Origin of the sequence: Mycobacterium sp. SM3041, from assembly GCF_039668335.1 — a bacterium.
In the GTDB taxonomy this organism is placed as follows: Bacteria; Actinomycetota; Actinomycetes; order Mycobacteriales; family Mycobacteriaceae; genus Mycobacterium.
Window position 1 is genome coordinate 1 of the sequence record NZ_JAYXBQ010000027.1, and the last position, 56,401, is coordinate 56,401.

At 68.1% G+C, this 56,401-nt stretch carries 55 protein-coding genes and 2 riboswitches (1 of these 57 cut by a window edge); of the genes, 21 read left to right on the forward strand and 34 right to left on the reverse strand.

Going from position 1 to position 56,401, the window contains the following annotated elements:
* The first annotated feature begins 20 nt into the window (after window positions 1–20).
* Complete coding sequence (gene radA, locus VXD91_RS07135) at window positions 21–1,415, forward strand: DNA repair protein RadA (RefSeq protein WP_135356482.1); 1,395 nt, start codon at window positions 21–23, stop codon at window positions 1,413–1,415.
* Between the two features lie 75 nt (window positions 1,416–1,490).
* Window positions 1,491–2,570: a DNA integrity scanning diadenylate cyclase DisA gene (disA, locus tag VXD91_RS07140; RefSeq protein WP_346415104.1), complete on the forward strand. Its 1,080-nt coding sequence runs from the start codon at window positions 1,491–1,493 to the stop codon at window positions 2,568–2,570.
* 2 nt (window positions 2,571–2,572) lie between these two features.
* On the opposite strand, the gene VXD91_RS07145 is transcribed toward disA, so the two are convergent.
* Window positions 2,573–3,373 (reverse strand): hypothetical protein, encoded by an 801-nt coding sequence (locus tag VXD91_RS07145; RefSeq protein ID WP_167837986.1) that lies wholly within the window; start codon window positions 3,371–3,373, stop codon window positions 2,573–2,575.
* Window positions 3,374–3,469: 96 nt separating this feature from the next.
* Window positions 3,470–4,087 (reverse strand): carbonic anhydrase, encoded by a 618-nt coding sequence (locus VXD91_RS07150; protein ID WP_135356481.1) that lies wholly within the window; start codon window positions 4,085–4,087, stop codon window positions 3,470–3,472.
* 37 nt (window positions 4,088–4,124) lie between these two features.
* Here VXD91_RS07150 and VXD91_RS07155 point away from each other — a divergent pair, with 37 nt between their 5' ends.
* A complete protein-coding gene (locus VXD91_RS07155; protein WP_135356480.1) occupies window positions 4,125–5,012 on the forward strand; it encodes an A/G-specific adenine glycosylase in 888 nt (295 codons plus the stop codon).
* A 99-nt stretch (window positions 5,013–5,111) separates the two neighbouring features.
* Window positions 5,112–5,456 (forward strand): hypothetical protein, encoded by a 345-nt coding sequence (locus VXD91_RS07160; protein WP_135356479.1) that lies wholly within the window; start codon window positions 5,112–5,114, stop codon window positions 5,454–5,456.
* Here VXD91_RS07160 and VXD91_RS07165 read toward each other — a convergent pair whose 3' ends face one another.
* Window positions 5,457–6,428 carry a helix-turn-helix domain-containing protein gene (locus tag VXD91_RS07165; RefSeq protein WP_135356478.1) on the reverse strand — a complete coding sequence of 324 codons (972 nt, stop codon included), beginning with the start codon at window positions 6,426–6,428 and terminating at the stop codon, window positions 5,457–5,459. It abuts the gene before it with no gap.
* A gap of 72 nt (window positions 6,429–6,500) precedes the next feature.
* On the opposite strand from VXD91_RS07165, the gene VXD91_RS07170 reads away from it, so the two are divergent.
* Window positions 6,501–6,701 (forward strand): hypothetical protein, encoded by a 201-nt coding sequence (locus VXD91_RS07170; RefSeq protein WP_135356477.1) that lies wholly within the window; start codon window positions 6,501–6,503, stop codon window positions 6,699–6,701.
* On the opposite strand, the gene VXD91_RS07175 is transcribed toward VXD91_RS07170, so the two are convergent.
* Entirely contained in the window at window positions 6,702–7,460 is a 759-nt protein-coding gene (locus tag VXD91_RS07175) for an alpha/beta hydrolase (protein WP_135356476.1), read from the reverse strand. It abuts the gene before it with no gap.
* A 42-nt stretch (window positions 7,461–7,502) separates the two neighbouring features.
* On the opposite strand from VXD91_RS07175, the gene mhuD reads away from it, so the two are divergent.
* Both mhuD and VXD91_RS07185 read left to right on the forward strand, forming a co-directional pair.
* Window positions 7,503–7,820 (forward strand): mycobilin-forming heme oxygenase MhuD, encoded by a 318-nt coding sequence (gene mhuD, locus VXD91_RS07180; RefSeq protein WP_020100898.1) that lies wholly within the window; start codon window positions 7,503–7,505, stop codon window positions 7,818–7,820.
* Window positions 7,821–7,854: 34 nt separating this feature from the next.
* Window positions 7,855–9,147: a serine hydrolase gene (locus VXD91_RS07185; RefSeq protein ID WP_231387997.1), complete on the forward strand. Its 1,293-nt coding sequence runs from the start codon at window positions 7,855–7,857 to the stop codon at window positions 9,145–9,147.
* On the opposite strand, the gene VXD91_RS07190 is transcribed toward VXD91_RS07185, so the two are convergent.
* The 4 genes from VXD91_RS07190 to VXD91_RS07205 all read right to left on the reverse strand — a co-directional run bounded on the left by VXD91_RS07190 (window position 9,113) and on the right by VXD91_RS07205 (window position 12,364).
* Window positions 9,113–9,772 (reverse strand): (2Fe-2S)-binding protein, encoded by a 660-nt coding sequence (locus VXD91_RS07190; RefSeq protein WP_346415059.1) that lies wholly within the window; start codon window positions 9,770–9,772, stop codon window positions 9,113–9,115. The two genes, VXD91_RS07185 and VXD91_RS07190, sit on opposite strands and share 35 nt — an antisense overlap.
* A complete protein-coding gene (locus VXD91_RS07195) occupies window positions 9,765–10,319 on the reverse strand; it encodes a TetR family transcriptional regulator (protein WP_346415105.1) in 555 nt (184 codons plus the stop codon). The genes VXD91_RS07190 and VXD91_RS07195 overlap by 8 nt, the downstream gene beginning before the upstream one ends.
* 65 nt (window positions 10,320–10,384) lie before the next feature.
* Window positions 10,385–10,852: a DUF4334 domain-containing protein gene (locus tag VXD91_RS07200; RefSeq protein ID WP_346415061.1), complete on the reverse strand. Its 468-nt coding sequence runs from the start codon at window positions 10,850–10,852 to the stop codon at window positions 10,385–10,387.
* Window positions 10,853–10,945: 93 nt separating this feature from the next.
* Entirely contained in the window at window positions 10,946–12,364 is a 1,419-nt protein-coding gene (locus tag VXD91_RS07205) for a short-chain fatty acyl-CoA regulator family protein (protein WP_346415062.1), read from the reverse strand.
* 119 nt (window positions 12,365–12,483) lie between these two features.
* Here VXD91_RS07205 and prpD point away from each other — a divergent pair, with 119 nt between their 5' ends.
* Genes prpD through VXD91_RS07225 form a run of 4 tightly spaced genes read left to right on the forward strand, consistent with a single transcriptional unit; the run spans window position 12,484 to window position 19,409 of the window.
* Complete coding sequence (gene prpD / locus VXD91_RS07210) at window positions 12,484–13,989, forward strand: 2-methylcitrate dehydratase PrpD (protein ID WP_212807280.1); 1,506 nt, start codon at window positions 12,484–12,486, stop codon at window positions 13,987–13,989.
* Window positions 13,986–14,906: a methylisocitrate lyase gene (prpB, locus tag VXD91_RS07215; protein WP_212807281.1), complete on the forward strand. Its 921-nt coding sequence runs from the start codon at window positions 13,986–13,988 to the stop codon at window positions 14,904–14,906. Before prpD ends, prpB begins: the two co-directional genes overlap by 4 nt.
* Window positions 14,903–16,021, forward strand: coding sequence for a bifunctional 2-methylcitrate synthase/citrate synthase (locus tag VXD91_RS07220; RefSeq protein WP_346415063.1), 1,119 nt, complete (start codon window positions 14,903–14,905; stop codon window positions 16,019–16,021). The genes prpB and VXD91_RS07220 overlap by 4 nt, the downstream gene beginning before the upstream one ends.
* Before the next feature lie 7 nt (window positions 16,022–16,028).
* Complete coding sequence (locus VXD91_RS07225) at window positions 16,029–19,409, forward strand: pyruvate carboxylase (protein ID WP_346415106.1); 3,381 nt, start codon at window positions 16,029–16,031, stop codon at window positions 19,407–19,409.
* 12 nt (window positions 19,410–19,421) lie between these two features.
* Here the strand turns inward: VXD91_RS07225 and VXD91_RS07230 are convergent, their stop codons facing one another.
* The 5 genes from VXD91_RS07230 to VXD91_RS07250 form a co-directional block, all read right to left on the reverse strand.
* Window positions 19,422–20,339 (reverse strand): NADP-dependent oxidoreductase, encoded by a 918-nt coding sequence (locus VXD91_RS07230; protein WP_135356468.1) that lies wholly within the window; start codon window positions 20,337–20,339, stop codon window positions 19,422–19,424.
* Window positions 20,340–20,490: 151 nt separating this feature from the next.
* A complete protein-coding gene (metE, locus tag VXD91_RS07235) occupies window positions 20,491–22,764 on the reverse strand; it encodes a 5-methyltetrahydropteroyltriglutamate--homocysteine S-methyltransferase (RefSeq protein WP_318985409.1) in 2,274 nt (757 codons plus the stop codon).
* Between the two features lie 114 nt (window positions 22,765–22,878).
* Window positions 22,879–23,088, reverse strand: a riboswitch (cobalamin riboswitch).
* Window positions 23,089–23,111: 23 nt separating this feature from the next.
* Entirely contained in the window at window positions 23,112–23,504 is a 393-nt protein-coding gene (locus VXD91_RS07240; protein WP_318985408.1) for a YbjQ family protein, read from the reverse strand.
* A 57-nt stretch (window positions 23,505–23,561) separates the two neighbouring features.
* Window positions 23,562–24,470, reverse strand: a complete 909-nt coding sequence (locus VXD91_RS07245; RefSeq protein ID WP_318985407.1) for a CbtA family protein — start codon at window positions 24,468–24,470, stop codon at window positions 23,562–23,564.
* A 14-nt stretch (window positions 24,471–24,484) separates the two neighbouring features.
* On the reverse strand, window positions 24,485–24,700 hold the full coding sequence (locus VXD91_RS07250; protein WP_020100912.1) for a CbtB-domain containing protein: 216 nt from the start codon (window positions 24,698–24,700) through the stop codon (window positions 24,485–24,487).
* A gap of 48 nt (window positions 24,701–24,748) precedes the next feature.
* A riboswitch (adenosylcobalamin (AdoCbl) riboswitch) is annotated at window positions 24,749–24,833 on the reverse strand.
* 129 nt (window positions 24,834–24,962) lie between these two features.
* Here VXD91_RS07250 and VXD91_RS07255 point away from each other — a divergent pair.
* Complete coding sequence (locus VXD91_RS07255) at window positions 24,963–25,418, forward strand: hypothetical protein (RefSeq protein WP_133426367.1); 456 nt, start codon at window positions 24,963–24,965, stop codon at window positions 25,416–25,418.
* 48 nt (window positions 25,419–25,466) lie between these two features.
* Here VXD91_RS07255 and clpC1 read toward each other — a convergent pair whose 3' ends face one another.
* The 3 genes from clpC1 to lysS all read right to left on the reverse strand — a co-directional run bounded on the left by clpC1 (window position 25,467) and on the right by lysS (window position 30,206).
* On the reverse strand, window positions 25,467–27,989 hold the full coding sequence (clpC1, locus tag VXD91_RS07260) for an ATP-dependent Clp protease ATP-binding subunit (RefSeq protein ID WP_212807287.1): 2,523 nt from the start codon (window positions 27,987–27,989) through the stop codon (window positions 25,467–25,469).
* Between the two features lie 257 nt (window positions 27,990–28,246).
* Window positions 28,247–28,594 carry a histone-like nucleoid-structuring protein Lsr2 gene (gene lsr2 / locus VXD91_RS07265; protein ID WP_020100914.1) on the reverse strand — a complete coding sequence of 116 codons (348 nt, stop codon included), beginning with the start codon at window positions 28,592–28,594 and terminating at the stop codon, window positions 28,247–28,249.
* A 109-nt stretch (window positions 28,595–28,703) separates the two neighbouring features.
* Window positions 28,704–30,206, reverse strand: coding sequence for a lysine--tRNA ligase (gene lysS / locus VXD91_RS07270; RefSeq protein WP_135356464.1), 1,503 nt, complete (start codon window positions 30,204–30,206; stop codon window positions 28,704–28,706).
* A 24-nt stretch (window positions 30,207–30,230) separates the two neighbouring features.
* On the opposite strand from lysS, the gene VXD91_RS07275 reads away from it, so the two are divergent.
* On the forward strand, window positions 30,231–31,478 hold the full coding sequence (locus VXD91_RS07275) for an alanine racemase (protein WP_167837984.1): 1,248 nt from the start codon (window positions 30,231–30,233) through the stop codon (window positions 31,476–31,478).
* On the opposite strand, the gene VXD91_RS07280 is transcribed toward VXD91_RS07275, so the two are convergent.
* From VXD91_RS07280 to ftsH, 11 genes are all read right to left on the reverse strand, one after another.
* Window positions 31,475–32,275: a type III pantothenate kinase gene (locus VXD91_RS07280; RefSeq protein WP_135356462.1), complete on the reverse strand. Its 801-nt coding sequence runs from the start codon at window positions 32,273–32,275 to the stop codon at window positions 31,475–31,477. The genes VXD91_RS07275 and VXD91_RS07280 overlap by 4 nt on opposite strands.
* 5 nt (window positions 32,276–32,280) lie before the next feature.
* Entirely contained in the window at window positions 32,281–32,688 is a 408-nt protein-coding gene (gene panD, locus VXD91_RS07285; protein WP_020100918.1) for an aspartate 1-decarboxylase, read from the reverse strand.
* The gene (gene panC, locus VXD91_RS07290; RefSeq protein WP_318985406.1) at window positions 32,688–33,644 is read right to left on the reverse strand and encodes a pantoate--beta-alanine ligase; all 957 of its coding nucleotides are present in this window, start codon (window positions 33,642–33,644) and stop codon (window positions 32,688–32,690) included. The genes panD and panC overlap by 1 nt, the downstream gene beginning before the upstream one ends.
* On the reverse strand, window positions 33,641–34,567 hold the full coding sequence (locus VXD91_RS07295) for a DUF2520 domain-containing protein (RefSeq protein WP_318985405.1): 927 nt from the start codon (window positions 34,565–34,567) through the stop codon (window positions 33,641–33,643). The genes panC and VXD91_RS07295 overlap by 4 nt, the downstream gene beginning before the upstream one ends.
* Window positions 34,568–34,647: 80 nt before the next feature.
* The gene (locus VXD91_RS07300; protein WP_318985404.1) at window positions 34,648–35,727 is read right to left on the reverse strand and encodes a DUF6779 domain-containing protein; all 1,080 of its coding nucleotides are present in this window, start codon (window positions 35,725–35,727) and stop codon (window positions 34,648–34,650) included.
* A gap of 67 nt (window positions 35,728–35,794) precedes the next feature.
* A complete protein-coding gene (locus tag VXD91_RS07305; RefSeq protein WP_318985403.1) occupies window positions 35,795–36,271 on the reverse strand; it encodes a DUF3180 domain-containing protein in 477 nt (158 codons plus the stop codon).
* Window positions 36,271–36,774, reverse strand: a complete 504-nt coding sequence (folK, locus tag VXD91_RS07310; protein ID WP_318985402.1) for a 2-amino-4-hydroxy-6-hydroxymethyldihydropteridine diphosphokinase — start codon at window positions 36,772–36,774, stop codon at window positions 36,271–36,273. The genes VXD91_RS07305 and folK overlap by 1 nt, the downstream gene beginning before the upstream one ends.
* Complete coding sequence (folB, locus tag VXD91_RS07315; protein WP_135356456.1) at window positions 36,771–37,145, reverse strand: dihydroneopterin aldolase; 375 nt, start codon at window positions 37,143–37,145, stop codon at window positions 36,771–36,773. Before folB ends, folK begins: the two co-directional genes overlap by 4 nt.
* Window positions 37,138–37,956 carry a dihydropteroate synthase gene (gene folP / locus VXD91_RS07320; RefSeq protein ID WP_318985401.1) on the reverse strand — a complete coding sequence of 273 codons (819 nt, stop codon included), beginning with the start codon at window positions 37,954–37,956 and terminating at the stop codon, window positions 37,138–37,140. Before folP ends, folB begins: the two co-directional genes overlap by 8 nt.
* A complete protein-coding gene (folE, locus tag VXD91_RS07325; protein ID WP_318985400.1) occupies window positions 37,953–38,561 on the reverse strand; it encodes a GTP cyclohydrolase I FolE in 609 nt (202 codons plus the stop codon). The genes folP and folE overlap by 4 nt, the downstream gene beginning before the upstream one ends.
* Before the next feature lie 8 nt (window positions 38,562–38,569).
* Window positions 38,570–40,828, reverse strand: coding sequence for an ATP-dependent zinc metalloprotease FtsH (ftsH, locus tag VXD91_RS07330; protein WP_318985399.1), 2,259 nt, complete (start codon window positions 40,826–40,828; stop codon window positions 38,570–38,572).
* Window positions 40,829–40,960: 132 nt separating this feature from the next.
* Between ftsH and VXD91_RS07335 the strand changes: the two genes are divergently transcribed.
* From VXD91_RS07335 to VXD91_RS07345, 3 genes are read left to right on the forward strand one after another with little or no spacing between them, the layout of a single operon-like run.
* Window positions 40,961–41,881, forward strand: a complete 921-nt coding sequence (locus tag VXD91_RS07335) for an alpha/beta hydrolase (RefSeq protein WP_318985398.1) — start codon at window positions 40,961–40,963, stop codon at window positions 41,879–41,881.
* On the forward strand, window positions 41,878–43,062 hold the full coding sequence (locus VXD91_RS07340) for an LLM class flavin-dependent oxidoreductase (RefSeq protein WP_212807296.1): 1,185 nt from the start codon (window positions 41,878–41,880) through the stop codon (window positions 43,060–43,062). Before VXD91_RS07335 ends, VXD91_RS07340 begins: the two co-directional genes overlap by 4 nt.
* A gap of 5 nt (window positions 43,063–43,067) precedes the next feature.
* Complete coding sequence (locus tag VXD91_RS07345; RefSeq protein WP_318985397.1) at window positions 43,068–43,778, forward strand: SIMPL domain-containing protein; 711 nt, start codon at window positions 43,068–43,070, stop codon at window positions 43,776–43,778.
* Here the strand turns inward: VXD91_RS07345 and VXD91_RS07350 are convergent.
* From VXD91_RS07350 to dacB, 5 genes are read right to left on the reverse strand one after another with little or no spacing between them, the layout of a single operon-like run.
* Window positions 43,775–45,991: a molybdopterin-dependent oxidoreductase gene (locus VXD91_RS07350; RefSeq protein ID WP_346415064.1), complete on the reverse strand. Its 2,217-nt coding sequence runs from the start codon at window positions 45,989–45,991 to the stop codon at window positions 43,775–43,777. The two genes, VXD91_RS07345 and VXD91_RS07350, sit on opposite strands and share 4 nt — an antisense overlap.
* A 19-nt stretch (window positions 45,992–46,010) precedes the next feature.
* A complete protein-coding gene (gene hpt, locus VXD91_RS07355) occupies window positions 46,011–46,610 on the reverse strand; it encodes a hypoxanthine phosphoribosyltransferase (protein WP_346415065.1) in 600 nt (199 codons plus the stop codon).
* 22 nt (window positions 46,611–46,632) lie between these two features.
* Window positions 46,633–47,589, reverse strand: a complete 957-nt coding sequence (gene tilS / locus VXD91_RS07360) for a tRNA lysidine(34) synthetase TilS (protein WP_346415066.1) — start codon at window positions 47,587–47,589, stop codon at window positions 46,633–46,635.
* The gene (locus tag VXD91_RS07365) at window positions 47,568–48,617 is read right to left on the reverse strand and encodes a zinc-dependent metalloprotease (RefSeq protein ID WP_346415067.1); all 1,050 of its coding nucleotides are present in this window, start codon (window positions 48,615–48,617) and stop codon (window positions 47,568–47,570) included. The genes tilS and VXD91_RS07365 overlap by 22 nt, the downstream gene beginning before the upstream one ends.
* Window positions 48,614–49,984: a D-alanyl-D-alanine carboxypeptidase/D-alanyl-D-alanine-endopeptidase gene (dacB, locus tag VXD91_RS07370; protein ID WP_346415068.1), complete on the reverse strand. Its 1,371-nt coding sequence runs from the start codon at window positions 49,982–49,984 to the stop codon at window positions 48,614–48,616. The genes VXD91_RS07365 and dacB overlap by 4 nt, the downstream gene beginning before the upstream one ends.
* A gap of 89 nt (window positions 49,985–50,073) precedes the next feature.
* Here dacB and VXD91_RS07375 point away from each other — a divergent pair, with 89 nt between their 5' ends.
* Together VXD91_RS07375 and VXD91_RS07380 are read left to right on the forward strand one after the other, a co-directional pair.
* A complete protein-coding gene (locus VXD91_RS07375) occupies window positions 50,074–50,562 on the forward strand; it encodes an inorganic diphosphatase (protein ID WP_135356445.1) in 489 nt (162 codons plus the stop codon).
* Window positions 50,563–50,627: 65 nt separating this feature from the next.
* A complete protein-coding gene (locus tag VXD91_RS07380; protein WP_346415069.1) occupies window positions 50,628–52,034 on the forward strand; it encodes a lipase maturation factor family protein in 1,407 nt (468 codons plus the stop codon).
* Here VXD91_RS07380 and VXD91_RS07385 read toward each other — a convergent pair.
* Window positions 52,031–52,585 carry a TetR/AcrR family transcriptional regulator gene (locus VXD91_RS07385; RefSeq protein ID WP_135356525.1) on the reverse strand — a complete coding sequence of 185 codons (555 nt, stop codon included), beginning with the start codon at window positions 52,583–52,585 and terminating at the stop codon, window positions 52,031–52,033. The genes VXD91_RS07380 and VXD91_RS07385 overlap by 4 nt on opposite strands.
* Window positions 52,586–52,716: 131 nt before the next feature.
* Here VXD91_RS07385 and VXD91_RS07390 point away from each other — a divergent pair, with 131 nt between their 5' ends.
* From VXD91_RS07390 to VXD91_RS07400, 3 genes are read left to right on the forward strand one after another with little or no spacing between them, the layout of a single operon-like run.
* Window positions 52,717–54,135 carry an AarF/ABC1/UbiB kinase family protein gene (locus VXD91_RS07390; RefSeq protein WP_346415070.1) on the forward strand — a complete coding sequence of 473 codons (1,419 nt, stop codon included), beginning with the start codon at window positions 52,717–52,719 and terminating at the stop codon, window positions 54,133–54,135.
* Entirely contained in the window at window positions 54,122–55,273 is a 1,152-nt protein-coding gene (locus VXD91_RS07395) for a cytochrome P450 (protein ID WP_346415071.1), read from the forward strand. The genes VXD91_RS07390 and VXD91_RS07395 overlap by 14 nt, the downstream gene beginning before the upstream one ends.
* Entirely contained in the window at window positions 55,273–56,181 is a 909-nt protein-coding gene (locus tag VXD91_RS07400) for an NAD(P)-dependent oxidoreductase (RefSeq protein ID WP_346415072.1), read from the forward strand. Before VXD91_RS07395 ends, VXD91_RS07400 begins: the two co-directional genes overlap by 1 nt.
* On the opposite strand, the gene VXD91_RS07405 is transcribed toward VXD91_RS07400, so the two are convergent.
* Window positions 56,173–56,401, reverse strand: partial view of a DUF393 domain-containing protein gene (locus VXD91_RS07405; RefSeq protein ID WP_346415073.1) — the 3' portion only. Its footprint extends 158 nt past the window's final position; 229 of the gene's 387 nt are visible here — the last part of the coding sequence; its start codon lies beyond the right edge, outside the window; its stop codon occupies window positions 56,173–56,175. The genes VXD91_RS07400 and VXD91_RS07405 overlap by 9 nt on opposite strands.

Genomic DNA, 56,401 nt, shown 5'->3' on the forward strand with positions numbered 1-56,401 from the left:
CCAGCGACTAAGTTCGCGGCATGGCCAGAACCGGTTCGAAAGTACGTTCGCAGTTCCGCTGCTCGGAGTGCCAGCACACCACGGCGAAATGGGTGGGCCGCTGCCCGGACTGCGGCACCTGGGGCACGGTCAACGAAGTCGCCGTACTGAGCACGCTGACGCCCGCGACGCATCGCGCCGTCGCGCCGGCGTCGCCCGCAGTACCGATCAGCTCGATCGATCCGGGCACGACCAGGCATTTCCACACCGGGATCAGCGAACTGGACCGCGTGCTGGGCGGTGGTGTCGTACCGGGTTCGGTGACGCTGCTGGCCGGTGATCCCGGCGTCGGCAAGTCGACACTGCTGCTCGAGGTCGCGCACCGCTGGGCCATGTCCGGGCGGCGTGCGCTCTATCTGTCGGGCGAGGAGTCCGCCGGGCAGATCCGGCTGCGCGCCGAGCGCACCGGCTGCACGCACGACGACGTCTACCTGGCCGCCGAATCCGATCTGCAGACCGCGCTCGGCCACATCGAGGCAGTCCAGCCCACCCTCGTGGTGGTGGATTCGGTGCAGACCATGTCCACCGCCGAGGCCGACGGCGTCACCGGCGGCGTGACACAGGTCCGGGCCGTCACCACTGCCCTCACCATGGCGGCCAAGACGACGGGCATCGCGATGGTTCTGGTCGGCCACGTCACGAAGGACGGCGCCATCGCCGGGCCGCGCTCACTGGAGCACCTCGTGGACGTCGTGCTGCACTTCGAGGGCGACCGCGCGTCGGCACTGCGCATGGTCCGCGGCGTCAAGAACCGCTTCGGCGCGGCCGACGAGGTCGGCTGTTTCATGTTGCACGACAACGGAATCGAATGCGTTGCCGACCCGTCTGGGCTGTTCCTCGACCAGCGGCCGGCCCCGGTGTCCGGCACCGCGGTGACCGTCAGCCTCGACGGCAAGCGGCCACTCATCGGCGAGGTGCAGGCGCTGATCGGCTCGCCGTCAGCGGGTTCGCCGCGCCGCGCGGTCAGCGGTATCGACTCGGCCCGCGCGGCCATGATCACCGCGGTGCTCGAGAAGCGGGCGCGGCTTCCCGTCGGCACCAACGACATCTACCTGTCCACGGTGGGCGGCATGCGGCTGACCGATCCGTCGTCCGATCTGGCGGTCGCGCTGGCCATCGCGTCGGCGTACACCGACCTGCCACTGCCGGCCACCGCGATCGCCATCGGCGAGGTGGGCCTGGCGGGTGATCTGCGCCGGGTCACCGGCATGGACCGCCGGCTCGCCGAGGCCGCCCGCCTCGGCTTCACCACGGCCGTGGTGCCCACCGGAATCGAGTCACCGCCGCGCGGGCTTCGGGTGCTGCCGGCCGACAACATCACCGCGGCGTTGCGGGTGTTACGCAAGATCACAGAGAATGTGGACCGGACCGGGTAGAGCCCGGCCGGAAAACCACCGAGGAGTGCACCGATGTCGGTGAAAGCGGGAACCCGGGCCGGGCGCGGCAACGTCGTGCATCTGGCCCGACCGACACTGCGCGAGACGTTGGGCAAGCTGGCGCCCGGCACGCCGCTGCGGGACGGCCTCGAGCGCATCCTGCGCGGCCGTACCGGCGGGCTGATCGTGCTGGGCTACGACGACAGCGTGGAGGCCATCTGCGACGGCGGCTTCCCCCTCGACGTCCGGTTCGCGCCGACCCGGCTGCGGGAGCTGTCGAAGATGGACGGCGCCGTCGTGCTCTCCAGCGACCTCACCCGCATCCTGCGGGCCAACGTGCAGCTCGTGCCCGACCCGTCCATCCCGACCGACGAATCCGGTACCCGGCACCGCTCGGCCGAGCGCGCGGCCATCCAGACCGGCTTCCCGGTGGTGTCCGTCAGCCACTCGATGAGCATCGTCACGGTGTACGTCGCCGGGGAGCGGCACGTCGTTCCGGAATCGGCGACCATCCTGTCGCGCGCGAACCAGACCATCGCCACGCTGGAGCGCTACAAGTTCCGGCTCGACGAGGTCAGCAAGCAGCTGTCGATGGCCGAGATCGAGGACTTCGTGACGCTGCGCGACGTCATGACCGTCGTGCAGCGCATGGAGATGGTCCGCCGGATCAGCCTGGAGATCGACGCCGACGTCGTCGAGCTCGGTACCGACGGCCGCCAGCTCAAGCTGCAGCTCGACGAACTCGTCGGCGACAACGACGCCGCCCGCGAACTGATCGTGCGTGACTACCACGCCAACCCCGACCCGCCGACCGCCGACCAGGTGACGGCGACGCTCGAGGAGCTCGACGCACTGAGCGACAACGAGCTACTCGACTTCACCACGCTGGCAAGGGTTTTCGGTTATCCGTCGACGCCCGAGGCGCAGGATTCGGCGATGAGCTCGCGCGGCTACCGGGCGATGGCCGGCATCCCGCGCCTGCAGTTCGCACACGTCGACCTGTTGGTGCGGTCGTTCGGATCGCTACAGGGCCTGCTCGCCGCGAGCGCCGACGACCTGCAGTCGGTGGAGGGCATCGGGTCCATGTGGGCCCGCCACATCCGTGAGGGTTTGTCGCTGCTCGCCGAGTCGACGATCGCAGACCGGCTGGCCTGAGATCAGTTGGCCGGGCCGGGCAGCGTCGGCTCGCCGGGCGCCGGGGCCGCCGGCGCCGGGGGCGGTGCCTCGCCCGCCGGCGGTGCACCCGCGCCGGGCTGCTGCGCCTCGGACAACACGAACGGCACGGGGGCCGATCGCAGGTTGCCCAGCTGGACGACCAGGTTGTAGGTGCCCGGCCCGATCGCCTGACGCGGCAGCGGGCAGTTGGGCGCCGAGCCCATGCCGGTCCAGGTGACCTCGGTGGTCACCTGCTCGCCGGGCTTGAAGCCGCGGACCAGGGTCTCGTTCGACGGGGCGCAGTCCAGGTTGGACCACAGCCGGTTGTTGTCCAGTGAGTAGACGTACGCGGCCAGCACGGCGGCACCGACGTCACGCTTGCACTCGACGAGGCCGATGTTGGTGACCACCATCGTGAACTTCGGCTGGTCGCCGATCACGTAGGTCGGCTGGTTGGTGATGCCCTTGGCGGCCAGTGTGCTGTCCGGGCAGTCGTCGCCCGCCTTGAGCACCGGCGGCGGCGTGACCGCGGTGGTCGGGGTGGGCGTCGGGGCCGGAGCCGCGTTCGGCGGCGGCGCGATCGGACTCTTCACCCCGGGTGTTTCGCCCGGAAGCGGCGTCGCGGACGTCGACGTCTTCGCGGTGGGCTGAGCATCCTTGGAATCGCCCGTGCTGTTGCTGAAGACGACGACCCCGATGATCACAACCAGGAGCAGGACGACTGCGGCGACACCGATCGCCAGCATCCGACGACGGAAATAGATCTGGGATGGCAGCGGGCCATGCGGTTCTAGATCCGGCACATTGTCACGGTAAGGGCACAAAACGCGGTGGGCTCTGACCTGGTCCGGCGTGTCGTCTGTGAACTGGGGTGGTATTCGCCACCCCAGTTCCGCCGACTATTCGCCGATATCGCCGACGTGGTCGCGCTTGGTGATCCGACCCTCGGCCAAGTGATAGGTGGCGCCGACGATGGCGACCTTGCCCGACGCCAGACGCTCGGCGATGATGTTCGACCGCCCGCTCAGCAGGCGCACCGTCTCGTTGACGTGCTTGGCCTCGAGCTCGTCGACCTCGGAGAGTCCTTCGCGGCGGCCGACGAGGATCGACGGCGTCACGCGCTCGACGATGTCCCGCACAAACCCGCCCGGCACCGCGCCGTCGTCGAGAGCCGTGATGGTGGCCTTGACCGCACCGCAGCTGTCGTGGCCGAGCACGACGATCAGCGGCACTTCCAGAACGGCCACGGCGTACTCGATCGAGCCGATCACCGCGGAGTCGAGGACGTGACCGGCGGTACGCACGACGAACATGTCGCCGAGACCCTGGTCGAAGATGATCTCGGCGGCGACGCGGCTGTCCGCGCAACCGAAGAGGACGGCCGTCGGCTTCTGCCCGCCGGCCAGTTCGGCACGGCGCTCGATGCTCTGGCTGGGGTGCAGCGACTCACCGGCAACGAATCGCTCGTTACCCTCTCTCAGTGCTTTCCACGCGCTTATCGGGTTCGAGTTGGGCATGCCGCCCATTGTGCCCTGCACGCATAGCGGACGCGCAATGAGTTCAGGGCAAATTCTCATACCCGCCGACGAGCTCCTGGGCTGGTACCGCACGGCGCAGCGCGACTTGCCGTGGCGGGCCCCGGATGTCACCGCATGGCAAATTCTGGTCAGCGAGTTCATGCTGCAGCAGACCCCGGTGTCGCGGGTCGAACCGATCTGGCGGGACTGGATCGCCCGCTGGCCCACGCCGTCCGCGACCGCGGCGGCCGGGGCCGCTGACGTGCTGCGCGCGTGGGGCAAGCTGGGCTATCCGCGGCGCGCCAAGCGGTTGCACGAATGCGCCGAGGTCATCGCCACCGAACACGGCGACGAGGTACCCCGCGACGTCGAGACGCTGCTGACACTGCCGGGCGTCGGCGCCTACACCGCGCGGGCCGTCGCCTGCTTCGCGTATCAGCAGGACGTCCCCGTGGTCGACACCAACGTGCGCCGCGTGGTGGCACGCGCGGTTCGCGGTGTGGCCGACACGCCCGCACGCTCGCGTGACCTCGACGACGTCGCCGCGCTCCTGCCCGAAGATGGCACGGCACATGTGTTTTCGGCCGCGTTGATGGAACTGGGCGCCATCGTCTGCACCGCCCGCACACCGAAATGCGGCGTCTGCCCGTTGACCGTCTGCGCGTGGCGCAGCGCCGGCCATCCGGAGCTGGACGCGCCGACGCGTCCCGTGCAGAAATACGCCGGGACCGATCGCCAGGTCCGGGGTCGGCTGCTGGATGTGTTGCGCGGCAGCGCAACTCCGGTGACGCGGGCGCAGTTGGATGTGGCGTGGCTCACCGATACCGCGCAGCGCGACCGAGCCCTGGACTCACTGCTGGTCGACGGCCTGGTCGAGCAGACCGCCGATGACCGGTACGCACTCGCGGGTGAGGGCGAGCGCTAAAAACCCCGTTTCAATGAGAACGGCATGAAACCGCCTGCTTTCCAATGAGAACGGCATGAGTCAGTACCACATGCGGTGATGCTCCGATAGAACGGAAGCATGACCGCATACCGAATTTCAGGTGAACAGAAAGCAAACAACAATCGACGCGGCCTCGTCATCGTCGGAGCCGCCGCAGCCGCAATCGCTGCCGCGGCACTCGCCCCGGCCACGGCCTCCGCGCTGCCGACCGGCGGCGGCTCGGCCGTCGACACCATCAACGAGCTGCAGTCCCGCGGCTATCACGTCCAGGTCAACACCAGCACTTCCGGCCCGCTGTCGGCGTGCTCGGTGACCGATGTGCACGGGCTGACCGGCTCCAACATCGACGGCCGGGGCCAGCGCATCAACTCCGGTCAGTTCGACACCGTGTACGTCAACGTGCAGTGCCGGCCGCAGGGCTAGTCAACGCGCTTGCGGCGCAACCAGATTGGGACAGGCGAAGCGCCGCCGGTAGTCGGACGGGTTGACGCCGACGACGCGCCGGAAATGGTGCCGCAGCAAGGTTGCGGTACCGAATCCGGCCTTGTCCGCCACCCGGTCGACATCGAGATCCGTCTCCTCCAGTAGCCGACGGGCGTACAGCACGCGCTGATCGGTGACCCATTGCATGGGCGTCCGGCCGGTCTCCTCGACGAACCGCCGCGCGAACGTGCGCCCCGACATGCTCGCCCGTTTGGCCAGGCTCGCCACCGTGTGCGGCTGCCGCAGGTTGGTCAGAATCCAATCCAGATGCGGCGCAAAGCCTTCCGAGCACCGGACCGGGATCGGCTGCTCGATGAACTGCCGCTGTCCGCCGTCGCGCTGCGGTGGCACCACCATGCGGCGCGCGATCTTGTTGGTGATCTCGCTACCCATCTCGCGGCGCACCAGATGTAGGCAGGCATCGATGCCGGCAGCGGTTCCCGCGCTGGTGATCAGATTTCCGTCGTCGACGAACAGCACGTCACGGTCGACGCGGGCGGTGGGAAACATGCGAGCCAGCTTGTCCGCATGCATCCAGTGCGTGGTGCACGCCCGGCCGTCGAGCAGCCCCGCGGCGCCGGCGACGAACACCCCTGAGCAGATGGTCAGGATCATCGAACCGGAGTCCGCGGCATTGCGGATGGCATCCAGCGCCGCCTGCGGATAGACCGGACCTGCCACGGCCGGAATGGCGACCAGGTCGGCCCCCAGCAGCTGGTCGATGCCGTGGTCGGGGGTCAAAGAGGCGCCGACCGACGTCCGTACGGGCTGCCCGGCCACCGGCCCGCAGACCTTGAAATCGAAGTTCGGCACACCGTCGGCTGACCGGTCGATGCCGAAGACCTCGCACACCACGCCGAATTCGAACGGCGCCACTCCGTCCATCACCAGGACCGAGACACTGTTGATCATGGCAGTATTTTATCGATTGCCGTCCGAACTGCCACTGTTTATTCGGTTGCCCCGGATTCGAGAATTATCGGCATGAACACCATCCTGACTCTCGTCGCGATGGTCGCGATCATGGTCGCCCCCTTCGCACTCGGCGCCCTGTTGAGCGCCATCACCCGAAATCCCGGTGCGCGCAACGGTTTCGGCAACGTCAACTGGACCGACGTGGGAGACTCCCGCGACCTTGACCGCGTCGCGCACGACCTCGCCGCGGCACGTTCCCGATTCGAGTAATCAGACGGACGCGAGGAAATCCTCGACCGCGCGGCGGTAGACCTCGGGTGCGTCGTCGTGCACGAGGTGGCCGGCGCCGGGAACTTCCACATACGTTGTCCGGTGCCCGATCTCGGCCATCTTGCGCATCTGCCCCGGCGGCGCGACCCCGTTGCCGGCCTCGATGAGGAGTGTCGGCGCCCGTACTGCCGTCCACTGCTGCCAGTAATCCCGGGTGCCCCACTCGGCGGCGATCGCCACCCAGTGCGCCGCCTCGCCATGCAGCCGCCAACCGGTCTCGGTGCGATCGAAAGCGTCCAGGAAGTACTGGCCGGCGACCGGGCCGAAGAGATCCAAAACCTGTTGCGCCGAATCGAATTCGACCGGAATCGAATGTGTCCAGGGATCCCAGGCACCGATGGTGAAGCCGACGAAATCCGCTGCCATGTCCTCGACCACCAGCGCGGTGACCAGTTCCGGATGCTCGGCGGCCACACACCAGCTGTGCAGCCCACCCATCGAGTGCCCGATCAACCGCGCCGGGCGCCCCAGCGAACCGACCGCGTCGGCCAGGTCAGCGACGAACCGTTCGGTGCTGATCGGCTCGGAATCGTGGACGCCGCGCCCGCGGTGCCACGGGGCGTCGTACGTGTAGACCTCGCCCAATTCCGTCAACCACGGCAACTGCCGGTCCCACGTCGTCCCGCGGCCCATCAATCCGTGCACCAGCACAATCGGCTCGCCGGTGCCGCCCCGGGCGGTGAGCAGGTCGGTCGTCATGGCCCCATCCTGCCTGTCGACTAGCGCGGTAACCTGAACCACATGCCTGTGGTGAAGATCAATGCGATCGAAGTTCCGCCCAACGCCGGCCCGGAATTGGAGAAGCGGTTCGCGAACCGTGCTCACGCAGTGGACGGCCAGCCCGGCTTCCTCGGGTTCCAGCTGCTCCGCCCGGTCAAGGGCGAGAACCGCTACTTCGTGGTGACACAGTGGGAGTCCGACGAGGCGTTCCAGGCGTGGGCCACGGGCCCGGCCGTCGAGGCCCACGCCGGGCAGCGGGCGAATCCCGTCGCCACCGGAGCATCACTTCTCGAATTCGAGGTTGTGTTGGACGTTGCTGGTTCCGGCCAGCAGGCATAAGACCCGGGCTGCGCTCGCCACGGCCGGCGCAGTCATCGTCGTCTTAGGCGGCTGTAGCAGCACGCCCGCAGCCGTCGCGCCGCCATCGAGCGCTGCCTACGGCGCGCTGATCGACATGAGCACCCCGCAGGGCATGCGGTCCAGGCAGACGATGGACATGCTCAACTCGGACTGGTCCATCGAGCCGGCCGGGGTGAAGACGCTCGCCGCACCTGACCAGGTCGACGACATCACCTACCGGATGAAGTGGATCTGGTGGGACCGCCCGTTCAAGCTCACCGGCATCGACATCGGCGCGGGACAGTCGACGCTGCACGTCACCAACTCCTACGGCGTGAACCAGGACATCCAGCTGCACGTCGACGGCAAGGGCACCGTCGACCGCATGGAGGTCTCGCTGCGTCCGCCGCCCGTCAAGTCCTGGGCGGACGTCGACGCGGCGATCGCGAAGTCCGGCGCGCACTACTCGTATCAGGTCGCCAAGGTCGTCGACGGCAAGTGCGTCAAGGTCGCCGGCACCAACGTCGACGAGCCGATGCCGCTGGCGTCGATCATGAAAATCTATGTGCTGCTTGCCGTTGCGCGGGCCGTGTCGGCCGGCACCCTCAGCTGGGACGACAAGGTCACCGTCACCGCCGAAGGCAAGAAGCTCGGTTCGGCCGGCATGGACAACCTGGCGCCGGGTACCCAGGTGACGGTGCACGAGGCGGCCCAGCAGATGATCTCGGTCAGCGACAACATGGCCACCGACATGCTGATCAACAAGGTAGGCCCGGCCGCGGTCGACGAGGCACTCGTGGTCGCCGGGCACCACGACCCGGCGAGTCTGACGCCGTACCCGACCATGCACGAGCTGTTCTCGATCGGCTGGGGCAAGCCCGATGTGCGTGACCAGTGGAAGAACGGCGACAAGGCGCAGCGCACGGCGCTGTTGCAGCAGGTGAGTTCACGGCCGTACGAGCCCGACCCGTACCGCACCCGGACGCCGGCATCCAGCATCGGGGCCGAGTGGTACGGCAGCGCCGCCGACATCTGCCGCGAGCACGTCGCGGTGCAGGCCGCCGCTGTCGGGCCCGCCGCGCCGGTCCGGGACATCATGTCGAAGGTCGCCGGCATCGACCTGGACCGCGCCAAGTGGCCGTACCTCGGCTCAAAGGGCGGCAACCTGCCGGGCGACCTCGGTTTCAGCTGGTACGCCGTCGACCACACCGGCCAGCCGTGGGTGGTGAACTTCCAGCTGACCTGGCCGACGTTCAAGGGTCAGACGGCGGCGCAGTGGCTGCTGAGCATCATCAAGCAGGCGTTCGATCTGATCCCGGTGCGGTGAGCACGCAGTCGCCGCAGCACGCCGCCCTGTCGCCGGCCAGCTGGTAGATCAGGCAGCAGCTGTTTCGGCGAAATGCCGGCCCCGAGCGCAGCACTCCCCCGTCGACTCGGGGGTCCGCGAGCACCGCGTCGGCCGCTTGTCGCGCCTGCTCCGCCAAGTCGGGCCGGGCCCTGCCGATCTGCTGGGCCGCACTGTTGGCGGCCGAACCGACGTTGCCCCACAACACTTTCGGGCTGACGCCGAATCGCCCGAACGTGTTCGTGAGCACTTCCACTGCGGGCGCGCCGCCGGCCGGCCGCGCGGAGACCGCCAGCGGATAGGGACCACCCAGCTGGTCCTGCCAGGCCAGGTCGGCCAATGACCACGACGCCGGCTCCCCGAGAGCGGCGGTGCCGATCATCGGTGCGATCAGCCGCGCCACCAGCCCCAGGTGCGCGACGGACGCGGCAACGCGAATCTCGGGCTCGCCGTTGCCCATCAGCGCCGACCTGACCTTGTGCACGCGCGCGGTCAGCGCGTCCGGATCATCGACGAGCTCGGCCATCGGCCGCCACGGCGGCGACGGCGAATCCTGTTGCCGCACAATGGCGAAGAACGGGCCGAACCCGGCCAGGTCGTCAGTCACCGGCGGGCTGTTGAACCAGCCGGCGCGCGGCCTCCGCGACGGCAGCGCGCCGGACGGCGGCGGATTCCGGCGACAGCGGCTGATCGACGATGCGGTCGATACCGAATCCGCCCGCGGCGAGCGCATAGGTCATGTCGTTGAGCAGCACCAGCAGATCCATCGGCCGCCACGACGCGTCGATGATCCCGCTCCGCTGGGCCTCGGCGATCCGGTCCAGCTTGGACTGGAAGATGCGGCGCAGCACGTGGTCACCGAACATCCCGTCGGCGGCCTCCAACTCGATCCAGCGCTGCAGCCGGGCCCCGACCGGGTCGGCCACCATGTAATCGAAGAGCGCGACGGCGTACGCCGGCACATCGTCGGGTTTGAAGATCGCGTCGTACGGCGCGTCCTGAATCCACTGCTCGACGACCGCCTCGAAGAGGTTCTGCTTGCTCTGGAAGTAGCTGTACAGCCGCTCCTTGCTGGCATTGGCTTCGGCGGCAATGCGATTCAGCCGGGCACCGGCAAATCCGAGGGCGGAGAACTCCGCTTTGGCGGCAGCCATGATGCGCTCGCGTGTCGCATGTCCGGCTGCTCTCATAGCATCCGCCAGGGTAACAGCCAGCTACCTCACTGGTCGCGTTCGAGGAGGAAGTAGAACAGCTTGTCGTCGGTGCGCTGCCGCTTGCCGTTCATGATGCCCATGAGGGTGTCGCTGTCGACCCGCTTGAAGTGGTCGAACACCGGCTGCCCGTCGTAGACCATGGTCCCGGTCACCTCGCCGCGAAACTCGATGTCCCACAACGACGCGCCGCCCCGGCTGAGGTCCCTGTTCGAAAACAGTTGCCCCGCTTCGTCGTAGCAGACGATGGGCTCGACGTCGTTGATCGATTTGAAGATCTTGCCGTACCACCGGACCGCCTGCAGCTGGCCGTTCATCTTGTGACCGGTGTCGAACTCGTCGCCTTTCCAGTTGCCGACCATGTCGACGGCGCGGACCGGCTCCAGCGAGGCCCAGATTTCGTCCAACTCGGCGGGATCGACATGAGCCTGGCCCCGCAGTTCAGTGAAACGAGCGCGGGCGGTATCGACGTCCACAGGGACCTCCCAAGTCAATTGGTTCGGAAACTGACCATAATCCCGAACCAACTGGTTCGGCAAGTCTGAATATTGACGTGCCCAGATATTAATTCAGGTGTGCCCGCCCGAGGACGAGTAGGGCAAATCGGTGCTGCTGTGCCGGTCGACCTGGACGGGACGACCGATGTAGGGAAAGGCCCGCTGCGGACACGCCGGGCGGTCGCAAATCTTGCAGCCCGCACCGATCGGAATCGCGGCCTCGGGGTCGGCCAGGTCGATGCCGGCCGAATAGATCAACTTGTCGGCGTGCGCCAGGTCGCAACCGAGTCCGATGGCGAAACGCTTCCGCGGCCCCCGGAACCGGCTCGGGGCCGACGTCGTCGTGCGTGCGATCCAGAAATACGACCGCCCGTCGGGCATCTGCGCCACCTGGGTGATGAACTCCCCGGGTCTCGCGAAGGCCTGGTGCACCACCCACAGCGGGCAGTTGCCACCCACCCGGGAGAAATGAAAGGCAGTGGCGGACTGACGTTTCGAGATGTTGCCCGCGCTGTCGGTGCGCACGAAGATGAAGGGCACACCCCTGGCTTCGGGGCGCTGCAGCGTCGAGAGCCGATGGCATACGGTCTCGAATCCGACCTCGAACCGGCGCGCCAACTGGTCGATGTCATACCGCAGTTCCTCGGCCGCCGCCAGGAACAGCCGGTACGGCATCAACAGCGCGCCGGCGAAGTAGTTCGCCAACCCGATCTGCGCGACTTCCCTTGCCTCGGCGCTCAGTTGGTCGTCGGCGGCCACCAGCGCCGCGATCAGGTCGGCATACATCAACAGCGCCAGCTGGGTGGCCAGCTGGAATGCGCGCTGCCCCGGGTGCAGCCACCGGGCCACGTAGAGAACGCCGACGTCCTCGCGGTACAAGCGTTTGACATTGGGCCCCAACACCTCCCCGTCGTCGATGACCACACTGATGCCGAGCTCTGCGGTCAGCAAGTCGGCCAGTTGGGCATCCAAACCGCCGAGCCGCATAGCGAACCGGCCGAACAACGATTCGGCCGCGGCGTCCAGTTCACCGACGTGGTTCTTCCGGTCGTAGAAGAAGTCCCGGACTTCTTCGAACGGCATCGGCTGCGGCAACGGCGCCGACGCGTCGACGGTGGCGCGGGTGTGCATGGCGTCGAGTTCGGTTGTGGCATCGAACAATCGGCGGTTCATGCTGACCAGCATCTGACCGACCGCCGGCATTCTCGCCACCAGTTCCTCGATCTGGCCGGCCGTCGCCGAGGTGTCGGCGAGGATCTCGCGCAGGTCGGAAACCAGCCGCGCGTCCGATTCGGGCGCGAAGTAGTTGGTCGGCAGATCGAAGCGCTCCGCCAAGGTGAGCAGCACCGGTACCGTCACCGGGCGCTGGTCGTTCTCCAGCTGGTTGACGTAGCTCGTCGACAAACCCAGGACGCGCGCCAGCGCGACCTGCGTCAGGCCCTGTTCCTCGCGCAGCCGTCGCAGACGGGCGCCCACGAATGTCTTTGCCACTGCCGCGAGCCTAACCCCCGCGGCTTACACAAAGTTCGCAAACTACAACCACCAAGGACGCAAAATTACGCAAATACAGGGTCTTTCCGGCTCGCGATCAGCTGCGTAGCGTGCGAATCATGCAGACACACGAGGTACGCACCCGACGCAGCGCGGAGGAATTCCCCCGCTCGGAACACCTGGCGTGGAAGATCGCGGAGGTGGCCGCCGATCCGGTCGACGTGACGCCCGAAGTCGAGGCGATGGTCGTCAACCGGATCATCGACAACGCCGCGGTCTCGGCCGCATCGGTGATCCGGCGTCCCGTCACCGTCGCCCGGACCCAGGCACAGGCGCACCGCACGCCGCGCGGTGCCACGGTATTCGGCATCGACGGCACCTACTCGCCCGAGTGGGCCGCCTGGGCCAACGGGGTGGCCGTCCGCGAACTCGACTTCCACGACACCTTCCTGGCCGCCGAGTACTCGCACCCGGGGGACAACATCCCGGCCCTGGTCGCGGTGGCCCAGCAGCTCGACGTCCGCGGCGCCGACCTGATCCGCGGCATCGCCACCGCATACGAGGTGCAGATGGACCTGGTCCGCGGAATCTGCCTGCACGAACACAAGATCGACCACGTCGCGCACCTCGGCCCGTCCGTCGCCGCCGGCCTCGGCACCATGCTCCGGCTGGACCCCGAGACCATCTATGCCGCGGTCGGCCAGGCGCTGCACCTCACCACCGCCACCCGCCAGTCCCGCAAGGGTCTGATCTCCAGCTGGAAGGCCTACGCCCCAGCGCTGGCCGGCAAGGTCGCGATCGAGGCCGTGGACCGTGCCATGCGCGGTGAAGGCTCCCCCGCCCCCATCTGGGAAGGCGAGGACGGCGTCATCGCCTGGCTGTTGTCCGGGCCCGAGCACACCTATCGGGTGCCGCTGCCCGGCCCCGGTGAACCCAAGCTGGCCATCCTGGACAGCTACACCAAGGAACACAGCGCCGAGTACCAGAGCCAGGCCCCCATCGACCTGGCGCGCCGGATGCGTTCGCGGATCGGCGATGTCGACCAGATCGCCACCATCGTGCTGCACACCAGTCACCACACGCACGTCGTGATCGGCACCGGCTCGAACGATCCGCAAAAGTTCGACCCGGATGCAACACGGGAAACCCTGGATCACTCGGTGATGTACATCTTCGCGGTCGCACTGCAGGACGGTGAGTGGCACCACGAACGGTCGTACGCGCCCGAGCGCGCCCGCCGGCCGGACACCATCGAGCTGTGGCACAAGATCTCGACCGTCGAGGACCCGGAGTGGACCCGCCGCTACCACTCGAATGACCCGGCGGAGAAGGCGTTCGGCGCCCGGGCCGTGGTGACGCTCAAGAGCGGCGAGGTGATCGTCGACGAGCTGGCCGTGGCCGACGCGCACCCGCTCGGCGCGCGTCCGTTCGGGCGTGAGCAGTACCGCGACAAGTTCACCACGCTCGCCGAAGGCGTCGTCGCCCCTGCCGAGCAGGACCGGTTCCTGGCCGTGGTCGACGGCCTTGCGGCCATGAAGCCGGGCAGCCTCGGCGCCCTCAACGTGCGCGTCGACCAGGTCGTGCTGGACAAGGCGCCCACGATCCCGTCGGGGATTTTCCGATGAGCGCCGGCCTGCTCGGCTCGCGGGTCTCGGCCGCCGACAAGCGGGTGGCGTTGCGGACGGCACTGAATTCCGGCCGGCTGCAACGCTATCCGGGCGCATTCTCGCCACTGGTGGCGAAGCTGGTGTCAGAGATCGGCTTCGAGGGGGTCTACGTCTCGGGCGCGGTGCTGTCGGCCGACCTGGGCCTGCCCGATATCGGGCTGACCACCTTGACCGAGGTGGCCGCCCGCAGCGCCCAGATCGCCGCGGCCACCGACCTGCCCACCCTGGTGGACGCCGACACCGGCTTCGGCGAGCCGATGAGCGCCGCACGCACCATCACGATCCTGGAGGATGCCGGGCTGGCCGGCTGCCATCTGGAGGACCAGGTGAACCCCAAGCGCTGTGGCCACCTCGACGGTAAGGCAGTCGTGCCGGCCACCGAGATGATCAAGCGACTGCGTGCCGCGGTCGCCGCTCGCCGGGACCCCAACTTCGTCATCTGTGCGCGCACTGATGCCGCCGGAATCGAGGGCATCGCCGCGGCCATCGACCGGGCCAAGGCCTACGCCGATGCCGGCGCCGACCTGATCTTCACCGAAGCACTGTCCACCCCAAGGGAATTCGAGCAGTTCCGGGCAGCGGTCGACACTCCCCTGCTGGCCAACATGACCGAGTTCGGCAAGTCGGAACTCGTGACGGCCCAGCGGTTGTCAGACATCGGCTACAACCTGGTGATCTACCCGGTCACCACGCTGCGTCTGGCGATGCACGCGGTCGAGATGGGCCTGCGCGAAATCCACACCGCCGGAACCCAGGCCGGCCTGCTCGGCCAGATGCAACACCGCAGCCGGCTGTACGAGTTGCTGCGCTATGCCGAATACAACCAATTCGATTCCGACATCTTCAATTTCACCCTCCAGGACGTGAAATCATGACCACTCAACCGCCCCACATCCACAAGGGTCTGGCCGGTGTCGTCGTCGACACCACCGCCATCTCCAAAGTCGTGCCCGAGACCAACAGCCTGACCTACCGGGGTTATCCCGTGCAGGATCTGGCGACGCACTGCACGTTCGAGCAGGTGGCCTACCTGCTGTGGCACGGCGAGCTGCCGACCGAACACGAACTCGCGATGTTCTGCCAGCGCGAGCGGGCGTCCCGGCGGATCGACCGGTCGATGTACTCGCTGCTGGCCAAGCTGCCCGAGAGCTGCCATCCGATGGACGTGGTGCGCACGGCGATCAGCTATCTCGGCGCCGAGGATCCGGAAGAGGACGACAGCACCGTTCCGGCCAACTACGCCAAGTCACTGCGCATGTTCGCCGTCCTGCCGACAATCGTCGCCGCCGATATCCGCCGACGGCAAGGACTTTCGCCCATCCAGCCGCACAGTCAGCTGGGATACGCCGAGAACTTCCTGAACATGTGCTTCGGATCGGTCCCCGAACCGGCGATCGTCGACGCGTTCTCCCAGTCCATGGTGCTGTATGCCGAGCACAGCTTCAACGCGTCCACGTTCGCTGCCCGGGTGGTGACCTCCACGCAGTCGGACATCTACAGCGCGGTAACCGCCGCCATCGGCGCCCTCAAAGGCTCGCTGCACGGCGGCGCCAACGAGGCCGTCATGCACGACATGCTGGAGATCGGCTCGGCCGCGAACGCCCCTAAGTGGTTGCACGGCAAGTTGTCTCGCAAAGAGAAGGTGATGGGCTTCGGACACCGCGTCTACAAGAACGGTGACTCTCGGGTGCCGACGATGAAGACGGCGCTCGACCGGGTGGTGGCAGCCCGCGGCGGCCAGCGGTGGCTGGACATCTACACCGTGCTGGAGCGCGAGATGTTCACCGCCACCAGGATCAAGCCGAACCTCGACTTCCCCACCGGGCCGGCCTACTACCTCATGGGCTTCGACATCCCAGTCTTCACACCGCTTTTCGTGATGGCCCGCATCGTGGGCTGGACCGCGCACATCATGGAACAAGCGGCGTCCAACGCGCTGATCCGTCCCCTGAGTGAATACTCGGGCCAACCACAACGTTCCATTGCCTGAGCGCGCCATCACCAAAGTCCTCGTCGCCAACCGGGGTGAGATCGCGATCCGGGCCTTCCGGGCGGCCTATGAGCTGGGTATCGCGACGGTGGCGGTATACGCCCACGAGGACCGGAACTCCCCACACCGATTGAAGGCCGACGAGTCCTACCAGATCGGCGAGCCTGGCCATCCCGTTCGGGCTTATCTGTCTGTGCCCGACATCATCCGGGTGGCCCAGCTGTCCGGCGCCGACGCGGTGTACCCGGGATACGGATTCCTCTCGGAGAACCCCCAACTCGCGGCAGCGTGCGCCGCGGCCGGCATCACGTTCGTCGGCCCGAGTGCCGGCGTCCTGGAGTTGACCGGTAACAAGGCCAGCGCCATCGCCGCGGCCCGAACCGCCGGCCTGCCGGCGCTCGCATCGTCGGCTCCGTCTGCGTCAGTCAGCGAATTGCTCACGGCCGCAGCCGGTATGGAGTTTCCCCTGTTCGTCAAGGCCGTCTCGGGTGGTGGCGGACGTGGCATGCGGCGGGTGACCGAGCCGGCCGCGCTGGCCGAGGCCATCGCGGCGGCGTCGCGCGAAGCGGAGTCTGCTTTCGGTGACCCGAACGTCTACCTCGAGCAGGCGGTCCTCAACCCCCGCCACATCGAGGTGCAGATACTGGCCGACGGAACCGGCGAGGTGATCCACCTCTTCGAACGGGACTGCAGTGTGCAACGCCGGCACCAGAAGGTGGTCGAGCTGGCCCCCGCCCCGAACCTCACCGACGAACTGCGGAACCGGATCTGTTCTGATGCGGTGACATTCGCGCGCCAGATCGGTTACTTCTGCGCCGGAACCGTCGAGTTCCTGCTCGACGAGCGCGGGCACCATGTGTTCATCGAATGCAATCCGCGCATTCAGGTCGAGCACACGGTGACCGAGGAGATCACCGACGTCGACCTGGTCACCGCCCAGTTGCGGATCGCGGCCGGCCGGTCGTTGGCCGAGCTCGGGCTGAGCCAGGATCGCGTCAGAATCCGTGGCGCCGCCATGCAGTGCCGCATCACCACCGAAGATCCCGCCAACGGTTTCCGTCCCGACACCGGCCGGATCACCGCCTACCGTTCTCCCGGCGGTGCCGGCGTCCGGTTGGACGGCGGCACCAACGTCGGTGCGGAGATCAGCGCCCACTTCGACTCGATGCTGGTCAAACTCACCTGCCGCGGCCACGACTTCGCGACGGCGGTCAGGAGGGCCCGACGCGCCCTCGCGGAGTTCCGCATCCGCGGGGTGTCGACGAACATCCCCTTCCTGCAAGCGGTTCTCGATGATCCGGACTTCGCCGCAGGCAAGGTTTCGACATCGTTCATCGACGAGCGTGCGCAACTGCTGACGGCCCACACCCCAGGGGACCGCGGCACCCGCATCCTCAACTACCTCGCGGATGTCACGGTGAACCAACCGCATGGCGGTCGTCCGTCGGCTGTGTATCCACGAGACAAGCTGCCGAAGATCGATCTCGACGGTCCGGCACCGGCGGGCAGCAAGCAGCTGCTGACCGAGCTCGGCCCAGAGCGCTTTGCGGCCGCCCTGCTGGAGTCGCCGCGGCTGTGGGTCACCGACACCACGTTCCGCGACGCCCATCAGTCGCTACTCGCAACGCGAGTGCGTACCTCGGGCCTGGTCAAGGTGGCCCCGTACGTGGCCCGCATGACGCCGCAGCTGCTGTCGGTCGAGTGCTGGGGCGGCGCGACCTACGACGTGGCGCTTCGGTTCCTGAAAGAGGACCCGTGGGAGCGGCTGGCCGCGCTGCGGGAGGCGATGCCCAACATCTGCCTCCAGATGCTGTTGCGCGGCCGGAACACCGTGGGTTACACACCCTATCCGACATCGGTCACGTCGGCGTTCGTACAGGAGGCCACCGCCACCGGCATCGACATCTTCCGGATCTTCGACGCGCTGAACAACGTGGAGTCGATGCGGCCGGCGATCGATGCAGTGCGCGAAACCGGTTCCGCGGTGGCCGAAGTCGCGATGTCCTACACCGGCAACCTCTCCGACCCCGCGGAGACGCTGTACACGCTCGACTACTGGCTGAAGCTGGCCGAGCAGATCGTCGATGCCGGTGCCCACGTGCTGGCAATCAAGGACATGGCCGGTCTGCTGCGACCACCCGCGGCGGCAAAACTCGTGTCGGCGTTGCGATCCCGTTTCGACCTGCCTGTACACGTCCACACCCACGACACCCCAGGTGGACAGCTGGCCACGTACGTCGCGGCCTGGCAGGCCGGTGCCTCTGCAGTCGACGGGGCGGCGGCACCGCTGGCCGGCACCACCAGCCAGCCTGCGCTGTCGTCGATCGTTGCGGCAGCCGCGCACACCGCGCACGACACCGGTCTGTCGTTGGCAAACGTCTGTGAGCTGGAACCGTATTGGGAGGCGTTGCGCCGCGTCTACGCGCCGTTCGAGGCGGGCCTGCCCGCACCGACCGGCCGCGTGTACACCCACGAGATCCCGGGCGGGCAGCTCAGCAATCTGCGTACCCAGGCCGCCGCCCTCGGGCTGGGCGGCCGGTTCGAGGACATCGAAAACGCCTATGCCGGAGCAGATCACGCTCTCGGCAGGCTGGTGAAGGTGACGCCGTCGAGCAAGGTGGTAGGTGATCTTGCGCTGGCGCTCGTCGGCGCCGGGATGAGCGCCGGGGAGTTCGCCGCCGACCCGCACCGCTGCGACATCCCGGATTCGGTGATCGGCTTCCTCCGCGGCGAGCTCGGCGACCCGCCCGGCGGCTGGCCGGAACCCTTGCGCAGCAAGGCCCTTCGCGGAAGGTCCGACACCAGGCCGACGGCAACCCTCACCGTCGAGGACTACGCCGAACTGGCGGAACCCGGTCTTACCCGCCGAGCGGCCCTGAATCGGCTGCTCTTCCCCGGTCCGACCCGCGAATTCCGCACGCATCGAGAACAATTCGGCGACACCTCCCGCCTGAGCGCCAACCAGTTCTTCTACGGGCTGCGCCGCGGCGAAGAGCACCGCGTCGAGTTGGAGAAGGGCGTCGAGCTGCTCATCGGTCTCGAGGCCATCTCCGAGCCCGATGACCGCGGCATGCGGACGGTGCTGTGCCTGTTGAACGGTCAGCTACGCCCGATCCTGGTGCGGGACAGGTCGATCGATAGCGCAGTCCGCGCGGTGGAGAAAGCGGACCGCGGCAACCCGGACCACGTTGCGGCGCCGTTCGCCGGCGTCGTGACGATCGGGGTGACCGTTGGCGAGCGGGTGAGCGCCGGCCAAACGGTCGCCACCATCGAGGCGATGAAGATGGAGGCAGCCATCACGTCGCCGAGAGCCGGTACCGTCACGCGGCTCGCGGTGGCGCCCACGGCCAGTGTCGAAGGCAATGACCTGCTGGTGGTGGTCAGCTGACCGTCGTAGTGTTCACGGCACGACGACGAGCTTGCCGTGCACATGGCCCGTCGTGCTCGCCGAGAGCGCGGCACCGGCTTCGGTCAGCGGGTACGTCTCGCTGATCGAGACGGCAAGACGTTCCTGCGCGACAAGCGTCGCGAGTTCGCGAAGGGCGGCGCCCAGTTCGCTTCCGGACCCACCGGCGTGCACCTGGATGCCGGTGTCGGCCTGGTCGAAGGCGACCAGCGTGAGCACCCGGGCCGGATCGCCGGTGAGCTCGATCGACAACGGAATCTCGCCGCGACCGGAGGCGTCGAGAACGGCGTCGACTCCGTCGGGTGCGGCGGCCCGCACCCTCTCGAGCAGACCATCGCCGTAGGTGACCGGCGTCGCGCCGAGCGAACGCAGGTATTCGTGGTTGGATTCACCCGCCGTGCCAATGACATTGACACCCTGAGCCTTTGCGAGCTGGACGGCAAAAGTACCTACGCCGCCCGCGGCCGCATGGATGAGCAGGGTGTCGCCCGCCTTGACGCCGAGCTTCCCCAGCACCGTGTACGCAGTGCCGCCCGCGCCTGCCAGCGAGCCCGCCACTTCCCAGCTGACGCCCTCAGGCTTACGGACGAGCTCGGCAGCTTCCGCCAGCGCAAGATCCGCGAACGAACCTGTCGTCGACCGGCCCAGAACCTCGTCGCCAACCGCCCACTCGGTCACCTCGGACCCAACGGCGTCGACGACGCCGGCCACGTCGGACCCCACACCGGCGGGCAGCTCGAGCGGCATCAGTTCGCGCATGTATCCGCCGAGGATCTTCCAGTCGATCGGATTGACGCCCGCGGCACGTACCGCGATTCGCACCTGGGTGGGTCCGGGAGCCGGCGGCTCGACATCGACCACTCGCAAAACCTCAGGTGTGCCGTATTCGGCGAACTGCACTACTCGCGACATCGATTCGTCTCCAATCGGTTTCCGGGCACTGGCCCAGCAAGGTCAAGGCTCGGGCAGCCGGTTTTATTTCAGGTGACGCACCGCCGCGTGAACCCGAAAAGAACTGCGCTCCGGAACCTGGCTCAGGTTCCGGAGCGCAGTCATCGGCGAGCTATCCGGCGCGAACCAACAGTGCCGCCTGCACCATGCGCCGCAGCGACTCGGAAACCTCGTCGGTCTTGCGGGTCTTCAGCCCGCAGTCCGGGTTCACCCAGAGCCGTTCTGCCGGAACGGCATCCAGCGCACGGCGCAGCGATGTCGCCATCTCGCCGGTGGTGGGAACCCGGGGCGAGTGAATGTCGTACACACCGGGGCCGACGCTGTTCGAGAACCCGATGCCGTTGAGGTCGTCGAGGACCTCCATGTGTGAGCGTGCCGCCTCGATCGACGTCACGTCGGCATCGAGATCGGCAATGGCGCCGATCACCTCACCGAACTCCGAATAGCACAGGTGCGTGTGAATCTGCGTGGCGTCGCTGACGCCCGACGTCGAGAGTCGGAACGCGTCGACCGCCCACTGCAGGTAGGCCGCCTTGTCGGCATTGCGCAGCGGCAGCAGCTCTCGCAACGCCGGCTCGTCGACCTGGATGATCGCGATGCCGGCGGACTGCAGATCGACGGTCTCGTCCCGGATGGCCAGCGCCACCTGGTTGGCCGAGTCCGCCAGCGGCTGATCGTCGCGAACGAACGACCAGGCCAGGATCGTCACCGGGCCGGTGAGCATGCCCTTGACGGGCTTGTCGGTCAATGTCTGCGCGTAGGTCGCCCACTCGACCGTCATCGGCTGCCGCCTGGTGACGTCGCCGAAGAGGACCGGCGGGCGCACGCAGCGGCTGCCGTACGACTGCACCCAGCCGTTCTTGGTGGTCAAGAAGCCGTCGAGCTGCTCGGCGAAGTACTGCACCATGTCGTTGCGCTCGGGCTCGCCGTGCACCAGCACATCGAGGCCGAGTTCCTCCTGCAACCGGATCACCGTCTCGACTTCGGATTTCATCCGGCCGATGTAATCGGCCTCGTCGATCTCGCCGGCGACGAACGCCGCCCGGGCCTTGCGGATCTCGACGGTCTGCGGGAACGAACCGATCGTCGTGGTCGGCAGTGCCGGCAGATGCAGGCGGGCGTCTTGTGCCGTACGCCGTTCGGCGGCCGGCCCGCGGCTGATGCCACCGGACAGGACCGTGTCGAGCCGGGCTCGGACGGCGGCGTTGTGCAGTCGCGGGTCGTGCCTGCGTGACGCGACCGCCCGGTTCGATGCCTCGAGCTGCGCGGCCACCGAGCCCCGGCCAGTGCGCAGCGCCGTCGCCAGCGTCGCGACCTCGTCGACTTTCTCGGCACCGAACGCCAGCCAGCCACGGAGCGCGTCGTCGAGACCGTCCTCGCGCTCGAGCGAGTACGGGACGTGCAGCGTCGAGCACGACGTGGACACAGCCACCGAACGTGCCGACTCCTGCACTGACTCCAGCCGGAACAGTGCGGCCTCCAGGTCTGTGCGCCAGACGTTGCGGCCGTCGACGACGCCGGCCACCAACAGCTTGCCCGCGAGGCCCGGGATGCCGACTGTCGGTTGGTCACCCCCGGCAACGAAATCGACTGCCATACCGTCGATCTGGGTACGGGCCAGCGCCGGCAGCACGTTCCCCGGTTCGCCGAAGTAGGTCGCGACCAGGATCGCCGGACGATCTGCGGCGCCGGCCAGCACCGCGTAGACGTGCTCGGCCAATTCGGCGGCGTTGGCAGTGCCGTCCAGGATGTCGGTGACCAAGACGGGTTCGTCGATCTGCACCCACTCGGCACCGGCTGCGGCGAGTCGGCCCAGCAGTTCGGCATACAGCGGCACCAGCTCGTCGAGGCGCCCGATGGGCGCCTCGGCGCCGTCGACGGCCTTGCTCAGCGCCAGGAACGTGATCGGTCCGACGATCACCGGCCGGGCCGGAATACCCTGCGCCTGAGCCTCTTTGAGCTCTGCCAGCACCTTGTCGGGATGCAGTGTGAACGTGGTGTCGGGGCCGATCTCCGGGACCAGGTAGTGGTAATTGGTGTCGAACCACTTCGTCATCTCGAGCGGTGCGATGTCCGCCGTCCCGCGAGCCGCCGCGAAATAGCGATCGAGATCATCGGCAATGCCGCCCGCGCGACTCGGCAGGGCGCCGAGCAGTACCGCGGTGTCGAGCATCTGGTCGTAGTAGGAAAACGTATTGACCGGAATGGAATCCAGTCCGGCGGCCGACAACGCGGCGATGGTCTCGCGGCGCAGGCCCGCGGCGATTTCCTCGAGCGCGGCCCGGTCGATCCGGCCCGCCCAATAGCGTTCGACGGCCCGCTTGAGTTCACGGTTCGGACCGATGCGGGGCGCGCCGAGAATGGTTGCGGTGAATGGTGTTGACAACTGACGTCCTTCAAATGCGACGGAAGTGCGCACCGCCCAAGGACATTCATCGAGGACAGCACAAACCGCCCTCGGCGATCAGCCCATTCCACGAGGCGATGCACCGCCGGACGCGGCGCATCCGGCACAGCTGGCAGGTCTTCGGACTCGCGGGCACGCACCCTCGGGTGCACCTAGTGGCCGTCGCTTCCCAGTTCGATACGAACCAGTGCCGATGACGGCGGTCGTTCCTGCTCACCGCTGCGGGACAGTCCCGGATTCTCACCGGGTTCCCTCTCATGGCGATTTTCGCCATTCGATGCCGCAGACGCCGAAGCGCCATTGGCAAACCAGCTGCGCCGTGGAGACTACCCTGTCGGGCCCTGTGCCGGACCCGGGCCGCCGTAACCCAACTGCTGTGCGGTGTAGCGGGCGGCGTCGGTGACCGGAACCGCTTGTACCGCAGTGCCGTACGCGCAGATCTCGGTCCAGACGTCGCCGATCTCGGTGGTGTCGAACCGCATCCCGATGATCGCATTGCCGCCGCGGGCGTGACATTCCTGGAGCAGCCGGCCCATGGCTTCGTTGCGGCTCTCGGCGAGGTTCTTGGTCATGCCCTGCAGCTCGCCGCCGAACATCGCCTTGAAGCCGGCGCCCATCTGCGCGAAGGCGTTCCGGGACCGGACGGTGAGGCCGAACACCTCACCGCAGACCCGCTGAATCTCCCACCCGGGCAGGTCATTCGTCGTGACAACCAGCATGCTGCCGCCTTTCTGTGTCGGTATGCCTCGAACTGTAGTGCGCGGCAACCGCAATCGTCAGAGCGCGGCTGCCACGTCCTGCGCCGGTGCGGCCTTCCTGGTGCCACCGAGGTAGCGCTCGACGAGCCCGCCGAACACCAGCCCGATGACCGTCCAGATCAACGCCTGGTCGATCAGCGAGTACCACCGGAACTTCCACAGCAGGTCGGCGTCGAATCCGGGGTAGATCAGCTGCCCGGGGGCATAGACCTTGCCGTCGACGGTCACCGGCGTCCCGAACGTGTTGGTGATCGGCTGCGGCGTCTCGGTTGCCGCGCGCGCGAAGCCGAACTCGCCGGCGTGCTCGACATTGGCGGCCAGGTCACCCAGCGACGGCAGCGCCGCCAGCAGGCCGCCGTACAGCACGAAGAACCCGAGCACCGCGATACCGACGGCGCGCGCCCAGCCGACCTTCGCGGACAGCTTGCGCGCGGCGAACACCGCGAGGCCCAGCAGAGTCAGCGACCCCCACACCATTCCCAGGTACAGGAAACCGCGGGCCTCCATGGTGAATTCGTGGCCGACAGCGGGTGGGTTCGACGGGTATTTCACGAACGGCAGCAGGTACACACCCAGGAAGCCGAAACCGGCGATGGTCCAGCCCAGCACCTTGGGCCGGACCTGGAACCGGCCGTGCAGCACCAGATACGCGACGGCCACCAGCGCACCCATCGCCACCGAGAACGCGATGATGCCGGTGGCCGCACCGATACCCGACTGGATGGACCGGCTGAACAGTTCCGGTCCGTCCGGCTCGACCGGATGGCCCATGGCCGTGTGCACGGTCGAGAGCACGTTCATGCGGCCGGATTCGTAGTCGATGGCCTTGTCGATGGTGGGCTCGGCAAAGATCCAGGCAAACAGGAACCCCAGAATGCCGGCGACCAGGCCGGCGAGGGCTCCGCGCCCGATGACGCGGATTTCCATGAAAGTCCCTTGCGTCAGTGGCAGGGGAAGCCGAGGAAGTGCCGCGAGTCGTGCACCCACTCGTGGACCACGACGGTCTTGCCGAACATCGACATCATGCCCTCGTCGATGCCGACGAGGTAGTACGCCAGCATGGCCAGGAAGATCGTCACGCCCAGCAGCACTGCCACTCGAGTGGCCGAAAGCGCCTTGGTCGATACGCCCGGCTTGGAAACCGCAATACTCGTCATGGTCAAACCTCCTACGGGGTCACGCGCCCCTACTTTGTTCGGTTCTGCACGACGGCGAAAGATCTGACTCGCCGCAGAGGGCTCACAGTGGCGCAACCGTGCCGGATTCTCACCGGCTTCCATGCACCGTCGTAACGGGATCAAGATACACCGAACCGTTTCCCGTCCGCGCAGATCCGTAGGGACTTCCCTTATATCCGTGGCACCGCCGGGCGCTTAGCGTCGATCTCGACCCCCTGCACAGCGACGGAAAGGCACTGCGATGTTGTTCGCCACCACGGCCAGATTGGTCTGCACAGTCGCCACCGCCGCCACGCTCGCGGTGGCCGGCTGTGGCACCGCCGGCCACAGTTCGAACTCGAGCGCGGGCACGGCCGGAGCGACCGCCGCGGCCGGCAACAGCGGCGCCGGCGACTTCTGCACGCTCGACGCGAAGCTGGTCGCCCGCAAGCTGCGCGACATGAACTCGGCATTCGGCAGCGGTGCGGCAAACCAGAGCCAGATCGTCGACGACCTGCTCAAGGACGCGCCCGTCACGCAGGGTGAACTCATCGCCGCAGCGCCCGCCGAACCGCATCGCTACCTCGAAGACCTCGCCGATCCCAACAAGATGGACGCGATGCTGGACAACATGAAGGCGCTCAACGACTGGGCGCTCAAGAACTGCGATGCGAAGTACCGCCCGCTGTTCGAAGAGCACGGGAAACTCGTCGGCTGACCAAACGGAAAAGCCCCCGACGAATCGGGGGCTTTTCGCGTTGGCTGACTACTCCGAGGCAGTCGCAGCGGCCTCGGCCAGGTCGGCCGATTCCTTGCGACGGCCGGCGAACGTGAACACCGCATCCTCGGTGTTGTTGCTCTCGCCGTCCCAGTTGTCGACGTCCACGGTGACCAGCTGACCGGGGCCGACCTCCTCGAAGAGAATCTTCTCGGAGAGCTGGTCCTCGATCTCGCGCTGGATGGTCCGACGCAGCGGGCGGGCACCCAGGACCGGATCGAAGCCGCGCTTGGCCAGCAGTGCCTTGGCCTTGTCGGTCAGCTCCATCTCCATGTCCTTGGCCTTGAGCTGCTTGGACACCCGGCCGATCATCAGGTCGACCATCTGGATGATCTCGTCCTGCGTCAGCTGGTGGAACACGATGATGTCGTCGATACGGTTCAGGAACTCCGGGCGGAAGTGCTTCTTCAGCTCGTCGTGCACCTTGAGCTTCATCCGCTCGTAGTTGTTCTCGCCGCCACCCTGGGTGAAGCCGAGACCAACCGCCTTGCTGATGTCGCTCGTACCGAGGTTCGAGGTGAAGATCAGCACGGTGTTCTTGAAGTCGACGGTGCGACCCTGACCGTCGGTCAGGCGGCCGTCCTCGAGAACCTGCAGGAGGCTGTTGTAGATCTCCTGGTGGGCCTTCTCGATCTCGTCGAACAGCACCACACTGAACGGCTTGCGGCGCACCTTCTCGGTGAGCTGGCCGCCCTCTTCGTAGCCGACGTAGCCCGGAGGGGCACCGAACAGCCGCGACGCGGTGAAGCGGTCGTGGAACTCACCCATGTCGATCTGGATGAGCGCGTCGTCGTCGCCGAACAGGAACTCGGCCAGCGCCTTCGACAGCTCGGTCTTACCCACACCGGACGGGCCGGCGAAGATGAACGAGCCCGACGGACGCTTCGGGTCCTTCAGGCCGGCGCGGGTACGCCGGATGGCCTTCGAGACCGCCTTGACGGCGTCGACCTGGCCGATGATCCGCTTGTGCAGCTCGTCTTCCATGCGCAGCAGACGCGTGGTCTCGGCCTCGGTCAGCTTGAAGACCGGGATGCCGGTCCAGTTGCCCAGGACCTCGGCGATCTGCTCGTCGTCGACCTCGGCGACCACGTCGAGGTCACCCGAACGCCACTGCTTCTCGCGCTCGGCGCGCTGGGCGACCAGCGTCTTCTCCGAGTCGCGCAGCCGGGCTGCCTTCTCGAAGTCCTGCGCGTCGATGGCCGATTCCTTCTCCCGGCGCGCATCGGCGATCTTCTCGTCGAACTCGCGCAGGTCTGGCGGAGCGGTCATCCGGCGGATGCGCATGCGGGCGCCGGCCTCGTCGATCAGGTCGATGGCCTTGTCCGGCAGGAACCGGTCGTTGATGTAGCGGTCGGCCAGCGTCGCGGCCGCGACCAGCGCACCGTCGGTGATGGAGACGCGGTGGTGCGCCTCGTAGCGGTCCCGCAGACCCTTGAGGATCTCGATGGTGTGCTCGACGGTCGGCTCACCCACCTGCACCGGCTGGAACCGGCGCTCGAGGGCAGCGTCCTTCTCGATGTACTTGCGGTACTCGTCGAGCGTCGTCGCACCGATGGTCTGCAGCTCACCACGGGCCAGCTTCGGCTTCAGGATGCTGGCGGCGTCGATGGCGCCCTCGGCGGCACCCGCACCCACGAGCGTGTGCAGCTCGTCGATGAACAGGATGATGTCGCCGCGGGTGTTGATCTCCTTGAGCACCTTCTTCAGGCGCTCTTCGAAGTCACCGCGGTAGCGGCTGCCGGCGACCAGCGAACCCAGGTCCAGCGTGTAGAGCTGCTTGTCCTTCAGGGTCTCGGGGACCTCGCCGTGCACGATGGCCTGCGCCAGGCCCTCGACGACGGCGGTCTTACCGACACCCGGCTCACCGATCAGCACCGGGTTGTTCTTGGTGCGGCGGCTCAGCACCTGCATGACCCGCTCGATTTCCTTCTCACGGCCGATGACCGGATCGAGCTTGCCCTCGGCGGCGGCGGCGGTCAGGTTGCGACCGAACTGGTCCAGCACGAGCGACGTCGACGGGTTGCCCGTCTCGCCACCGCGGCCACCGGTACCGGCCTCGGCGGTCTCCTTGCCCTGGTAGCCCGACAGCAGCTGGATGACCTGCTGACGCACGCGGGTCAGCTCGGCGCCCAGCTTCACGAGCACCTGGGCGGCGACGCCCTCGCCCTCGCGGATCAGGCCGAGCAGGATGTGCTCGGTGCCGATGTAGTTGTGGCCGAGCTGCAGCGCCTCACGCAGCGACAGCTCGAGCACCTTCTTGGCGCGCGGCGTGAACGGAATGTGGCCCGACGGCGCCTGCTGACCCTGGCCGATGATCTCCTCGACCTGGCTGCGCACACCCTCGAGCGAGATGCCCAGCGATTCCAGCGACTTGGCAGCTACGCCCTCGCCCTCATGGATGAGGCCAAGCAGGATGTGCTCGGTGCCGATGTAGTTGTGGTTGAGCATCCGGGCTTCTTCTTGAGCCAGGACGACGACCCGGCGGGCCCGGTCGGTGAATCTCTCGAACATCGGTGTTACCTGCTCTCCCTCGTAGCGCAGCTCCTGCCACGTCACTTCGCGTGTCGCGACGCTGTGCGCCTACCGTCCACTCTAATGGGCGGCGACCATGCGTGCCCTGCGGTATCCCCTAGCTCGCAAGGCCACTCAGCGCTGCGAAAAGGCCAACGCGCTGCGGCGACGAAACGTTTCCCGGATCGGGCCGACCGGGCTACGCCGAAAGCGAACAGAGAAACTGCGGGCAATCCTGAATTCTGTTGCCCGCGGGCTCAGGTGGCGGCGTGGAACGCGTCGATGATCTCCGCCGGGATACGGCCCCGGCTGGAGACATTGTGGCCGTTGCGGCGCGCCCATTCCCGGATCGCGGCGCTCTGCTCACGGTCGATGGACGCGCGGCCCCGCCCTGTCGCGCCGGTGCTGGCGCGGCCGCGGCGGCGACCACCGACACGACGGCCGGCCTCGACCCATTTCTTCAAATCATTCCGAAGCTTGGTGGCGTTCTTGGTGGTGAGGTCGATCTCGTAGTTCACCCCGTCGAGAGCAAATTCGACCGTCTCATCCGCCGCACCTTCACCGTCGAAATCGTCGACGAGCGTGACAGTCACTTTCTTTGCCATCGGCCCACACTAACCCTTCTGCCTCGGAAAAATGCAGAATCGACTCTGCCATAACAATGCTGGCATAGGAGTTCAATTCCTTCAACAAGTCTCAGGGTCAGCTCAGTTTTCAGTCGGCTTGGCGCCGCACAATCGGGAACAAAACCGTGTCCCTAATCGTCAACCCCGTCAACGCCATGAGCAAGCGGTCGAGTCCCATTCCTGTTCCGGTCGTCGGCGGCATCGCATACTCCAATGCGATAAGGAAATCCTCATCAAGTCGCATTGCCTCGTCGTCACCGGCAGCGGCGGCACGCGCCTGCGCCTCGAAACGCTCGCGTTGAATCACCGGATCGATCAACTCCGAATATCCGGTGGCGAGCTCGAACTTCCGGACATACAGATCCCATTTTTCTGTAACGCCCGGAATACTGCGGTGGGCCCGAGTGAGCGGCGTGGTCTCCACCGGGAAATCGCGGACGAAGGTCGGCGCCCAAAGGTGATCGCCGACGGTGTGCTCCCACAGTTCCTCGATCAATTTCCCGTGACCGTATCCGCGGTCCCGGGGAATCTCGGCGCCGAGCCGTTCGGCCACCTTCCACAGGTACTCGACGGAAGTCTCCGGGGTGATCTCCTCACCCAGCGCTTCCGACAACGACGGATACATTTCGATGGTCGCCCATTCACCATCGAGGTCATAGGTGGAACCGTCCGGCAGCGGGACCATTCGGGTACCAATGGCCTCGTCGGCAACCTCCTGAATAAGCTCACGCGTCACAATCGCGGAATCGTCATATGTGCCGTAGGCCTGATAAGTCTCCAACATCGCAAATTCCGGTGAATGCGTGGAATCCGCGCCCTCGTTGCGAAAGTTCCGATTAAGCTCAAAAACCTTCTCGAAGCCACCGACCAGGCAGCGCTTCAGGAACAACTCGGGCGCGATGCGCAGGTACAGATCCGCATCGAGCGCGTTGGAGTGCGTGATGAATGGCCGGGCGGCAGCGCCACCGGGCAGCGTCTGCAGCATCGGGGTCTCGACTTCGAGAAAACCGCGACGCTCCAATGCCGAACGCAATGCCCGCACCACCGCAATGCGCTGGCGGGCGACATTGCGGGCCTCGGGCCGCACGATCAGGTCGACGTACCGCTGCCGGACCCGCGTCTCTTCATTCAATTCCTTGTGCGCGACGGGAAGCGGCCGCAGCGCCTTGGACACAATTTGCCAGTTCTGGGCAAGCACAGACAATTCCCCGCGCCGGGAGCTGATGACCTCGCCCTCGATGAAGACGATGTCGCCCAGGTCGACGTCGGACTTCCAGGCATCGAGCGACTCCTGGCCCACCTTGTCCAGGCTCAGCATGGCCTGCAGCTGGGTGCCGTCACCCTCCTGCAGCGTCGCGAAGCACAGCTTTCCGGAGTTCCGGGCGAACACCACACGCCCTGCGACGCCGACGATGTCACCGGTCGCGGTGTCCGCGGCGAGCTCCGGATAGGCCGCCCGCAGCTCGGCCAGGGTGTGGGTACGCGGCACCTCGACCGGATACGGGTCGCGCCCCTCGGCCAGCAGCCGCTCACGCTTGGCCTGGCGGATGCGGAACTGCTCGGGAATGTCGGGGCTGTCGGCTTCGCTCACGAAATGCCAGCTTAAATGAAGCCCATGGCCACCAGTTTCGAGCAGTCCGCCGTAGACGCGCTGGACCACGAGCCGATCGACTGGAAATTCAAGGGACTGCCGGCCTCGTGGTGGGGCCAGACGCCTGCTCAGGTGTGCCGTCGCCGCCCCAGTCTGTTCGCCGACGGCGCGGTGTCGCCGGTGTGCACGCTGCGTACCCAGCCGCTGGTGCACAACATGGTCACCATGGCGCGCTGGTGCCGGCGCCGGGGCGTACAGCTCGCGCCGCACGGCAAGACCCACATGTCACCGCAGCTTCTCGCCCGTCAGCTCGGCGCGGGAGCAGTGGCTGTCACGGCCGCCACCATCAGCCAGGTCCGGGTGTTTCGGGCGTTCGGGGTGCGCCGGATCATCCTGGCCAACGAGCTCGTCGACGTCACCGGGCTGCGCTGGCTGGCCGCCGAGCTGGACGCCAATCCCGACTTCGAGCTGACCTGTTGGGTGGACTCGGTGCGTGGCGTGCAGTTGATGACGTCCGCGCTGACCGGCCGGCGCCGCCAGGTGGACGTCTGCGTCGAGATCGGCCAGCCGGGCGGCCGCACCGGCTGCCGCGACGCCGAGACCGTCGACGCCGTGGCGCGCGCGGCGGTGGACTCGGACCGGCTGCGGCTCGTCGGCGTCGCCGGATACGAGGCGGCCACCGGCCATGAGGTCGGTGACGCCGCGGTGGCTGCCGTCTCGGCGTACCTGCAGACCATGCGCGACACCGTCATCCGGTTGCACCCGCTGTTCGAGACCGACGAGATCCTGGCGACGGCCGGCGGCAGCACGTACTTCGACCTGGTCGCCGACATCCTGACCGGTTGGCCCGACGGCATGACGGTGCAGACCGTCCTGCGCAGCGGCTGCTACCTGACGCACGACGACGGTCTCTACGCCCGCACGACGCCGCTCGGCCGCACCGACAGCGCCCACCTGGAGCCCGCGCTCAGCGTGTGGGCGCAGGTGCTGTCCCGGCCCGAGCCCGACCTCGCCATCGTGGGCATGGGCCGCCGCGACGTCTCGTTCGACCAGGACCTGCCCGTGCCGTACGGGCGGCCCGACAGCCGCGTCGAGAAGCTCAACGACCAGCACGCCTACCTGCGGCTGGCACCGGCCGACCAGGACCTGGCCGTCGGTGACTGGCTGGAATTCGGCATCTCACACCCATGCACGGTGTTCGACAAGTGGCAGCTGATCCCGGTGCTCGACGCCGACCACCGGGTGGTCGAGTTGGTCCGGACGTTCTTCTAGGCCCGGCGGGCGTTGCGCTGGTTGCGCTCGAAGACCAGGCGGAGGCCGTCGAGCGTGAGGTTCTTCTCGTAGTGCTGCACGGTCCGTAGATCGGGCAGCACCAGCTGCGCGGTGTGACCGGTGGCCACCACGGTGACGTGGTTTCCGTCGAAGCCGTCGACATCGTCACGCACGCGGTTCACCAGGCCGTCCACCAGGGCCGCGAAACCGAACACCGCACCGGCCTGCATGCACTCGACGGTGTTCTTGCCGATCACCGACCGCGGCCGGGTCAGCTCGACGCGGCGCAGCGCCGCCGAACGGGCCGCGGCCGCATCAGAGGACACCTGGACCCCGGGCGCGATGGCACCACCGAGGAACTCACCCTTGGCCGAGACGACGTCGACGCAGATCGACGACCCGAAGTCGACGACGATGGCCGCGGTGCCGTACTTGTGGTACGCCGCAAGGCAGTTGACGATGCGGTCGGCCCCGACCTCTTTCGGGTTGTCGACGAGCAGCGGGATGCCGGTGCGCACACCCGGCTCGATCAGCACGTGCGGCACCTTCGGCCAGTACTGGTCCAGCATGACCCGGATTTCGTGCAGCACCGACGGCACCGTCGACAAACCCGTTGCGCCGAGCAGGTTTTCGGCATCGTCACCGATCAGGCCGTCGATGGTCAGCGCGAGCTCGTCGGCCGTCACCTCCGACTCGGTCCGAATCCGCCAGTTCTGCACCACTTTCGCGTGATCTCCGGAGCCGGAGATCAACCCGACGATGGTGTGGGTGTTGCGGACATCGATTGCCAGCAGCACCGGCGTTACCGCGGCGACAGCAGGCCGTCGACGCCGTCCGGGACGTGCGCGGCGTCGTGCGAGAAGTCGATCTGCCGGTTCTGCGCGTCGACGAAGATGACGTTCGGCTGGTACGTGCGGGCCTCGGCATCGTCCATGGTGGCGTAGGCGATGAGGATCACCAGGTCACCGGGATGGATCAGATGCGCTGCGGCACCGTTGATCCCGATGATGCCGGTGCCGCGCTCACCGGTGATGGCGTAGGTGACCAGCCGGTTGCCGTTGTCGATGTCGACGATGGTGACCTGCTCACCCTCGAGGATGTCGGCGGCGTCCATCAGGTCGGCGTCGATGGTCACCGAACCCACGTAGTGCAGGTCCGCCTGCGTCACCGTGGCCCGGTGAATCTTGGACTTCAGCATGGTGCGAAACATCAATTCCTCCAAGGTAATTCGTGGTTCCCGTCCTGGTCGGCGGCAGACCCCACATTGGGGTGACCGTCGATCCCTGCGGATGCACCGATATCGATGGCGATGTTGTCCAACAATCTGGTCGTGCCGAGCCGGCCCACCACCAGCATCCGGGCCGGGCCCGACGCCGGTGCCGGTCCCAGCCAGGGGTCCCGGACCTCCAGATAGTCGACGTCGATGGCGGGTACCTCGTCGAGGACCGCCCGGGCCGCATCGAGTGCGGCGGCCGCGCCGTGCGACGCGGAGTACTTACCGGCGAGCAGCGCCGCGGACAGCGCCCCGGCCTGCTCGCGCTGTTCAGCATCGAGATAGCGGTTGCGCGACGACATGGCCAGTCCGTCGGACTCGCGCACGATCGGCACCGCCTGGATGCGCACGTCGAGGTCGAGGTCGTCGACCATCTGGCGCACCAGAACCAGCTGCTGGTAATCCTTTTCGCCGAAGAACGCGCGGTCGGGCCGCACGATGTTCAGCAGCTTGAGCACCACGGTCAGCATCCCGGCGAAGTGCGTCGGGCGGGAGCCGCCCTCCAGTTCGGCGCCCAGCGGGCCGGGCACGACCGTGGTGCGCCGGCCGCTCGGATACATGGCAGCGGCGCTGGGTGCGAAGACGATGTCGACGTCCTCGCCGCGCAGCAACTCGACGTCGGAGTCCAGCGTCCGCGGGTAGGCGTCCAGGTCCTCCCCCGCGCCGAACTGCAACGGGTTGACGAAGATCGACACCACCACGACGGCGCCGGGCACCTTCTTGGCGGAGCGCACCAGCTCCAGGTGCCCCTCGTGCAGCGCGCCCATGGTCGGCACGAGCATCACGCGGCGCCCCGTCGCGCGCAGCACCCGCGACACATCCGACACGTCGGTCGGATTGGTGTAGAGGTTCAGCTCGCCGGCGGTGAACTTCGGCGGCCTGCGATCGGTCACTGCGCTCTCCCTGAGTCGTTCAACACGGCGAAAACCTCTTCGGGTGCGTGGGCACGTTGTGCGGTGCGCAGCGACATGGCCCGATATCCCTGCGCCAGTTCGGGATTCACTTCCGCCATGGCATGCAGATGGGCGGCGACGGCGGCGCCGTCACCGCGGGCCACCGGGCCGGTCAGCGCACTCTGCCCGCGTTGCAGCGCGTTCTCCAGGGAGGCCCGCGCCAGCGGCGCGAGGATGCGTTCGGCGATGCCGGCGGGGTCACCCGTGACCAGTTCCTGCCCCAGCAGTTCCTGGCCGGCGAGCGCCTCGCGCAGGGCTTCGACGGCGTCGAGGACGACGGTGATGACGTGATTGCCGGCGTGCGCCAGGGCCGCGTGATAGAGCGTGCGGGCGTCTTCGCGAACCCGGAACGGTTCGCCGCCGATTTCGAGAACAAGAGATTGGGCGATGGCGTAGCCGATGTCGTCGGCCGCGGTGATGCCGAAACAGGTCTCCGACAGCCGGGTGATGTCTTCGTCCGAGCCGGTGAACGTCATGGCCGGGTGGATGGCCAGCGGGATACAGCCCTGCTCGGTCAGCGGGGCCAGCACGGCGATGCCGTTGGCGCCCGAGGTGTGCACGACGATGGTGCCGGGACGGACCGATCCGGTGGCCGCCAGGCCGGCGACGACGGACGTCAGCTCGGCGTCCGGCACGGCCAGCAGCAGGAGTTCGGCCTTGGCAGCGACGTCGTGCGCGGGCAGCACCTGGGTGTCGGGCAGCCGGCGCTCGGCACGACCGCGCGACGCATGGGAGATCGCGCTACACGCGACGACGACGTGGTCGGCGCGCTCCAGCGCAACACCCAGCGCACTGCCGACCCGCCCTGCGGAAATGATTCCGACAGTGAGCCGGGCCGGACGCAGTCCGTCGAGCTGCTTCATTGCAGCGACCTCACAATTGGTGGTTTCTCCTCGTTCCAGTCCTGCTCGGCAGGTACCGGACGGTCACCGCAGAGCGTAGCTCAGTCCTCGCGGCGACGTCGACGGCCGCCGCCGCTGGGATTGGCCTGCAGGCGCGCCAGCAATTCGGCCGCCGGCTGCCCGCCAACGTGCTGACCTGCGGGTTCGTCGTCCGGCTCGGCTCGGCGCCGACGGCCGGATGTGACAGGGGTCTCTGTCGCGGGCGGCGCAGTGGCCGGTTCCGCGGGGGCCCCGTGGCGGCCCCGGCGCGGCGGTTCGGGAGCCGGCTCGGGAGCGGGTGGGACGACCGGCAGCGTCATGGTCGGTTCGGGTCCGCGGTCCTGGACCGGCGGCGGCGGGGGCGGCGGCGGGGGCGGCGCCGGTTCCGGCGTCGCGGCGGCCCAGTTGCTGCCGGGCTGACCGGCCGGAATCCACTGGCCTTCGGCCGGCGTCGGCTGCCAGTCGGATGGGCCCGGCTCCGGCGGACGACGGTGCGCGCCACCGAACGGCGGCTGCGGCGGCGGGGGTGGTGGCGCCCACGGGTCCGGCGGCACATGCGGCTCGGCCGCCACGTCGATGATGGGGCTCTCTTCGGTGTTCGGCTCCGACATCAGGTCGGGCCGGTCCTCGGTGTCGATCCGGCTGGCGACGACGCGGCCGACCGGCGCGGCCTGCCCGGTGCGGTCGGTCTCGAGCGCCGGGCGGTGCGCGAGATCGGTGTCGAAGTAGAACTCGAGGTTGGCGCGCAGCGCGGCCAGCTCGGCACGCAGCGCCGCAACCTCGTCGGCCGACTGGGCGCGCAGTTCGGAGGCCAGCTCACGGCGCAGATGCGATTCCAGCGACAGTTCGTATTCGCGCCGCGCCGCGATCTCGCGGTCGAGCTGCAGGTCGTAGACGAGCTTGAGGTCGCGGGCCCGGGCCTGGTCCAGATCAGCCTGGCGCCGGTAGATGAACGAGGCGAACGCCGCCGCCACCGCGGCCCACAGGGCGATGACCACAGCGAGTTTCAGCAACTCGACCTGATCGGTGAACACCAGTGCGGAACTGGCGATGATCGCGAGCACCAGCAACGCCGTCAGCAGCAACCAACCCGGCCTGCGGTTCGCACGCCTGCCACGCGCAGCCCGGGTCGGATCGATCATGGGCTGACTGTACCGTTTTGCCTTCCCATCGCAGGTCGACCGACACCCCGTCCGGACGGATCGTTACCTATTCGGTTGCGCCGTCGGACTTCTCCGGCGGGTCCAGCGGCGCGCGGCAGCAATGCTGCAACCACAGACCCGCCACCACCAGGGCCAGCGCGCTCACCGCGGCGACCGTCACACCCGGGAAATCGGCCGCCGCGACGCGCAGGACGCCGCGCCGCGGGAGCACGTAACCGAGGACGCCGAGCCACCAGCCGAGGGCCAGCGCCCCGACCCAGGCCGACGCCTTGGCCACCACGACCGACCGCGCGACCGCCAGCGGGTGGATCCGGCCGGACCCCACACCGATGTCACCGCCCGAGATCTTGGCGCGCAGGAAGAATGCCCAGCCCGCCTCCGCGGCGGCAAAAACCAACAGCGACAACCCCGTCCACACCGTGATCGGCGGGAACCAGCGGTACACCAGGATCACCAGCAGGTACGCGACGACCGTGGCCAGCGCCGTGCCGATCGCCAGGTCCCGCTTCCGGGTCGGTCCCATCAGGGCACCAGCGCCAGGTCGGTGCGGCGCACGCCGTCGCGTTCGACGGCATCGAGCGCGGCCAGCAGCTCGGCGACCGGAACACCTCGCAGTTGGGCGCCGGGGTCGGCCGCCAGCCACGGCACCAGCACGAAGGCGCGTTGATGCGCCAGCGGGTGCGGCAGTGTCAGGACCGGATCGTCGGAGCGCACTTCGACGTCGCCGTCGTGGCAGCTGACGATATCGACATCGAGAGTGCGTGGCCCCCAACGCTGTTCGCGCACGCGGTCCGCCGCGTTCTCGAACTCATGGGCCCGCCGCAGCCACCCCGGGCCGTCGAGGCCGGGATCGTCGGCCAGCAGCACGGCATTCAGGAACGGCCCCTGCTCGACACCGCCCCAGGCCGCCGTCTCGTAAACCGGTGAGACCGCGCGGACCACAGCGCGCAGCCCCGAGACCACCGACTGCAGGTGAGCGAGCCGGTCACCCAGGTTGGAGCCGATGGACAGGACCACGGACGTCACCCTCGGCCGCCCCGCCTCGACCGGCGCGCCACGACCGCAACGTCCTTGAACGTCAACGGGATCGGCGCGCTGGGCTTGTGCAGCACCACCTCGACGGCGTGGACACGCTGGTCGGTCATCACCGAGTCGGCGATCTCGGCCGACACCGTCTCGATCAGATTGCGCGGCGGCCCGGCGATGATGTCGGCGGCCTGCTGCGCCAGCTTGCCGTAGTCCAGGGTGTCCGACAGCTCGTCGCTCAGCGCGGCGGCCGCCAGGTCGATCCACACCGTGATGTCGACGACGAAGTCCTGGCCGTCCTCGCGTTCATGGTCGAAGACGCCGTGATTCCCGCGAACGGTCAAGCCGCGCAATTCGATTCGATCAGCCATGCCAGGCCTGCACCACCTTCACCGCATCCACCGACGCCTGCACATCATGCACCCGCACTCCCCACGCGCCCTGCTGCGCCGCCAGCGCCGAGATCACCGCGGTGGCCGTCTCCCGGCCGTCGGGCTCGCGCGGCGTGCCGTCGGCATCCGCCAGCAGGGTGCCGAGGAACCGCTTGCGCGACGCCCCGACCAGCACCGGGACACCGGTGGCCACGAACTCGGGCAGCGCCCGCAGCAGCGCCCAATTGTGCTGCGCGGACTTGGCGAAGCCCAGGCCCGGATCGATGATCAGGTTGCCCGGCTCCACGCCGGCCGCCACCGCGTCGTCGACGGCGGTGAGCAGTTCGGCCCGGACATCGGCCACGACGTCGGGGTACTCCGGAATCCGGTGCGGCTGCGCGGCGTCGACCTCGCGCCAGTGCATCAGCACCCACGGCACCCGCGCGCCGGCCAGCAGCGGGGCCATGTTCGGGTCGGCCCGGCCCCCCGACACGTCGTTGACGATGTGCACGCCGCATTCCAGCGCGGCCTCGGCCACGTCGGCGTGCATGGTGTCGACGCTGACCGTGATGTCTTGTGCCACAAGCTCTCTGATCACCGGCAGGACGCGGCCGCGTTCGACCTCGGGATCCAGCCGCGCCGCGCCGGGCCGGGTGGATTCCCCGCCGACGTCGATGATCTGAGCTCCCTGCGCCGCCAGCTCCAGACCGTGCTCGATGGCGCGGTCGTGGTCGAGGAAGCGGCCGCCGTCGGAGAACGAGTCGGCGGTGACGTTGACCACGCCCATCACGCGCGTGCGGACGGGGTTCACTTCCGCAGGATCAGATCCAGCGCCTCGGCTCGCGACGACGCGCAGGTCTTGAACTGGCCGCGCACCGCCGAGGTGGTGGTCACCGCACCGGGCTTGCGGACGCCGCGCATCGCCATGCACAGGTGCTCCGCCTCGACCACCACGATGGCGCCCTGCGGGTTCAGCTTGCGCATCAGCGCGTCGGCGATCTGGCCGGTCAGCCGTTCCTGCACCTGGGGCCGCTTGGCGTACAGGTCGACGAGGCGGGCGATCTTGGACAGTCCCGTCACCCGGCCGTCCTCACCCGGGATGTAGCCGACATGCGCGACGCCGTGGAACGACACCAGGTGGTGCTCGCAGGTCGAATACATCGGGATGTCCTTGACCAGCACCAGCTCGTCGTGCCCCTCGTCGAACGTGGTGTCGAGCACCGAGTCGGGGTCGGTGTACAGCCCGCCGAAAATCTCCTCGAAGGCGCGCGCGACGCGGCCGGGAGTGTCCCGGAGCCCTTCCCGGTCCGGGTCCTCGCCCACGGCGAGCAGCAGCTCACGCACTGCTGCCTCGGCTCGATCGTGATCGAACTTCGGCGGGGTGAGCCTGGCCGAATGGATCTGCGACCGCGTCATCTATGCGCCTACTCGTCGTTGGGTTTGGCAGGCGGCGGCGCCGGCTGCTGCGGGTACGGCTGGTAGCCCTGCGACGGACCGGGTTGTCCCCAGCCCGGCTGCGGGTACCACTGGCCCGGCTGGGCGTGGTGGCCGTGGCCGTGCTGCGGCGGTCCCTGGGGCGGCCAGCCCGGGGCCTGCCAGCCCGCGGGTGCGCCGTAGTTCGGCTGGGTCTGTCCGTGCTGGGGCTGACCGTTCGGCGCGGCGTGCGCGCCGTTGGTGCCGTTCACGCCGGATCCGGCGGCGGCCTGGCTGGCCGCGGCGATGGCCGCCTTGAAGGCCGGCTCCTTGACGGGCGGGGGCCACGGCTCGCCGCGCTCGATGGCCAGCTCGCCCGGCGTCTTGATGGGCGGCTTCTCCGACGGAATCCGGCCACCGAAGTCGTCGAACAGCGTCAGGCGGGGCCGCTTCTCGACGTCGGCCAGGATGCGCTCCAGGTCGGGGCGGTGCAGCGTCTCCTTCTCGAGCAGCTCGCCGGCCAGGGCGTCCAGCTGGTCGCGGTACTGCGTCAGCACGTCCCACGCCTCGGTGTGCGCGGCCTCGATGAGCTTGCGCACCTCGTCGTCGATGTCGCGGGCGACCTCGTGGCCGAAGTCGGCCTGGGTGCCCATGGTGCGGCCCAGGAAGGGATCACCGTGCTCGGTGCCGTACCGGACGGCGCCCAGCTTGGCGCTCATGCCGAACTCGGTGACCATGGCGCGGGCGATCTTGGTGGCGTTCTCGATGTCGGAGACCGCGCCGGTCGTGGGCTCGCGGAAGATCAGCTCTTCGGCGGCACGGCCGCCGATCGCCATGACCAGGCGCGCGATCAACTCGGAGCGGGTCTGCATGCCCTTGTCGTCCTCGGGGACGGCGACGGCGTGCCCACCGGTGCGGCCGCGGGCCAGGATCGTCACCTTGTACACCGGGTCCAGGTGCGGCATGGCCCAGCCGGCCAGCGTGTGCCCGGCCTCGTGGTACGCGGTGATCTTCTTTTCCAGCTCGCTGATGATGCGGCCCTTGCGGCGCGGACCACCGACGACACGGTCGACGGCTTCCTCCAGCGCCGGGCCGGTGATCACGGTGGCGTTCTCGCGGGCGGTCAGCAGCGCGGCCTCGTTGATGACGTTGGCCAGGTCGGCGCCGGACATGCCGACGGTGCGCTTGGCCAGGCCGTCGAGGTCGGCGTCGGGGGCGATGGGCTTGCCGGCCGAGTGCACCCGCAGCACGGCCTTGCGGCCGGCCAGGTCGGGTGCCGAGACCGGGATCTGCCGGTCGAAGCGGCCGGGGCGCAGCAGGGCCGGGTCGAGGATGTCGGGCCGGTTGGTGGCGGCGATCAGGATGACGCCCTGGCGGTCACCGAAGCCGTCCATCTCGACCAGCAGCTGGTTCAGCGTCTGCTCGCGCTCGTCGTGGCCACCGCCCAGGCCGGCGCCGCGCTGACGGCCGACGGCGTCGATCTCGTCGACGAAGATGATGCACGGGCTGTTCTGCTTGGCCTGCTCGAACAGGTCACGCACGCGGGAGGCGCCGACACCGACGAACATCTCGACGAAGTCCGAACCGGAAATCGTGAAGAACGGAACCCCGGCCTCACCGGCGACCGCGCGGGCCAGCAGCGTCTTACCCGTTCCCGGCGGGCCGTACAGCAGCACGCCCTTGGGGATCTTGGCGCCGAGGGCCTGGTAACGGCTCGGGTTCTGCAGGAAGTCCTTGATCTCGTAGAGCTCTTCGACGGCCTCGTCCACGCCGGCGACGTCGGCGAACGTCGTCTTCGGCATGTCCTTGCCGAGCATCTTGGCGCGCGACTTGCCGAAGCCGAAGCCCATGCGGCCGCCGCCCTGCATGCGGGAGAACATGAAGAACAGGCCGACGAGCAGCAGCAGCGGCAGCAGGTAGATCAGCAGCGAGCTGAGGATGCTGCCCTGGTTGACGACGGTCTTGGTCTTGACGTTCTTGCCGTTGAGCGCATCGAACAGCGGCACCGCATAGCCCGTCGGGAACGACGTGATGATCTTGTTGCTGTTGTCGGTGTCGGCGCTGACGCTCTTCAGATCCAGCCGGACCTGCTGTTCGCGATCGTCGATCTGGGCGCCGGTGACGTTCCCGGCGTTGATCTGGGCGACCGCGACAGACGTGTCGACCTGGTGATAACCGCGCGTGTCATCACTGAAATAGAAGAAAGACCAACCCAGCAGCAACACGACCGCGACGACGGTCAGGGTGCGGATGACGTTTTTTCGCTTCATCGACATATTTCGGCCGGCGAATACTCGTCGGCCAGGTCCTTCCGATACACAGATGCGGGATAGTTCACAGGTTACCGCTATGCAAACGATCGGCAGTTCCCGGAGGGAAACCTGTGCTTTGGTGAAACGGTGATGACGTCCACCAAACGGTTAGTCGAGACCAATGGCGTGCAGCTGCAGGTCACCGAAGCCGGCGACCGCGGCGCACCAGTGGTGGTGCTGGCGCACGGCTTCCCCGAGCTCGCGCACTCCTGGCGGCACCAGATCCCGGCGCTCGCCGCGGCCGGCTACCACGTACTGGCCCCCGACCAACGCGGCTACGGCTGTTCGTCGCGCCCGGCAGCCATCGAGGACTACGACATCATCCACCTCACCGGGGACCTGGCCGGACTGCTCGACGAAGTCGGCGCCGAGCGCGCGGTGGTCGTCGGGCACGACTGGGGCTCGCCCGTGGTGTGCAACTTCGCGCTGCTGCACCCCGACCGGGTGCGGGCGGTCGCCGCGCTGAGTGTGCCGCCGGTGCCGCGGGCATCGGCGCCGCCGACCGAAATCTGGCGCCGGCGGGTCGGCGACAACTACTTCTACATCCTGTACTTCCAGGAGCCGGGCGTGGCCGACTCGGCACTGGGCCGCGATCCGCGCAGCACGATGCGCCGGATGGTCGCGGAGGAAGGCTTCGCCGCGCCGCCGGACTCGCTGGCGGACACCCCGCTGCCGCCGCTGCCGGACTGGCTCCCCGAAGACGAATTCGAGACGTACGTCAGGGCTTTCACCGAGAGCGGTTTCACCGGTCCGCTGAACTGGTACCGCAACTTCGACCGGAACTGGAAGCTGACGGAGACCACCCCCGCCGCGACCATCACGGTGCCGACACTGTTCGTGGGCGGCACTGCCGATCCGGTCCTGAGCTTCACGCCGCGCGACCGGGTGCGGGACGTCGTCACCGGCGACTACCGCGAGGTCATGATCGACGGCGCCGGGCACTGGCTGCAGCAGGAACGGCCCGACGAGGTCAACGCCATCCTCATCGACTTCATCGGAGGAGTGAAATGACGGGTCGCCCACTGGATTTCGGGGCCTTCATCACACCGTTCCACCCGGTCGGCCAATCTCCCACCACCGCACTGGAATACGACCTGGAACGCACCGTCCGGCTGGACCGGCTGGGCTACGACGAGGTCTGGTACGGCGAACACCATTCCGGCGGGTACGAATTGATCGCCTGCCCCGAGGTTTTCATCGCCACGGCCGCCGAACGCACCAAGAACATCCGATTCGGCACCGGCGTGGTGTCGCTGCCGTACCACCACCCGCTGATGGTCGCCGACCGCTGGGTACTGCTCGACCATCTGACCCGCGGCCGGGTGATGTTCGGGACCGGTCCGGGCGCGCTGCCGTCGGACGCCTACATGATGGGCATCGACCCCGTCGACCAGCGCCGCATGCAGCAGGAATCCCTCGAGGCCATCCTGGCCCTGTTCCGCGCCGCACCCGACGAGCGCATCACGCGGGAGACCGACTGGTTCACGCTGCGCGACGCCGCGCTGCACATCCGGCCGTACACTTGGCCGTATCCCGAGATATCCACGGCGGCAATGGTTTCCCCTTCCGGTCCGCGACTGGCCGGGCAGCTGGGCACGTCGCTGCTGTCGCTGTCGATGTCGGTGCCCGGCGGCTACGCCGCCCTCGAGACCACGTGGGACCTGGTGTGCGACCAGGCCGCGAAAGCCGGTCGGCCCGAGCCCGACCGGCGCAGCTGGCGGGTGCTGGGCGTCGTGCACCTGGCCGACACCCGGGAGCAGGCCATCGAGGACTGCACCTACGGTCTGGAGGATTTCTCGAACTACTTCGGCGCGGCCGGCTTCGTCCCGCTGGGCAGCCAGACCGGACCGGCGCCGACGTCCCGGCAGTTCGTCGAAGACTATGCGGCCAAAGGCAATTGCTGTATCGGCACGCCCGCCGACTGCATCGGCTACATCCAGGACATGCTGGACCGGTCCGGCGGCTTCGGCACGTTCCTGATGCTGGGCCACGACTGGGCGCCGCCTGCCGCCACCATGCACTCTTACGAACTGTTCGCCCGCGAGGTGATCCCCCATTTCAAGGGCCAGCTCACCGCGCCACGCGCCTCGCACGAATGGGCAAAAGGCCTGCGCGACCAGCTGTTCGGCCGGGTTGGCGAGGCCGTCGGCAACGCGATCGCCGAGCACAACAAAGACGCGTCGGTACGCTGACAACCATGCCATTTGCGACCCGACGTACTGCCGCCCTGACCCTCGCCGGACTTGCGATCGCCACCACCGTCGGCGTCGCCGGCTGCGGTTCCGACGACGCCAAGCCGGAGAGCCGCCAGGTCACAGTCGTCGGCAACGGCAAGGTCCAGGGCACGCCGGACACCCTGAACGTCACCGCGTCCATCGAGGCGACGGCGCCCGACGTCACCGCCGCCATGAACCAGACCAGCAGCCGTCAGCAGGCCGTGATCGATGCGCTGTCCGGGGCGGGCATCGACAACAAGGACATCGCCACCAAACAGGTCGAGCTGCAGCCCGACTACCGCGACGCCGTCATCACCGGATACCGGGCCAGCAACACCATCGACATCAAGGTCCGCAAGCTCGACACCGCGTCGCAGGTGCTGGCGAAGATCGTCACCGCGGGCGGTAATGCCACGCGGATCAGCAACGTCGCGTACTCGATCGACGACGACTCGCAGCTGGTGAAGGACGCCCGCACGCACGCCTTCGACGACGCCAAGGACCGCGCGCAGCAGTACGCGCAGCTGTCCGGGTTGAGCCTCGGCAAGGTGATCTCGATCTCCGAGGCCACCGGCGGCACCACCCCGACGCCGTTGCCGGCGCCGCGGATGGCGATGGCCGAAGCCGTGCCGCTGTCCCCCGGTCAGCAGACCGTCAGCTTCTCGGTGACGGTGATCTGGGAACTCGGTTAACCCGCCGCGGCGATCTCGACCGGAATGCCGTTCAGCACCGCGGTACCCGACAGCCGGTCCAGGTGGGTGCCGTCGTTGAGCTGGTTGACGTTGACGCCAGGATGGCTGCTCGCGAGCTGCTGACCGGTGCCACCGCGGTTGTGGCCCCAACCGTGCGGCAGCGACACCACGCCGCGCCGCATCACGTCCGTCACCTCGATCGGGGCCAGCAGTTCGCCGCCCGGGCCCTTGATGATCGCGACGTCGGTGAGGCCGAGGTCGGCGGCGTCGTCGGGGTGAATCTGCAGCGTGCAGCGGTTGGAGCCACCCGACAGCGCGGGCAGGTTGTGCATCCAGCTGTTGTTGGAGCGCAGGTGGCGGCGGCCGATGAGCAGGAAGCCGCCGGCCGAGCGGCTCAGCGCCTCGCGTAGCCGCGCCACGTCGGCGACGATCGGCTCCGGAGCGAGTTCGATTCTGCCACTGGGGGTTCGGAGCACCTCGGGGATTCTCGGCTGCATCGCGCCCAGGTCGATGCCGTGCGGATTGGCCTTGAGCTTCTCGAGGGTCAGCCCGCCGGGCTTGGCGCCGAAGGCGTCACCGTAGGGCCCGAGCCGCAGCATCATGTCGAGGCGGCGCTCATAGCCGGGGCCGGCGGGGAGCATGGCCGTCAGTTCGTCGACGTCGCGACCGGCGACCGGGGAATCCGGGTCGTGCGTCTCCTTGGCCAAGGTCAGCGCGATCACCTGCGCGTCGACCAGGGCGGGATCCGCTTGTGCCCCAAGACCGGTCAGGATCAACGCGATACGCGACAGGATTTCGGCCTCGCCCGGCCGGTCGGCCGGCGGCAGCACCGGCGGCGAGTAGCGCACGTTGTTGCGCACCGCGAGGTTGTTGAGCAGCACGTCGAAATGCGGACTCTGCGAAGGCGGGGGCGGCGGCAGGATGACGTCGGCGTGCCGCGTGGTCTCGTTGAGATACGGGTCGACCGACAGCATGAATTCGACACTGTCCAAGGCCTTGTCGAGCCGGTCGCCGTCCGGCGCGGACAGCACCGGGTTCCCGGCGATGGTGATCATCGCCTTTATCTGCCCCTCGCCCGCGGTGTCGATCTCCTCGGCGAGCGCGGTGGCCGGCAATTCGGACATCACCTCGGGGTAGCCAGAGACCCGACTGGCCCACCGGCCGGTCCGGAAGCCGCGGCCCGGCTTCGGTGGCCGCGGCGCCGGGACCGCCGCGCCGAGCGGGAACATCACCCCGCCGGGCCGGTCCAGGTTGCCGGTGAGGATGTTGATGACGTCGACGAGCCAACTGCCGATCGTGCCGAATTCGACTGTGGAGGTGCCGATCCGGCCGTACACCGCCGCCGTCGGCGCCGCCGCGAGCTCACGGGCCAGTTCGCGGATCTCGTCGGCGCCGACGCCGCAGGCCTGTTCGACAGCCTCGGGCGCGAAGTCGGCGGCCAGCGCGCGGACCTGCTCCACGCCGATGACGTGCTCGGCGTTCGCACCGAGATCGACCAGACCTTCGTCGAACAGCACATGCACGACGGCGAGCAGCAGCGCCGCGTCGGTCCCGGGCCGCGGCGCCAGATGCCGGTCGGCGAGCTTGGCGGTCTGGGTTCGCGCCGGGTCGATCACCACGAGCTTGCCGCCGCGCTTCTTCAGCGCCCGCAGCTTGCCGGGGAAGTCGGCCGCGGTGGTCACGCTGCCGTTGGACACCAGCGGATTCGCGCCGATGATCACGAGATGGTCGGTGCGGTCGAGGTCGGGCACGGTGAACGCGCCCGGGCTGCCGAACATCAGGCCCAGCGCAACGTGTTTGGGCATCTGGTCGAGCGTGCTGGCGCTGAACACCTGGCGGGTGCCCAGCGCTTTGAGGATCAGCGGGGCATACAGCGCGCCCGCGATCGTGTGCGCGTTCGGGTTGCCGAGGTAGACCCCGACCGATGCCCCACCGTGCCCGGCGATCACCGCGCCGAGCTGATCGGCGACGACGGCGTAGGCCTCGTCCCACGTGGCCTCGGTCAGTACGCCGTCACGACGGACGAGCGGGCGGGTCAGCCGGTCCGGATCGTTGTCGAGCTCACCGAAGCTGGCGCCCTTGGGGCAGATGAAGCCCGCGCTGAAGACGTCGTCGTGATCACCACGCGCGGCAGTGACACGGCCGTCGTCGATGGTGAGGGTCAGGCCGCAGGTGGCTTCACAGAAGGGGCAGATCCGGAGGGCGGTGTCCATGCTCCGGATTCTGCTCCGACTAGTGCTGTTCGTACACCTTCGGATCGAGCGTGCCGATGTACGGCAGGTCGCGGTAGCGCTCGTCGTAGTCCAGGCCGTAGCCGACGACGAACTCGTCGGGGATGTCGAAGCCGATGTGTGCGACGTCGATGTCGGCGCGCATGGCGTCGGGCTTGCGCAGCAGCGTGCACACCCGCAGCGAGCGCGGGCCCCGCGTCGCGAGGTTGCGCAGCAGCCACGACAGCGTCAGGCCCGAGTCGATGATGTCTTCGACGATCAGCACGTCACGGCCGCTGATGTCGCGGTCGAGGTCCTTGAGGATGCGCACGACGCCCGACGACGAGGTCGACGACCCGTACGAGCTGACCGCCATGAACTCGAGCTGCGTCGGCAGCGGGATCGCGCGGGCCAGGTCGGTGACGAACATGACCGCGCCCTTGAGCACCGTGATCAGCAGCAGATCCTGGTCGCCCGCGTCGGCGCGATAGTCCTCGGCGATCAGCGCGGCCATCTCGGCGATGCGCGCCTGAACCTGCTCCTGAGACAGGAGAACCGACTTGATGTCACCCGGATACAGATCCACGGCAACAGCGTGCCATGCCTCTGCGCCGAGTACCAAGACCGTCCCGCTCGGCGGTCGCTCACACGGGCCGGGCGGCGACTGTGAGCTGTCCGGCGCGGCGGGTCACGATCAATCGCTGGTACCGCAGCGGCGAGCTGACGGCGGCGCCGCCCTGCCCGTGCCAGTCCGCGACGAGCGCGTCGACGGCGCGCAGCTGGACGTCGGTGAGCGTGGTGGCGCCGACGCTCAGCAGCCAGGCGCGGATCACCCGGCGGCGCAGCGCGGCGGGGAGATCCTCGAGCCCGGCGACGGTGAGGCCCTCGCCGTCGCGCAGGGCAGCCAGGTGCCCGGCGGCCAGGGCGTCGAGGGCGTCGTTGTCCTCCCGCAGCGCGGCGGCGGTACGGGCCAGCGCCGGCGCGACGCCGCCGGCGAGCACGTCCTCCAGCAATGGCAGCACCTCGGTGCGCAGCCGGACCCGGGTGTAGCGCGGGTCGGTGTTGTGCGGGTCCCGCCAGGGCGTCAGTCCCAGTTCGGCGCAGACCGCTTCGGTGTCGGCGCGCCGCACCTCCAGCAGGGGCCGTCCCCACGGTGGGTCCCAAACCCGCATGCCGGCAATGGATCTCGGGCCCGATCCGCGCCCCAGGCCGAGCAACACCGTCTCGGCCTGGTCGTCGAGGGTGTGCGCGAGCAGCACCGGAGCCCCATCGCGGGCGGCGTCCAAGGCGGCGTAGCGCGCCGTGCGGGCCGCGGCTTCCGGTCCACCGTCGGTACCGACATCGACGGAGAGCACTTGCGCGTCAACGCAACCCAACTGCCGGGCCTGTGCCGCCGCAGTGGCGGCGACGTCGGCCGATCCGGTTTGCAGGCCGTGGTCGACGATCAGCGCGATGGTCGGTTTCAGGGCGGCGGCGACGGCGGTCAGTGCCAGCGAGTCGGCGCCACCGGAGAGCCCGACACACCACCGGTCGGCCGGGTGCCGGCGCGCGAAGGCGGTGACGGCCGCGCGCAGCGGGGTCAGAGCACTCGATCGATCCATCGCCGCGGCTCATCGATTTCGGTTGGCAGCGGCAGGGTTTCGGCATCGGTCCAGATCGCATTGAACCGCTTCATGCCGACGGTCGACACCACCTCGTCGACGAACTTCTTGCCGCGGGTGTACTGGGCGATCTTGGCGTCAACACCGAGCAGGGCGCGGACAATCCGTTGCAGCGGAGACTGTTTGCGGTGGCGGCGCTCGTCGAACCGGCTGCGGATGGTGGCGACCGACGGCACGACCGCCGGACCGACGGCGTCCATGACGTGATCGGCGTGCCCTTCCAGCAGCGTCCCCAGCACCAGCAGCTGATCCAGCGCACGCTGCTGCTCGTCGGACTGCATGATGCGCATGATGCCCAGGATGCCTTGCGAATTCGCGTCGGCGTCGCCGTCCCGCTGTGCCCGCACGTACTCCGCCAGCCGGCCGATGACGTCACCGGCATCCAGACCGGATTCGTCGGTCAGCACGGCGAGCGCCTGCGACATGTGTTCGGTGAGCCAGGGGTTCGCGCGGAACTGCACGCGGTGCGTCACCTCGTGCAGGCACACCCACAGCCGGAAGTCGGCGGGTTCGACCTTCAACTGCCGTTCGGCGGCAAGCACATTGGGCGCGACGAGAAGCAACTCGCCCCCGTTCGCCGCAAACGGGTCGTACTGCCCGAGGATGCCCGACGACACGAACGCCAGCACCGCGCCCGTCTGCGCCCCGGCGATCCGTCCGCCCAGCTTCGCGGCCAGGCCTGTGGGACTGGAGGTTTCGCCACCGGTCATCACCCGCATCGACTCGGCGGCAGCACGCACCCAGTCCTGCCGGTCGACGACGCGCGCTTCGGGCACTTCGGCGCCCTCGTTGAGGAGCGTCACCTCGCGCACCGGGAGCTCGGCCCGGCGCGCCGAATCGGCGAGCTGCGCGCGCACCTGGTTGCGGGTGTAGTCGGTGGTCGCCGGTTCCGGGCGGGTCAGCTTTGCCCCGACCGTGGCGGCGAAGCCCCAGTCGACGGCCCGGCCGACGGTCGGCTTCCGGCTCACGTGCCGCACCCGCAGGACCGGAACGCCGCGGCGAGGGCGTCCAGCGCGGTGCGTCCTTCCGGACCGGCGTTGTTGGAGATGAGCGCGAAGGTCAGGACCCGTCCGCTCTGGTCGGTGACGATGCCCGCCAGCGCGTTGGTGCCGGTCAGTGAACCGGTCTTCGCGCGCAGGTATCCGGCCGACGAGGTGTCGGCGTAGCGGTTCCACAGCGTGCCACTGCCGCCCGCGATCGGCAGGACGTCGAGCAGCGGGCGCAGGCGGGGCTCATTGGTGCCCGCGGCCGCGTTGACGACGTCGTCCAGGACCGTGGCAGTGAGCCGGTCGTTGACCGACAGGCCGCTGGCGTCGAACAGCGTCGCACCCGAGGTGGTCAGTCCGGCCTTCGCCAGCTGTCCGAGAACGGCACGTACCCCGCCGTCGAAACTCTGCGGCTGGTTCACCGCGGCGGCGACCTCGCGGCCGATCGACTCGGCCATCACGTTGTCGGAGGCGCCCATCATCTCGCGCAGGCGCTCGATCAGCGGCGGGGATTGCACCGCGGCGAGCTGCTGACCGCCGGCGGGGCTGGTGCGGAGGGTCACGTTGGCGGGGTCGACCCGCAGCGCCGCCGCCAGGGCGCGGCCGGCGTCGAGGGCCGGTGTCGTCGAGCGCTTGGACTCGACCGTGGTGGGCTGGACGCGACCGGCGTCGACCATCACCGACTGGATCGGCGCCCAGTCACCGCCCTCGATGTCGGCGACGTCCCAGCCCGGCGCCATGGTCGGGCCCGAGTAGAGGCTGGTGTCGACCTGAATGGCGCGGGGCGTGACGCCGGCCTTGCGGACCTGGTCGGCCAGATCGGAAATCCGGGCCGCGTCGCCGTACCAGGTGTCGGTGCCCGGCGGCGCCGCCGACAGCGTCGGGTCGCCGCCGCCCTTGAGCACCACGACGCCCGGGGTGTCGCCGGACACGACCGTGGTGGTCAGCCGCGCGTTGCGGTCGAGGGTCAGCAGGGCCGCGGCCGCCGTGAGGGTCTTGTTGGTGGATGCGGGCTGTAGCGGGACGTTCTCGCTCAGCCCCCACACCTGCGCGCCGGTGATGGCATCGGTGATCCGGCCCCCGAGAATGCCGAGATTCGGGTTGGCGGCCAGCGGCGCCAGCACGGCGGCGAGCTGCGCGGGCACCACTTGCGGCGCGTTGTCGGAGACCGGTTGCACGGCCGGTCGCGGCGAGACGAGCGCGGGCTGGGGCTTGACCGTCGCCCCGGCTGCCGGGACGGCATCATGCCGCGTCATCACCGCGGCGGCCGCCACCAGCGCGGCAACCAGCACGAGAACTGCCACGCCGATCACCACGTGGGTCGATCGGCGCCACCGGGTGGGCCGCATGTTGCTCCTGAACTCGTACGGGTCACTCAGCAGGGTATCGCTCGTCTAAGGTGTAGCCCGTTATCAGCACAGAGCTAAGGAGTCTCCCGGTGGAGCACGAAGTCGTCATCGAGATCCCCAAGGGTTCGCGCAACAAGTACGAAGTGGACCACGAGACCGGACGGGTGAAGCTCGACCGCTACCTGTTCACCCCCATGGGTTACCCCACCGACTACGGGTTCTTCGAGAACACCCTCGGCGAGGACGGCGACCCGCTGGACGCGCTGGTGCTGCTGACAGAGTCTGTCTTCCCGGGCTGCATCGTCGACGCTCGCCCGGTCGCCATGTTCAAGATGACCGACGAGGCCGGCGGCGACGACAAGCTGCTGTGCGTTCCCGCCGGTGACCCGCGTTGGGACCACATCCAGGACGTCAGCGACATCTCGGAGTTCGAGCTGGACGCCATCAAGCACTTCTTCGTCCACTACAAGGACCTGGAGCCGGGCAAGTTCGTCAAGGCCGCCGACTGGGTCGGCCGCAAGGAGGCCGAAGAAGAGCTGGCCCGCTCGATCGCCCGGTTCGAAGAGCAAGAGCACTAGTCTTTCGTTTTCACCGAGCCTGACCCGCCGTACGCTGGAAAGCGGCGGCGGGTCAGGAATCGGCGATGGATTGGTTCACAGCACCCGAATACTGGTTCAGCCGGCTGGTGCTGGAACGCGGCATCGCCGGCGTCTATCTGATTGCTTTCCTCTGCGCCGCAAGGCAATTCCGCGCCCTCCTCGGCGCGCAGGGCATGTTGCCCATTCCGCGATATCTGTCGGCGGTGTCGTTCCGGCAGGCGCCCAGCATCTTTCACTGGCATTACTCCGACACGTTCTTCGCGGCCGTCGCGTGGTCGGGCGCCGCGCTCAGTACCGCGCTGGTCGCGGGTGCCGGCGATCTCGTGCCGCTGTGGGCGGCGATGCTCCTGTGGCTGCTGCTGTGGGTGCTGTACCTGTCGATCGTCAACGTCGGGCAGCGGTGGTACGCCTTCGGCTGGGAGTCCCTGCTGCTGGAGGCGGGATTCCTCGCGGTGTTCCTCGGCAACGACTCCGTGGCGCCGCCCGTGCTGGTGATCTGGCTGGCGCGGTGGCTCGTCTTCCGCACCGAGTTCGGCGCCGGGCTGATCAAGCTGCGCGGTGACCGGTGCTGGCGCGATTTGACGTGCCTCTACTACCACCACGAGACGCAGCCGATGCCGGGCCCGCTGAGCTGGTTCTTCCATCACCTGCCCAAGCCGCTGCACCGGGTCGAGGTCGCGGTCAACCACTTCACGCAGCTGGTGGTTCCGTTCGGGTTGTTCGCACCGCAGCCTGTCGCCACCATCGCGGGCGCGATCGTGGTGGTCACGCAGCTCTGGCTGGTGATCTCCGGTAACTATGCGTGGCTGAACTGGTTGACGATGGTGTTGGCGTTCAGTGCGATCGCCGGGCCGGCGTCCGCCACACCCCTGCCCGCCGCAGCGCCGACGTGGTTCGTGGTGCTCGTCATCGGATTCAGTGTCCTGGTCATGGTGCTGAGCTACTGGCCGGTGCGCAACCTGCTGTCGCCGCAGCAGCGCATGAACGCATCGTTCGATCCGCTGCACCTGGTGAACACCTACGGCGCCTTCGGCTCGATCGGCCGTGTCCGGCGTGAGGTGGTGCTCGAGGGCACCGACGATGACGACATCACCGACGAAACCGTCTGGCACGAATACGAATTCAAGGGCAAGCCCGGCGCCGTCGGCCGGCTGCCGCGGCAGTGGGCGCCTTACCACCTGCGACTCGACTGGCTGATGTGGTTCGCCGCGATCTCGCCGACCTACGGGCGCCAGTGGTTCGCCGGCCTGCTGGAGCGATTGCTGCGCGGCGACGCGGACACACTGAAACTGTTGCGGCACAACCCGTTTCCGGATTCGCTACCCAAGTTCGTCCGCGCGCGGATCTTCCGCTACCGCTACGCCACTCCCCACGAACTGCGGCACGACCGGGTGTGGTGGCACCGGACGCCGGAAGGCGAGTACTTCCCGCCGGTCACGCTGCCCGACTAGTGCGCGGCTTCGATCCGGCCGGCCAGCATCGCGGTCCAGTCCGCGATGTACTCGTCATCGGGGATGTCCACCTGCGGGGCGTGGAAGACGACGCGCGTCGCCTGCTTGCCCAGCAGTGCGTTGACCCCGACCACGGCGATCCGCCGGGCGTCGGCCGGATCGAGGCGGGGCGCGCAACCCCTGATCCAGTCGGTCAGCTCGCTGTAGAGGCCGTCGACCAGAGCGGCATAGGCGGCGTTGACGCGGTCCGACTGGTCCGCCGGTGTGCGGGCTGCCACCTGCAGGAACTGGCTTTCCTGGTTCAGGACGCTCAGCACGTACCGGCCGAGCAGCGTGAGTTCGGTCCGCAGCTCGCCCTCGCCGGCGAACAGTGCGCTGATGTCGTGCATCGCGCGGCGCCGGTCCAGCTGCCTGTCGATCCCCGCGACGAGGACGGCCTCTTTTGTTTTGAAGTGGTTGTAGAGGGCGCCGCAGCCGGGCACCAGGCCGGCGGCCTTCTCAATCTGGGTGATGCTGGTGGCTTTGTAGCCCTGCTCGCTGAACAGCCGCATGGCCTCGGTGACCAGGCGTTCCTTGGTCCGTTCCCTTGTCGAGGTTTCCACCGCTGCCTCCCCACCATTGACCGGATATAAGAAGGGTCATATATTTCGTACTAGGTCACCATACAACGCTGGGAGGCGCAATGACCGGGAATGTGCCGCGCGGACGCATCCGCCGCACCATGCCGGTCGCCGGCTTCACCGCACGCGCCGCCGGTGGCCGGATGGTCGCGGCGCTGCGGGAGAAGGCCGGCAACACCGGCGCCGTCGAACGTTTCCATGAGCGCACCGCCGAGCAGTACGCCGAACTCCTCGGCCACTCCAAGGGCGTGTTGATGAAGGCCGGCCAACTGGTGTCGATGGTCGACGCCAATGCCATTGGCGGCGGCGAACTCTCGCCGTACCAGCGCGCACTGACGCGGCTACAGGCCGACGCGCCGCCGATGGATTCAGCGCTGGCCCGGCGGGTCGTCGAGGATGATCTCGGTCGCCCGATCTCCGCGGTCTTCGCCTCGTTCTCCGACGAACCGATGGCGGCGGCGTCCATCGGACAGGTCCACCGTGCGGTGCTGCACGACGGCCGCGACGTCGCGGTCAAGGTGCAGTATCCCGGTGTGGCACAAGCCATTCGCGATGACTTGTCGAACACCGAGCTGTTGGCGACGATGTTCCGGTTCGCGGCAGGCGCGGCGAGCACGCTCGGCACCGTCTTGCCCGATGTCACACCCATCGCCGCGGAGATTTCCGAACGCATCTCCGAGGAGATCGACTACCGCAGGGAAGCCGCGCACATCACCGCGTTCCATGAGCTGTACCGCGATCATCCGTTCATCCGGGTACCCGAGGTCGTTCGCGAGGCATCCGGCGACCGTGTCCTCACCATGACGTATCTGGACGGATTGGACTGGGCCGCAGCGCAAGACGTCGATCAGAACTTGAAGGACACCTGGGCCGAGGTGATCACCCGGTTCATCGCCGGAGCGTACCGGCACGGCAATCTGTTCCACGCCGACCCACACCCGGGCAACTACCGATTCGGCCTTGACGGCACGGTCGGATTCGTCGACTTCGGCTGCGTGAAGGTACTCACCGAGCATCAACGCGGCCAGATCGTGCACATGCTCCGCGCTGCGGTAGACGGCCAGCGAGACCAGCTTCGAGCAGCCATGGTCGAAGCTGGTTTCTTAACAGCCGATTCCGTACTCACTGCGGATGACGCTTACAGCTGGTACCAACAGATCATCTACGAATTGCTTGTCCCGCAACCGGTGACCTACACCGAAGAGACCTCGCGGCGTGCCATCGCCTCGATGCTGGACATCCGCGACTCCGACCATCCCATGCGGCACATCACGGTGCCCGCCGATTTTGTGTTCTTCTCCCGGCTCAACCTGTCCATGAACGCCATCTTCACCGCCTTGCACGCGACCTTCCACGCCCGTGCCGCGGTCGACGACATGGACGGCGTCGCCGAGCCGATCACAGAGTTGGGCCGACAGCACGTGGCCTGGGTTCGCGAGCGTGGCTTGCCTTTCGGGACAGACGATCATGAGCACCGCTGACGTCACGGCAGCCCGGCTGCCCTGGGACGCCGCCGATCCCTACCCCTTCTACGAAGCCCGGCGGCGCGACGGAGATGTCGTGTGGGACAACGCCGCACAAGGTTGGCTGGTGCTCGGCTACGACGCGGCCCGGCAGGTGCTGGGCGGCTCCGGCTGGACGAGCGACCCGCTGGCCAACCCGGTGGCACGCGCGTCGATGACCATGCTGGGGCCGGAATTCGCGAAGGCGTCGATGCTCTTCACCGACGGCGCCGACCACGACCGGCTGCGCGGCGCGGTCCGGGACGCGTTCACCCGCAGCACGATATCCGGGCTGACCGAAGGCGTGGAGACCATCGCCGCCGAGGTCATCGCGCAGGCACCCACCGGCGAGCCGTTCGATTTCATGTCGCGGATCGCCCTACCGTTGCCGATCGCGGTGGTGGGTGAATGGCTCGCGCTGGAACCCGGCCACGCGGCGTCGCTGCGCGAACTGTCGCCGTCGATCATCCGCATGCTCGGCACCCTGGCCGATCCCGTAGAGGTGGCCGAGGGCTTCGGCGCCGCCGCCGCACTCATGGCGGAGTTCCTGCCGCTCGCCGCCGATCGACGGGCCAATCCCGGCGATGACCTGTTCAGCTTCATCGCCACCGATCCCGAACTGTCGCTCGAAGACGTCGTGGTGACCGCCATCCTCATCGCGGTCGCCGGACACGAAACCACCGCGAATCTGCTTGGCGCTGGGCTGATTCGGCTGGTGACCGAACAGGTCGACACCGTCGACGGGGCCGTCATCACCGAGCTGCTGCGACTCGACGGCCCGGTGCAGTCGACGGTGCGCACCGCGACCGAGGACCAGACGGTGGGCGGCGTCGACATCGCCGCCGGCGACAGCGTCGTCGTCGTGGTGGCGGCCGCGAACCGCGACCCGGCGGTGTTCGACGAACCTGACCGCTTCCGCTTGGACCGCACCGGCCCCGCCCCCGTGGCCTTCGGGTACGGCGCGCACTACTGCCTGGGTTCGGCGCTGGCCCAGCTCGAGTTGACCGTCGCGTTGCGGGAAGTCCTTGCGCGCCAACCTGTTATCCGCGGCGCAGTCACGTGGCGCGATACGCCCGCCATTCGGGGACCGCAGACGTTGCCGGTGGCGTTCAGCTGATGCGGGTGTTCGTGACCGGCGGGACGGGCGCCATCGGCATCCACACCGTGCCCGCCCTTGTCGCGGCGGGGCACGCCGTCACGGCGCTGGCTCGCAGCGATGCGAAAGCCGCGTGGTTGCGGAGCCAGGGCGCTGAGCCGGTTTCGGTGCCGCTGTTCGACCGTCATGGGCTGGCCGACGCATTCACCGGCCACGACGCGGTGATCAATCTGGCGTCGGCGCTGCCGTCGACCACGGCGTTCATCCGCAAATCCGCCTGGGCGGAATGTGAGCGCGTGCGTTCGGAGGGGTCCGCGAACGTTGTTGATGCCGCGCGGGATGCGGGCATTCCGAACCTGATTCAAGAATCCGTGGTGATGATCTACCGCGACGGCGGCAGCGACTGGATCGACGAAGACCAGCCCGTCGACCACTACCCCATCACGCGCGGCAACCACGCCGCCGAAGCCAGCGCACGCCGGTTCGCAGCGGCCGGCGGGCAGGCGACGATCCTGCGGTTCGGCGTCTTCTACGGCCCGCATGCCGCGCACAGTGAACAGATCCTCGACATGGCCAAGTGGCACATCGGGTTCTCTCCCGGACGGCCCGGCACCTACCTGTCGTCGATCCACGTCGCGGATGCGGCGAGCGCCGTCGTCGCGGCACTCACGGCACCCGGCGGCACCTACAACATCGTCGACGACCGGCCACTCACCAAGCGCGAATACGCCGAGGCCTGCGCCGCCGCCGTCGGGCGCCGCATCTGGATCAGCGGGCCGGGACGGCTGGGGCTCCTGCTCGGTGACCGACTCACGTCGATGACGAGGTCACTTCGGGTGAGCAACAAGCGCTTTCGCGAGGCTGCGGGCTGGCGTCCCCGCTACCCCAGCGCACTCGAGGGTTACCGCGCGATGGCAGAGCTACGGTGAAACACATTCCGAGGGTGCGGATTCGCACCACGGTGTGACGCCGCGGAAGTGGTAGCGGTGGGTCGCGACCCAGCGGTAGATCCACTCTTGGAGCGCGCCGACGCCCGGGATGCCATAAACCCACAACGGCAACCGGGTGCCGATCGCCGCGGCCACGGCGGCGTTCGCCGCCTTGGCGCCACCGAGCACCTCGCCGGAGGAATCCAGCCACCACACCGAT

Bases quoted from the DNA above. Each gene is read 5' to 3' on its own strand.
- VXD91_RS07250 (WP_020100912.1), bottom strand. From the start codon at position 24,700: ATGACGAGTATTGCGGTTTCCAAGCCGGGCGTATCGACCAAGGCGCTT.
- VXD91_RS07390 (WP_346415070.1), top strand. From the start codon at position 52,717: ATGACCGGGAATGTGCCGCGCGGACGCATCCGCCGCACCATGCCGGTC.
- dacB (WP_346415068.1), bottom strand. From the start codon at position 49,984: ATGCGGCCCACCCGGTGGCGCCGATCGACCCACGTGGTGATCGGCGTG.
- VXD91_RS07275 (WP_167837984.1), top strand. From the start codon at position 30,231: ATGGCCACCAGTTTCGAGCAGTCCGCCGTAGACGCGCTGGACCACGAG.
- VXD91_RS07230 (WP_135356468.1), bottom strand. From the start codon at position 20,339: ATGTCGCGAGTAGTGCAGTTCGCCGAATACGGCACACCTGAGGTTTTG.
- VXD91_RS07300 (WP_318985404.1), bottom strand. From the start codon at position 35,727: ATGATCGATCCGACCCGGGCTGCGCGTGGCAGGCGTGCGAACCGCAGG.
- prpD (WP_212807280.1), top strand. From the start codon at position 12,484: ATGCAGACACACGAGGTACGCACCCGACGCAGCGCGGAGGAATTCCCC.
- folB (WP_135356456.1), bottom strand. From the start codon at position 37,145: ATGGCTGATCGAATCGAATTGCGCGGCTTGACCGTTCGCGGGAATCAC.
- ftsH (WP_318985399.1), bottom strand. From the start codon at position 40,828: ATGAAGCGAAAAAACGTCATCCGCACCCTGACCGTCGTCGCGGTCGTG.
- tilS (WP_346415066.1), bottom strand. From the start codon at position 47,589: ATGGATCGATCGAGTGCTCTGACCCCGCTGCGCGCGGCCGTCACCGCC.
- lsr2 (WP_020100914.1), bottom strand. From the start codon at position 28,594: ATGGCAAAGAAAGTGACTGTCACGCTCGTCGACGATTTCGACGGTGAA.
- VXD91_RS07345 (WP_318985397.1), top strand. From the start codon at position 43,068: ATGCCATTTGCGACCCGACGTACTGCCGCCCTGACCCTCGCCGGACTT.
- VXD91_RS07295 (WP_318985405.1), bottom strand. From the start codon at position 34,567: ATGAAGCAGCTCGACGGACTGCGTCCGGCCCGGCTCACTGTCGGAATC.
- panD (WP_020100918.1), bottom strand. From the start codon at position 32,688: ATGTTTCGCACCATGCTGAAGTCCAAGATTCACCGGGCCACGGTGACG.
- VXD91_RS07380 (WP_346415069.1), top strand. From the start codon at position 50,628: ATGGATTGGTTCACAGCACCCGAATACTGGTTCAGCCGGCTGGTGCTG.
- VXD91_RS07165 (WP_135356478.1), bottom strand. From the start codon at position 6,428: ATGATCAACAGTGTCTCGGTCCTGGTGATGGACGGAGTGGCGCCGTTC.
- radA (WP_135356482.1), top strand. From the start codon at position 21: ATGGCCAGAACCGGTTCGAAAGTACGTTCGCAGTTCCGCTGCTCGGAG.
- mhuD (WP_020100898.1), top strand. From the start codon at position 7,503: ATGCCTGTGGTGAAGATCAATGCGATCGAAGTTCCGCCCAACGCCGGC.
- prpB (WP_212807281.1), top strand. From the start codon at position 13,986: ATGAGCGCCGGCCTGCTCGGCTCGCGGGTCTCGGCCGCCGACAAGCGG.
- VXD91_RS07175 (WP_135356476.1), bottom strand. From the start codon at position 7,460: ATGACGACCGACCTGCTCACCGCCCGGGGCGGCACCGGCGAGCCGATT.
- VXD91_RS07305 (WP_318985403.1), bottom strand. From the start codon at position 36,271: ATGGGACCGACCCGGAAGCGGGACCTGGCGATCGGCACGGCGCTGGCC.
- VXD91_RS07150 (WP_135356481.1), bottom strand. From the start codon at position 4,087: ATGCCCAACTCGAACCCGATAAGCGCGTGGAAAGCACTGAGAGAGGGT.
- clpC1 (WP_212807287.1), bottom strand. From the start codon at position 27,989: ATGTTCGAGAGATTCACCGACCGGGCCCGCCGGGTCGTCGTCCTGGCT.
- VXD91_RS07350 (WP_346415064.1), bottom strand. From the start codon at position 45,991: ATGGACACCGCCCTCCGGATCTGCCCCTTCTGTGAAGCCACCTGCGGC.
- VXD91_RS07395 (WP_346415071.1), top strand. From the start codon at position 54,122: ATGAGCACCGCTGACGTCACGGCAGCCCGGCTGCCCTGGGACGCCGCC.
- folE (WP_318985400.1), bottom strand. From the start codon at position 38,561: ATGACGCGGTCGCAGATCCATTCGGCCAGGCTCACCCCGCCGAAGTTC.
- VXD91_RS07335 (WP_318985398.1), top strand. From the start codon at position 40,961: ATGACGTCCACCAAACGGTTAGTCGAGACCAATGGCGTGCAGCTGCAG.
- VXD91_RS07400 (WP_346415072.1), top strand. From the start codon at position 55,273: ATGCGGGTGTTCGTGACCGGCGGGACGGGCGCCATCGGCATCCACACC.
- VXD91_RS07160 (WP_135356479.1), top strand. From the start codon at position 5,112: ATGACCGCATACCGAATTTCAGGTGAACAGAAAGCAAACAACAATCGA.
- VXD91_RS07220 (WP_346415063.1), top strand. From the start codon at position 14,903: ATGACCACTCAACCGCCCCACATCCACAAGGGTCTGGCCGGTGTCGTC.
- VXD91_RS07195 (WP_346415105.1), bottom strand. From the start codon at position 10,319: ATGGCTGCCGCCAAAGCGGAGTTCTCCGCCCTCGGATTTGCCGGTGCC.
- VXD91_RS07240 (WP_318985408.1), bottom strand. From the start codon at position 23,504: ATGCTGGTTGTCACGACGAATGACCTGCCCGGGTGGGAGATTCAGCGG.
- VXD91_RS07255 (WP_133426367.1), top strand. From the start codon at position 24,963: ATGTTGTTCGCCACCACGGCCAGATTGGTCTGCACAGTCGCCACCGCC.
- VXD91_RS07245 (WP_318985407.1), bottom strand. From the start codon at position 24,470: ATGGAAATCCGCGTCATCGGGCGCGGAGCCCTCGCCGGCCTGGTCGCC.
- VXD91_RS07155 (WP_135356480.1), top strand. From the start codon at position 4,125: ATGAGTTCAGGGCAAATTCTCATACCCGCCGACGAGCTCCTGGGCTGG.
- VXD91_RS07385 (WP_135356525.1), bottom strand. From the start codon at position 52,585: ATGCGGCTGTTCAGCGAGCAGGGCTACAAAGCCACCAGCATCACCCAG.
- VXD91_RS07170 (WP_135356477.1), top strand. From the start codon at position 6,501: ATGAACACCATCCTGACTCTCGTCGCGATGGTCGCGATCATGGTCGCC.
- VXD91_RS07340 (WP_212807296.1), top strand. From the start codon at position 41,878: ATGACGGGTCGCCCACTGGATTTCGGGGCCTTCATCACACCGTTCCAC.